The organism is Lysobacter sp. Root494, assembly GCF_001427225.1.
Lineage (GTDB): Bacteria > Pseudomonadota > Gammaproteobacteria > Xanthomonadales > Xanthomonadaceae > Agrilutibacter.
On the sequence record NZ_LMFH01000008.1, the window covers coordinates 1 to 57,671 of the forward strand.

Sequence of the window (57,671 nt, forward strand, 5' to 3'; positions counted from 1 at the left end):
CTCGGACTACAGCAACTTCGGCGACACGCTCAACAGCAAGTTCGGTTTCCGCTGGAAGCCGATCGACGACCTGATGGTCCGCGGCAACTGGGCCGAAGGCTTCCGCGCTCCGTCGATCTCCGAACTGTTCGCCGGCCTGGGCGATTCGTTCCCGACCATCGCCGACCCCTGCAACCTGGCCTCGTTCCCGAACCTGGACCCGGCCGCGCAGGCGCGCTGCATCGCGCAGGGCGTGCCCGATGGCGGTTACGACCAGGGCAATCCGCAGATCCGCATCAACGTCGGCGGCAACCCCCTTCTGCAACCAGAAACTTCGACCTCCAAGACCCTCGGCATGGTGTACAGCCCGAGCTGGCTGGAAGGATTCGATATCTCGCTGGACTGGTGGCAGATCGAGATGGCCGACACCATCACGGTAGCGGCTGGCCAGACCATTGTTGACAACTGCGTCCGCGAAGGCCTTCCGCAGTACTGCCAGTTGTTCACCCGTAATCCGGGCGGCTCGCTCAATCTGACGTCCGGTCCGGTCAACCAGGGCGACCTGCTGATCGAAGGCTACGACATGACGGTCGGCTACCGCCTGCCGGAAACCGCGTGGGGCAAGTTCAGCTTCACCTGGGACACGACCTACCTGGCCAAGAGCGAAGGTTCGGCAGCTCCGTCCGGAATCGGCGAATACTCGCAGAACAACAACGGCTGGCGCATCCGTTCGAACGTCGCCACGCGTTGGGAGATGGGCGACTGGGGTGCAACCTGGAACGTGCGCTACTACGACGACCAGGACGAGGACTGCCAGGCGTTCGTCGACTACGGCTACTCGTTCCTGTGCTCGGATCCGGATCGCGTGATCGACAACGAAGACGGGGTCCCGACTGCGGCTGCGCAGAACCACATCGGCGCAACCACGTACCACGATGTCAGCGCCTACTGGAATGCTCCGTGGAACGCCAAGATCACCCTCGGTGTGAACAACATCGGGGACAAGGATCCGCCGCGTTCGGTCCAGGCCTTCGCCAACAGCTTCGACCCGCAGTACGAAGTGCCCGGTCGCTTCTACTACATGCGTTACACGCAGAAGTTCTGATCGATGTGCTGGTGAAGTACCTACTACGGCCCCTCAAGGGGCCGTAGTTTTTTGGGCTCCAAAGGCGCGCGCTAAACTAGCCTAGCCCTGATGACCGTGCGAGCGAATTCCGATGCCCTTTGAGATCAATCCTGTTTTCGCAGTCCCCTTTGCCCAGGATTGGATGCCCGATGCAGACAAGGTCAACGCGGAGCTGAAGCGTCTTCTCCTGAACAGAGAGCGCGAAGGAAGCCGATATGCGAACCCCTATCCTTCGCTGAAACAGCAACCGGGCGTTTTCGAAAGCGACTTCAACCTCTTCTCCTGGCCGGAAAACTGCGTTCAGGAGCTACGTCAGTTTTGTTGGGCAACGCTAGGCCGCACTATCCAGCAACTGAATGGTTATGCTTCGGAAGAAATAAAGCGACTGCAGATTTTCTCGCACACCTGGTACCACGTTACACGGCATGGCGGCTTTACGATCCTGCATACCCATCCGATGGCTTCCTGGTCGGGCGTGTACTGCGTCGATCCTGGAACGACACCAGAGGACAGGCCCGAATCCGGTGTATTACGGTTCCATAATCCCCACCACTACAGCAATTACTTCCTTGATGCCGGCAACTTGAAGTTGCGCGCCCCATATCACCATGGGACTTGGAGCGTTGTGTTCAAACCCGGGCAGCTCGTCCTCTTCCCATCGTGGCTACAGCACGAAGTGATGCCGTTCTATGGGAACGACGAGCGCATTACCATTGCCTTCAATTGCTGGTTTTCCATGAAAGAGAGCGGACAATAGGCGCGGGTGCGGCGGCTTCACAGCTAGATAACACCCAGCTCCGACAAGCGTCCGAGCAGGGGCTGTAGATAACTTTCGTATGGCTTCCAAGCAGCTCCACGGTCCTTGAGGATCCCCTGTCGCACGTGCGCACTACTGGCAGTGGAAACCGCACCGGTTTCGCGCTCCACCCGCAGCGCATCTGACTCGAACGGCAGCCCACAGAACGCAAATATGTCGCGAGAGACCGGCTCGGTCGATGTCACCAGGGCATCGTAGGAAATATCCAGAAGCCGCTCAGGCATCGCTTCGCGCCAATGATGCATCAGGTCCTGATACTGCTTGAAGTGATTCGCGAGCGCGATCTGGTCGAATGAGTACAACGCTGCATTGGAGAAATAGGTTCGCAGATTGGAAAAGCACGTATCCACAGGGCTGCGAGCCATATGGAGAATGCGTGCACTCGGCAACGACTTGGCGATGAAGCCGGCATTGACGAAGTTCGGCGGAAGCTTTTCCGTGAGAAATGGTTTTCCTTTGGTGCGCCAGCGGGAGCCTGCAATAAATCCCCGGCCTATCGAATCGAAATCACACGTCGCAAGGCGCTCTACCGCGGCCATGTCCAGCGCGTGCTGAATCTTGTGGTCGGCGGCAATCTTGAGCTGCGCGGTGAACGCATACGTTTCACCGCCATCCGCAACCTGACTATGGCCACCCAGTATTCTTTCAAGCAACGTAGTGCCGGAGCGATGCATGCCGACGATAAAGATCGGCGTGTATTCATCATGGCGGGATTGCGACGCCACGAACTCCGGCGTGCACAGTGACTTGATCCGCTCGAGGAGTTCCCGTCCCTTTTTTTCGTCATAAGGATCGATCTTCCGCTTTGCATGGCAACCACGATCGAGTGCCTGCCAGGACTCGTCATGGCGCTTGAGGTCGTGCAACTCATTGTGCAAGGCGAATGAGAGATAGGCCTCCGTTTCGGTACCGGCTCCGGCTGCATCCAGCTGCCGTCGAATCCGGTCCACGTGGTTGTCTGCTTCCGACCATTTACGGAGCCTCGACAGAACCCAATGCGATTGAGCGAAGGATGGGAGCAGTCGGATGCTGTTTTCCAGCTCGGCTTCTGCCTCTTCCATACGTCCAAGGAACATGAGCACAGTGCCGCGGAGATAATGCGGCTGAGCGCCTCGGGGGTCGAGCACGACGGCCTGGGTTACCAGCTGCAATGCGAGCTCCTGGTCACCAACGGAACTCACCATCAGCGCCATCTCGGTGAGCATCCTTGGATCGGCACGACGTACGAATCCACTCTGCCGAACGAGGTCGAGCAACAATTCCGCCTCGTGAAAAGTACGTAGCTTCCTTCCAAGCTCAAGAACCAAGCCCGGATGATCGTTGGCGAGCTTCATCGCCGCAAGGAGACTATTCCGTGCAGCACGGTAGGAATCCAACTGCAACAACGCACTGGTCGACTTCAGCAACGCGGGGAGATGACCTGGATCGCGCGCAACTATTGCGGCAAACGCATCCGCCGCCTCACGCCAGCGCTTGCCTGTAGTTGCAGCCTCTCCCCGCGACCACAGCCTTTGGATCTCCTGTTGCACGGAAGCTTGCTTGATCATGCGACTTGGTCACCTGCATCGCGCGCCAGGGCGCGCATGAATGGGAGCACATGTTTGTCCGCCCATATGCGAGCACGGCGCAGCTCCTCGGAAAAACTTCGCTCTACAAGACGCACCTCTTCCAGTCGCTGGGAAACGCTGTAGGAAGCGTGTGTAGCCTTGGCGTTCCGACGACCTTCATTGGCGCAGCGACTGGCGAGCTCCTTTGCCGGAACGTCAAGCGACAGCCATGCAGCTGTATTTTCGGCCGTCGCAAGGAGATCTTCCAAGAGGACCTGCATGCCAATAACTCGGACTCGTGAGCTGTGCGCTGCATCCACGATGTCAGCGATCAGCTCCCGCTGCGCAGCCCACTGCAGGACCGCAGCGCACAACAGATCCGGAGGATCGAACGCGGGTGCTGGCAAACGCGCATGAAACCCCGATGCTCGCATTGCCCGCTCGACCAACTGTGGAATTTTTGCCTGCGATTCAAGCGTCTTCTTCAGGTTGGAAACAAGGAAATCATCCAGGTCCGAAATCAATATCACTGCCCGGCTTCGCGGCGATAGCCGCAGCAGGTCGGATGCAATATTCAACGCTGCATGCGTTGGTTTGACGACGACAGCGCCTTTCCGGTGCCATGCACGGGAGAGCAGCCCGACAACCTGCGGCGCCAACGCTTCGATTGACTCGCCTTCATGCCGCGAGTCGCCGAGCCGACGGAGCACCAGGGGTTCGCGAAGGCAAACCGAATATGGCGGCACATGAAGCACACGCGCCAACAACGTGGAACCACAGAATGATGTATGGAAGAGCCAGGACAACTGGTTGGATAGTTCTACTTCTCCAACCTCGTCGGCGGAGATTGCTACTGCATCTGAAACCGCAGTATCGATCCGAGTATCAAGGAAGCTCGAGGTTTCGAGAACGGCGTCCTCTACGCGGAGGAATCCATAACGGCGCTCCCGGACCCGGAGATCCATGGGAAACCAATGGGCATCTGAAAGGTCGACCGTGGACGGATTCACGAAGCCGCAACGCGTTCAAACTTGATCGCGAAAGTGTAACGAGGCGCGTAACAGATCCGGTTTGGCGGCCTGCCAACGTGCTTGATCGCGCCGTCGAAGACGACCAGCCTGCCCGGCCGTGGCCGCACGGCGCAAGCGATTTCTTCCTGCGCGTCATAGAACATCGTCTCTCCGCCCCATTCGACGTCCCAACGCTCGCAGAAATACCAGAGCGCCGTCAGATCGTGCTGTTCGGGCAAGCAATCCGTGTGGGTGAAGAGCATGTCCCCGTAACTGGCCACGTTGGTGTACGCGCGATAGGGGCGGTACGCAATTCCTGCGGGCGTGAATGTCACAACGGCGCGTTGAGTGATTTCGAAAATTGGCTGTCGAACAAGCCCCTCGAGTTTCACTTCCGTAGCCCAATGCTTGTATTCAGCCGTTTCGGGCCGAGCTATTTCCGAGCGGGTGAACGCCGCCTTCGACAATCCCTGCACATAGTCGGCGACGTTGGGCAGCAGCCCGTCGAATACCCGAATCGGGCGCCCGTCCACCATCATTTCATGGCTCGGCGCCGGCACGCTCGTCATGTTCATTGGCTCAGTTCAATGCCTCTGTAATGCGCTGCTGCTCTTTGCGCAGCAGCTGCGGCATTCGCGGCCCGTACCCATCCAGGTACTCGCCGATGCTTTCGAATTCGGCACGCCAGCCTGCCTGGTCGAAGCCGAACAGCTTGTCCCTAGCTTCATTGCCGAACTCCAGACCCGCAACATTGAGATCCTCGACATTCGGCAGGTTGCCGATTGGTGTTTCCTGCGCGCCGGCCTCGCCCGTCACGCGCTTGATCATCCACTCGAGCACGCGCAGGTTGTCGCCGAAGCCCGGCCACAGGAACCTGCCGTCGTCGCCCTTGCGGAACCAGTTGACGTGGAAGATCTTCGGCAGCTTCGCGCCAGGCTTGTCGAACGAGAGCCAATGGCTGAAGTAGTCGGCGAAGTTGTACCCGCAGAACGGTTTCATCGCCATCGGGTCGCGGCGCATCACGCCAACGGCACCAGTGGCTGCCGCTGTAGTTTCCGAACCCATTGCGGCGCCGACGAGCACGCCATGCGCCCAGTCGCGCGCCTCGAACACCAGCGGCACCAGCGAGGCGCGACGGCCTCCGAAGACGATCGCGCTGATCGGCACGCCCTGCGGATCCTCCGCTTTCGGCGAATACGACGGGCATTGCTTCGCGCTCACGGTAAAGCGTGAATTCGGATGCGCTGCGGGTGTTCCCTTGCTGAAATCGTAGTCATTTCCGCGCCAGTCAATGGCGGGTTCGCGCTTGTCCAGGCCTTCCCACCACGGTTGGTTGTCGCCTGTGACGGCGACGTTGGTGAAGATGGTGTCGTGTTGGATGGTCTTGAGCGCGTTCGGGTTCGACGTTTGCGACGTCCCAGGCGCAACACCGAAGAAGCCCGCTTCCGGATTGATGGCGTATAGACGCCCGTCGGCACCAGGACGCATCCAGCAGATGTCGTCGCCGATGGTCCACACCTTCCAGCCGTCCTTGCGGTAACCCTCCGGCGGAATGAGCATCGCCAGGTTGGTCTTGCCGCACGCAGACGGGAATGCCGCGGCGATGTAGTGCGTTTCGCCCTGCGGATTTTCGAGACCGAGGATCAGCATGTGCTCGGCGAGCCAGCCTTCCGACTTCGCCTGATACGAGGCGATGCGCAGTGCGTGGCACTTCTTGCCGAGCAGTGCATTGCCGCCGTAACCGGAGCCATACGACTTGATCGTCAGCTCTTCCGGGAAATGCATGATGAAGCGGCGGTTCGGGTCGAGCTCGCCGATCGAATGCAGGCCCTTGACGAACGAACCCTCGCGCTCGATGCGTGCGAGCGACGGCGCACCCATGCGCGTCATGATCCGCATGTTGGCGACCACGTACGGGGAATCGGTGATTTCGACGCCGCAGCGCGACAGCGGCGAATCGATCGGCCCCATGCAGTACGGAATCACGTACATGGTGCGGCCAGCCATGCAGCCGTCGAAGAGCGCATCCATCTTCGCGTGGCCGTCCGCCGGCGGCATCCAGTGATTGTTCGGACCGGCGTCATCCTGCTGCGGCGTGCAGACAAAGGTGAGGTGCTCGACGCGCGCGACGTCGTCCGGATGCGAGCGATGCAGCCAGCTGCGCGGATGGGTTTCCGTGTTGAGCCTGATGAGTGTCCCGTCAGCTTCCATCTGCGCGATGAGTGCGTCGTTTTCCGCATCGCTGCCGTCGCACCAGTGGATCGAGTCCGGCCTGGTCAGCGCAGCGACTTCCGCGACCCATGCATTCAGTGCAGCAAGTTTGCTTCGTCCGGCGTCCTTGGCCGGAGCGTTCTGCGACAGCTTGTTCATCGATGAAGCCTTTACGGATTGGGAATCAGGGTAGCGGCCATGTGCTCGACATAGGCCTCGAATTCGTCGTGCTGCATTCGCGTCTGGTGCAGCTGCAGGTTCAGCTGCAGGAAGCCGACATAGGCGGAATACAGCAGCTGGGCGCGATGGCGGGCATCGGTCCGGGAGAGCCCGGCCTGGCGGAACGAAGCAGTGAGGTAATCGAGGCGGCGCTCGGAAACGCGGCCGATCACCGGCTGCACCGCCGGATGGTCCATGGCCTTGATCAGTTCGGAATAGACGACGTGCGACTTGTATTCGTGCGCGACCAGGTTGAACAACGCGCGCAGGCGCGCGCGCGGATCGTTGATCGGCTCGAGTTCGCCGAACAGCAGGTCCTGCTCCATCTTCTCCCAGCGCTCGAGCGCGGCCACGAGCAGGGCTTCGCGCGAGGGGAAGTGCCAATAGAAGCTGCCCTTGGTGACGCCGAGGCGGCGGGCGAGCGGCTCGACCGCCACGGCGGCCACGCCCTGTTCGGAGATCAAGTCCAATGCCGCGGAAGCCCAGTCGTCAGCGCTCAGGCGCCCGGTGCGTTCCTTGGGATCGGTCTTGGAGGGCTCGGGCTTCGCGGCGGTGGTCATCATCGTGACAGTTTAACCATACGGTGGCGACTGTGACAGTACGCACGGGCCCGTCAAAGCTGCCGACGGGGCACGGTTGACAGACATTCGGCTGGCAACCATACTCGGCCGTATGTTTAGCGTTTCATGCCACTGTTTGAATCCGCATCCGGTGGACTGCGGGTCCCGGACAAGTGGCCGGGCGCGAACTAACCTTACCGCCAGCCCGTCAACGCCACGTCGCGTCGGAGCGTTCCCATGAGCATCGCCCTTCCCTTTCTTGCCCTGCTGGTCGTTGGTGCGATCGCCGCCTACCACCGATTGCGTCTCCCCGTCTGGGCTGCAGTCACGCTGACCGCCCTGATTGCTTGCCTGCTGCTGGGGGCAAACGTCACTGCGACGATCGTCGCCACGCTCATTGCTGCGCTGATCGCCGTGCCGCTGCTGGTGCCGCAGATCCGCCTGCCTTTCATCACCAAGCCGCTGCTCGGCTTCTACACCAAGATCCTGCCGCCGCTGTCGGAGACCGAGCGTGTCGCGCTCGAAGCCGGGACGGTCGGCTGGGAAGGCCAGCTCTTCTCCGGCAAGCCGGACTGGGACGTATTGTTCGACCAGCCCAAGCCGGAGCTGCGCCCGGACGAACAGGCATTTCTCGACGGCCCCGTCGAAGAGGTCTGCCGCATGACCAACGACTGGGAAATCACCCACGTCAATGCGGACCTCACGCCCGAAATCTGGGATTACATCAAGAAGAACAGGTTCTTCGGGATGATCGTGCCGAAGGAATACGGCGGCCTCGGCTTCACCGCGCTGGCCAACCACAAGGTGATCCAGAAGCTGGCAACGGTCTCGACCGTGCTCAGCTCCACCGTCGGCGTGCCCAATTCGCTCGGTCCGGCCGAGCTGCTGCTGCATTACGGCACCAGGGAACAGAAGGACTACTACCTGCCGCGCCTGGCGGACGGCCGTGAAGTGCCGTGCTTCGGCCTGACAGGTCCGTGGGCGGGTTCGGATGCGACGTCGATCCCCGACTTCGGCATCGTCACGATGGGCGAGTGGAACGGCGCCCGTGTGGTCGGCGTGAAGCTGACCTTCGACAAGCGTTACATCACTCTGGCGCCGGTCGCGACGCTGATCGGCCTCGCATTCCGCATGTACGACCCGGATGGCCTGATCGGCGACAAGCGCGACATCGGCATCACGCTGGCGCTGGTGCCTCGCGAAACGCCCGGCATCGACATCGGCCGCCGCCACTTCCCGCTCAATTCGCCGTTCCAGAACGGTCCCATCCATGGCCACGAAGTCTTCATTCCGCTCAGCCAGCTGATCGGCGGCGAAGCGTTCGCCGGGAAGGGCTGGCAGATGCTGGTCGAATGTTTGTCGATCGGACGTTCGATCACGTTGCCCTCCACCGCCAGTGGCGGCGCCAAGATCGGTGCGGTCGTCACCGGCGCGTATGCACGCATCCGCAAGCAGTTCGGCCTGTCGGTCGGCCGCTTCGAAGGCGTCGAGGAAGCCCTCGCCCGCATCGGCGGCAAGGCATACGCGATCAGTGCCTTGTCTGAAGCCGCCGCGGCCGCGGTCACGCGCGGCGAACTGCCCGCCGTGCCTTCGACCATCGCCAAGTACCACTGCACCGAGATGGCGCGCGAAGTCGCCACCGACGTGATGGACATCCACGGCGGCAAGGGCATCATCCTCGGGCCGAAGAACTATGCCGGCCGCAACTGGCAGGCGTTGCCGATCATGATCACGGTGGAAGGCGCGAACATCATGACGCGCTCGCTGATGATCTTCGGCCAGGGCGCGATCCTCTGCCATCCGTGGGTGCTGAAGGAGATGAAGGCGGCTTCGCTGCCGGATCCGGAAGAGCGCCTTGTAGAGTTCGACAGGAATCTTTTCGGCCATGTCGGCTTCGCCTTCTCCAACGCCGTGCGCAGCTGGTGGTATGGCTTTACGGGTGCGCGTTTCGGCAAGGCGCCGGGGGATGCGTACACGCGTCGCTACTTCCGCAAGCTCAATCGTTATTCGGCCGCACTCGCGCTCGCGGCGGATACGTCGATGCTCCTGCTCGGCGGCAAGCTGAAGTTCAAGGAATCGCTGTCGGGCCGCCTGGGCGACGTGCTGAGCCAGCTCTACATCGCCAGTGCGATGCTCAAGCGTTACGAAGACCAGGGCCGCCCGGTGTCGGACCAGCCGTTGCTGGCATGGGCCTTCCATGACTCTGTCAACAAGATCGAAACCGCGTTCTCGACTGCGCTGCGCAACTTCCCTGTACGTCCGGTTGGCTATTTGCTGTGGGCGCTGATCTTTCCGTGGGGCCGTCGTGCACAGGCGCCGAGCGACCGTCTCGGTCATAAGATCGCTTCGTTGCTGATGTCGCCCAATGAAGCACGCGATCGTCTCGCCGCGGGAACGTTCCTCACGCCATGCGCCAACAATCCGGCGGGGCGCATCAACAGCTATTTGCCGAAAGTGGTGATGGCCGAACCGGTCGAGCGCAAGTTCCTCAAGGCACTGAAGAACAGCGATATCGAAGCCCTGGATTTCACCTCGCAACTCGATGAAGGCGTGCGCGAAGGCTGGATCACCGCCGACGAACGCAAGCAACTCGAAGAGTTGCGCGAGATGACCATCGACGCCATCAGCGTCGACGACTTCGACACGGAAGAGCTGCGCTCGGCGGGTTATCGCCGCGAGAGTTACGAGAGCCGCGCGGCGGCCTGATCGCAGGACAAGGTTACAAACGACGGCGGGCTCGACCCGCCGTCTTCATTTCCGGAGTTCACTCACATGGCTGCTTCCGTGCTTTCGATGTACCGGCGCATGAGCCGTTGGCCTGCGGGCCGCTGGCTGTTTTCGCGCGCCGTGTGTTTCCGCGCGCCTTACTTCGCCACGATTGCGCCCCGCTTCATCGCCCTCGAACCCGGGCGATGCGAAGTCGAGATCCTGGATCGCCGGCGCGTACACAACCATATCGGCACCGTGCACGCGATCGCGCTGTGCAACCTGGCCGAACTGAGCGCTGGCATGATGACGGAAGCTTCACTGCCGTCGACGATGCGCTGGATTCCAAAAGGCATGGCCGTGGAATACGTGAAGAAAGCGCGCGGCACGATGCATGCGATCGCTACGCCGGACACCGCCATCGTCGACTCGCCGACGGGATACGAACTGCCCGTTACCGTGTCGGTACGCGACCCGCAGGGCGATGAAGTATTCCGCGCGCGCATCGCGATGTGGCTTTCGCCGAAATCACGCGGCTAGCACTGCTGCCATCGCCAGTAATGCGGGCACGGTCTGGACGAAGAAGATCCTGCGATTGACCGTTGCCGCGCCGTACATTCCTGCGATAACGACGCATGCGAGGAAGAAGAGTTCGAACTCGCGTGATCCGGTCGCCACACCGTAAATCAATCCAGCGGCGAGGAAGCCGTTGTAGAGGCCCTGGTTCGCCGCCAGCACCTTCGACTGCTCGGCTTTTTCCGGCGATTGCCGGAATACCTTGAGCCCCAGCGGGCGGGTCCACAGGAACATCTCCAGCACCAGGAAATACAGGTGCAAAAGCGCGACCAGGAGAACCAGAGTAGTGGCGAGGACTGACATCGTTTGAGCCTCTGGCGCCAGCCTTGGGCGCTGACGCGGTGAAAGGTGAAGTGCGGTTTCAGGTCAGGCCGCGCCGACCTGATGCGCGGGAAGCGAATTCTCGCGCCGTGCGGTATCGGCCAGGCGCCAGCCAATCGTCGTCGCGATCGCACCCCACGATGCCGCCAGGAGCGAGAATCCGGCGATGCCGACGCCGAAGCCACGCAGGCCATCCATGATCGATGCAACGGTCAGGTCGCCGAAGCGCCACACCGCGGTATCGACTGCATTCTTGCCCTTGTAGCGCACGCTGCGCGGCACCATCGAAAACAGGCTTTCGCGCGCCGGACCCACAAGCCCATACGCCAGCGCGCGACTCACCACCAATGCCAATGCAACCCAGGGCATGAGCAGGAAGAAACCGGTCATCGAGCGGATCAGGTCCACCGCAAAGCCGTTGCCCGTCATACCCGCCAGCCGTTCCGCGACCTGCTCGGACGTGTAGCCCGTCACCGCGGCGTACGGATCGGCCGCGAAAAACACCAGCAACAACACAACCGCGACCCCGACTCCCCACAAAGCGATCAGTAGCCCGGCACCGCTGCGCGGCAGCAGCCAGCGCGTGATCGTCAACTGCAGGATGACCTGCAACGTATTCGTAGTCAGGTCCATGCCACCGAAGAAGCGCGTGCGCGCGACCGCATCGGTGAAATGGTCCTTCGCATAGTCGGCAACCAGCGCGTAATTGACCGTACCTATGCCATCGCCGAGCAGCAACAGAAGCGACATCCCACGTACGAAGGGGTTCGAGAACACCTGCCGCAGGCCGTCCCACATGCTGCCGCCCACTGCCGCGTCGTGTCCGACTTCGAAGCGCCGCGCGCCATGCACGCGCGCCCACTGGCCGAGGATCACCGCGCAGCTCGCCGCAAGGACCAGCAACACCGCGGACACAACCAGCAATGGCGCCACGCCGATCCGCGCAACGAGAATCTGCGTAAGCGCAGGGCCCGATATCGCACCCGCGGTGCCGCCAAGCGCGATGACCGGAAACAGGCGCCGCGCCTGACCCTCGTCCCAGATGTCCGCCATGAAACTCCAGAAGACGGCCACAACGAACAGGTTGAACACGCTGACCCAGACGAAGAACACGACCCCGAGCACGTACGGCGTCAGCATGCCCTCGTAGGTGAAGAAAGGAATGAAGCCGAACAGGCATACGATGAAGAACGCATACACCACGGGCACCACGATGCGTCGCGGATATCGCGAGGCGAGCGCGGAAAACAATGGTGTAAGCAGCAGGGTTGCAATGAAGACGGTGGCGTAGAACCAGCTCTGGTTCGTGGATCCGCCCACGGCGGCAAAGAGCTGCTCCCGCACGGGCCGCAGGATGTAATACGCAGCCAGCACGCAGAAGAAGTAGATGAAGGAGAGCGTGACCGCGCGCAACTCTCCGGTGTGGATGCGCCGCCCTGCACCACCCACCGCGTGATCGGTCGCCATGCGAGCGCTCCAGAAAACCCGCATCACGGTAGCCCAAGGCCGGCATGCCCGCTACTGCGGCCAGTACTCCTCTGGTTATCCGCCCAATGGCTTCGCCCGGCGCCCGAGCATATGCTCTAGGGACGGGGCATAGCGTCGCCCGGTCATCGAGCAGTAGCGCAGGCAGAGGCGGCACGTTGTACGACTACATCATCATCGGCGCCGGTTCGGCCGGCTGCGTGCTGGCGAACCGGCTGAGCGAAGACCCCGACTGCAAGGTGCTGCTTCTCGAAGCCGGCCCGCGCGACTGGCATCCCTTCATCCACATGCCCGCCGGACTCGCCAAGCTGGTCGGCAAGAAAGGCGTGAACTGGGATTACGACACCGCACCCGAGCCGCAGCTCAACAATCGCGTGATGTGGTGGCCGCGCGGCAAGGTGCTGGGCGGCTCGAGTTCGATCAATGCGATGTGTTACGTCCGCGGCGTGCCGGCCGACTACGATGGCTGGGCAGCGCAAGGCGCCAGCGGCTGGGACTGGAAGAGCGTCCTCCCCTACTTCAGACGCAGCGAGCACAATTCGCGTGGCGCCGATGCACTGCACGGCCAGAATGGCCCGCTGTACGTGTCCGACCTGCGCTACACGAACCCGCTGTCGAACGCTTTCATCGAAGCGGGGCAACAGGCAGGTTTCCCGGTCAACGCGGATTTCAACGGCCCCGCACAAGAAGGCTTCGGTCTCTACCAGGTCACGCAGAAGAACGGTGCGCGTTGCTCTACCGCCGTGGCCTACCTGCATCCTGTTCGCGAGCGCCACAACCTGACCGTCGTCACCGGCGCGCAGGCCAATCGCATCACCTTCGAAGGCCATCGTGCGAACGGCGTCGTGTATCGCGCCAGCGGTAAAGCCTTTCACCAGATCGCGTCGCGCGAAGTACTGCTGAGCGGTGGCGCGATCAACTCGCCGCAACTGCTCATGCTGTCCGGCATCGGTCCTGCCGCGCACCTTCGACGCCATGGCATCGACGTCGTGTTCGATGCGCCCCACGTCGGCGAAAACCTGCAGGACCATCTCGACGTCTGCACGCTGCAGCACTCGACGCAGCGCGTGACCTACGATCGGGTGAGCGACGCGAAGATCGCCTTCGACTATTACCTGCGCGGCCACAGCGGTGCCGGCAGCAGCAATATCGCCGAAGCCGGTGCGTTCGTGCGTTCGCGATTCGCGCCTGATGAGCGTCCCGACATCCAGTTCCACTTCGTACCCGCCATGCTGGACGACCATGGGCGCCATCGCCTGGCTGGCGACGGTTACACCGCGCACGCCTGCTTCCTGCGCCCGCGCAGCCGTGGCCGTATCCTGCTTACCAGTGCGAACGCGGGCGACAAGGCGAGGATCGAAGCCAACTACCTGAGCGACCCGGAAGGTTTCGACCTGAAGATGATGGTCGAGTGCGCAAAGCTCTCACGCGAGCTCTTCGCGCAGAAGGCGTTCGATGCTTACCGGGGCCTGCCGATCTTTCCGGCACGGAACGATCTGTCGGACGCGGAACTGGTCGAGTTCATCCGCGCGAAGGCAGAAACCGTGTACCACCCGATCGGAAGCTGCCGGATGGGCAGCGACGAGCAGTCCGTCGTCGATCCCCAGCTGCGCGTTCGCGGCGTGGAAGGCCTGCGCGTCGTGGATGCCTCGGTGATGCCGACATTGATCGGTGGCAATACGAATGCACCGACGATCATGATCGCGGAACGTGCGTCGGACCTGATCGTCGGCCGCGTCAATTGACGGCGGCGCTGTAGAGCGAAGCCACCAGCCGCATCCGATGGTTTCCTTGTAGAGCGGAGCTTGCTCCGGTAACGCGGTGCCGACCTCCCGAAAGGCCCGCAACCGCGCAGGCGCGGAGCCCCAGGCGAAAAAGCTACGGAGCGAGCTACAAAGCTCCTGTCACGAACGCCCGAGCATCGGCGGCAACGGACAATGCAGGACCGCGCAGATGGTGCGCAGCAACTCGGCTTCCGCCACATCGATCTTTCCGTCATGACTGATCGTGGCGGTGATGGCCTCGACCAGCATTTCCTTCGCCAGCGGCTCCAGCGCATCCAGCGGCATCCAGACGTCGTCCAGCGCAAGAACTCCGTTGCTGCGCGGCAGATAGGGCAATGCCTGATCGGGGATCACCCGTTGCATGCCGGTGATATGGGCTTGCCGTGCGGCATCGGGATCCGTGTTCCCGTACTGCGCAGCAACGGTGAGCAGTGTGGTGATCTCCCGGCGCAAGTCGCTGATCTTGCGGCGACCGAAACGCGCATAGCGCGAGGGATCGAGCGATTCGCGCACGTGCACGGTGAGCAGCCGCGCGAGGCAGTATTCGAACAGGGACACGTTGCCATCGGCATAGACCATGGCGTTGACGGTGTCGAGGAACACTTCCAGCTCCGTGCGCGGACGCAGCCGCAACACCGGAAATGCCAGCGACGCCAACGGCAGTCGCAGCGCCGGATGCAACGAGGCCAGCGATTGCTCATGCAGCGCGCGCACTTCGAGCGCAACCGACTTGCCCAGCCGCGCTGAAATTTCATGATCCTGCTTGCCTGCGACTTCCGGCTGCGTGTCGAGCAAGAGTGCGAGCAGCAAGGGCACCACCGCTTCGCGCTGCGCCGCGAGTGCGCGCAGTTCGCTGGAAAGATGCGCAGCGATGACGTCTGCGCGCTGGTAATCGTCCGCTCCCGGCTGCGCGACCTGCCGCGCGACCGTCGCCGGCGTCACCGCCTGCTCCGCGCCAACCAGGGGAAGTGGCGGCGGCGTGCCGCTTCCGATTAGTCCGAGCTGCGCATCTTCGTCGAGTCCGCTCGGCGGAGCGGCGACCCACTGCGCACGCAGGCGTTCGAGCTGTTCCCCGTTGAAGCCGGGTTCCAGCGCCTGGATACGTTCGACGAGCGGCGGATGCGTGGCAAACCAACTGCTCAATCCCACGCCATCGCCGAACAGCATGTGGCTGATTTCCTCGGCATCGCCGCGATGGCTCAACCGGCTGCCTTCCTCGATGCCGCCGATCTTCTTCAACGCTCCCGCGAGGCCTGCGGTCTGCCGGGTGAACTGCACGGCCGACACATCCGCGAGGCGCTCGCGCGTACGGCTCACGCCAGCCTTGATCAGGCGTCCGAAGAACAGGCCGATGTAACCGACGATCATCGCGATCAGTGCGGCAATGAGGATCGCGCCCGCATTGCGATCGCGTCCACGCCCGAGTTCGAGCACCTTGCGGCCGATGATCGCGAGCATGAGGATGCCGAACAACACGCCGATCAGGCGTATGTTCAGGCGCATGTCGCCGTTGAGGATGTGGCTGAATTCGTGGGCGATGACGCCTTGCAGTTCGTCGCGGTTGAGCCGCTCGAGCGCGCCACGCGTCACCGCCACCACGGCATCGGATGGCGAATAGCCCGCAGCGAAGGCGTTGATCGCGGATTCGTGTTCCAGCACGTAGAGCCTGGGCATGGGCACGCCCGAAGCAATCGCGATTTCCTCAACGACGTTGCGGAGCCGGCGCAGGTTGAAGTCGTTGCCGTGCTCGGGGACGGCGACGCCACCCATCTGCAGGGCCACGGATTCGCCACCACCGCGCAGGGTGGCGACCCGGTACACCGAGCCGAGCCCGATGATCGCCAGCGTGGCCAGTGTGGTGAATACGAGCATTGCGCCGATTTCACCCGGCTGTGAGTCGGCTCGCGCAAATACTATCCACACGGCGAAATCGACGGCGAACACGATGCCCGCTACCGCCAGCGCGAACAGCAGCACCAGACGCGATGAGTGGCGCCGCGCAGCGGTCTGGTGTTCGAAGAAGTTCATCTACGCAGCCCGATCGATCTGCAATCCGGAAGACAACGCAGCTGCGTTGCCGGGAGCGCATTCAGTAGCGGCGACATCATCGCCGCCATCGGAACCGCTCCCGCGAGGACTAGAACTGCACTTTGGGTGCGGCCCGGACCTGGGCCTGCTGCTCGCCCGGAATTTCCAGCAGCGCAGCGGGAGAGAAATTGAACATCCCGGCGATGACGCTGGACGGGAATACTTCGCGCCGGTTGTTGTAGGCCATGACGCTGTCATTGAAGGCTTGGCGGGCGAAGGCGACCTTGTTCTCGGTCGAGGTCAGCTCTTCGGTGAGCTGCATCATGTTCTGGTTCGCCTTGAGGTCCGGGTAGGCCTCGGCGATAGCGAGCAGTCGACCCAGGGCACCGTTGAGCTGCCCCTGGGTGGCGGCGAGTTGTTCCATCGCAGCCGGGTCGCCGGGACTCGCCTTCGCGGCCGAGAGTCCGGAAATCGCGGCGCCACGCGCGGCGATCACGGCTTCGAGCGTCTCGCGCTCATGCGTGAGGTAGCCCTTCGCGGTTTCCACCAGGTTGGGGATCAGGTCGAAACGGCGCTGGAGCTGCACGTCGATCTGCGCGAAGGCATTCCGGAAGGCGTTGCGGGCCGTGATCAGGCCGTTGTAGATGCCCACGCCCCAGAACGCCAACACGATCACCAAACCCAACAAAATCAGCAAGCTGAACATGCTTGTTCCCCCATCCCTTGAAATTTGGCGTTATGATCCGACGCGATCTACAGCATACGCAGGCGCTGCGAGCGATGAAAGACGAATCCCGCCGCCGGTCCCGCAGGATGTGGCAAGCCGGATTGATCCTCTCCTGCCTGATGACGCAGGCGCTGGGCGCCGCGCAGACTCCGCTGCGTTGGGAAGGCAAGGCCGCACAATCCGTTCCGGTTTCGCGATCCGGCTTCATAGATCGCAGCAGCGCGAAGAACGCACTTCCCCTCGGTTCCAATTTCAATGTCGCCCAGTTCGAGGCGATGGCACAGCAGCTCGTCGCGAGCCAGCGCGTGCCGGGCATGGCAATGGCGATCGTGCACAACGGACGCGTGCTGAGCGCGCGAGGCTATGGCGTCACCGATACGCGTGCGCCGTTGCCGGTCGACGGCCACACGGTTTTCCGCCTTGCTTCGCTGTCCAAGGCCTTCGCCGGAACGCTCACGGGCCTGATGGTCAATGACGGGACGCTGCGCTGGGATACCCGCCTTACCCAATACCAGCCCGGGTTCCGCCTGGCCGACCCTGCCGCGGCGCAGATGATCACCGTGGCCGACCTGTTGAGCCATCGCGTCGGCCTGCGCCACAACGCCTACGATCGCGACCTGGAAGCCAACGTCGACTACGCGACGCTGACCCAGAAGCTCGCCTATGCGCCGATGGAATGCGCCCCGGGCACATGCTACGGCTACCAGAACATCGCCTTCAGCCTGATCGGTGACGTGATCCAGACCGCCAGCGGCATGCCCTACGGCCAGGCGGTGCAGAACCGCATCTTCAGGCCACTCGGCATGACCGATGCCAGCGTTGGACTGGAAGGAATTCTCGCCAGCCCGAACTGGGCGCGTCCGCATGTCCGCACGCGCGGCGGCTGGCTCTCGCTCACTCCGAAGCCGAGCTACTACCACGTGGCGCCGGCGGCGGGCGTCAACGCCAGCGCCAATGACATGGCGAAATGGCTGCTGGCCCACACCGGCCACCGTCCTGATGTGCTCTCGGCGCCACTGCTCGCCACGCTGCACCAGCCGCTCGTGTCGACGCCCACCGAACTGCGTGGTTCGTCCTGGCGCCGCGAGCGCTTGAATGCCGCGAGCTACGCACTGGGCTGGCGTGTCTACGACTACTCCGGCAACAACCTCGTCTTCCACGGCGGCGCGGTGCAGGGCTATCGCGGCGTCGTCGCGATGCTGCCTGATCGCGATCTCGGCATCGCCATCCTGTGGAACAGCGAAAGCTCCGTTCCGACCGGCCTGCTGCCGACCATGCTCGATCGCGCCATTGGCCTGAACGACCGTCCGTGGCTCGATATCGAGTTCGACGAGCCGACGCTGTTTGCGGAAAACACCAAGCCGGCGAACACGGGGCAGACGGCAACGCGGGATGACGCGGGTACGACCAGCACGAAGACGAGTGCGGCGCCGAACTGAGCGGCCATCAAAGCGGGAATTCCTGGCGGCGGATCGGCAACGATTCGCCGCTTTCGTTTGGAGGTGTTTGGAGCCGCGTTCGAGGTCGACATCGAATGCAGCGGCGTTGAACGCCGCTCGCTTGCCCGGGCGGAGAAGGCAATGCCCATTCAAACGGTTGTTCCCGCGCGGAGGGCATCGATCCCAGGCAAGACGAATCGCCGTCAAGGTGACTGCTCGACGTCTCTTCCATCTCCCGCCAAGAAAATGAACGTCGCTGCCGCCTGGCCAGCGCGTGCATTGCCCGCATGCAAGGGATGGGGCAAGCTAGCGGCCGTTTGTATGGACCCGGATGCCCGCGTGCGCCCCAGCTTTCGCCTGCTCCCGTTGTCACTCTGCATCGCGCTGGCCCTGCCCGCCTACGCCAAGGACGACGATGAGGAAAACTGGGGTTTGTGCCCGGTTGTGGACGTCCTTCCCGGCTTCGAGGAGCCCGCACCCGGCTCGCCGGAAACGCGCGCCAACCAGCCCACCGACATCGAAGGCGACGAACTCCAGGACCTGGAGAACGCCAACACCCTCGTCCAGGGCAACGTGTCGCTGAGCCGCGGCGACCAGGCATTGCATACCGACAAGCTCACCTTCAACCGCGAAACCGGCGATTACGTCGCCGAAGGCAGCGTGCGTTACCAGGATTCCGGCATGCGCGTCGTCGCCGAACGCGCGACCGGCAACCAGGACAAGGACACGCACCGCATCGAGGACCTGCAATACCAGCTCACCAAGCGCCGCGGCAATGGCGGCGCGGAAGCCATCGAAATGCACGGTGCGGACGGGTCGCTGATCGGTTCGACCTATTCGACCTGCGACCCTGGCCAGCGTGTCTGGGAACTGCGCGCAAAGCGCATCGACATCAACACCGACGAAGGCATGGGCGTGGCCCGCAACGCCACCCTGCGCATCGGCAAAGTGCCGGTGCTGCACGTGCCGTGGCTCATGTTCCCGATCGATGAACGCCGCCGCACGGGTCTGCTGTATCCGTCGATTTCAGTTTCGGGACGCAATGGCTTCGACTGGCGCCAGCCGATCTATCTCAATCTCGCGCCGAATTACGATGCGACGCTTAGTCCCCGCTTCATGAGCAAGCGGGGAGCGGCGCTTGGCGGAGAGTTTCGCTGGCTCTATTCGCAAGGCGGGGGACAGGTGTCCGGTAACTACATGCCGCATGACAACCTGCCAGGCGACGAGCCGGGACGTTATCCGGATGGTCTGCCGGAAGACAATCGCGGCATGTTCCAGCTCAACGCGAGCCATCGTCTGGACGACAGCTGGTTCGCTCGCGCCAATCTGGGCTGGGTGAGTGACGAGCACTATTTCGAGGACTTCAACAACAGCCTGTATGGCATCTCGTCCTCATTCGTGAATAGTTCGGCAGGTCTGTTTGGACGCGGGCGCTACTGGGACGCGGGCCTCATGGCCAACCACTACCAGTTGGCTGACTACACGCTCACTGAGCGCAGTCTCAGATTCGACCGCCTGCCACGCGCTTATCTGGAATGGGCGCAGCCGCTGGGGGATTGGTTCGAGGCTGGGTTGGACACGGAACTTGTCCGCTTCAGGCACGAGAGCATCAGTCAGGAAGGCGCGGACCTGGATGTTCCTGGCGGGAGCCGATTCGACTTCCGGCCTTACATAAGCATGCCGCTGGAAGGCAGCAGCTGGTTCGTTCGTCCCAAATTGGCCTGGCGTTATACCGCATACCAGCTCGATGGAAGCGCCGAGGAACGTGCCCGCGAATATGCATCGCGGTACCGCGTTGGCCTCACGGACGAGGTGTTGGCCGACCTGACAAATCAATTCCGCGACAGCACTCCTGCCCGCAGCATGCCCATTACCAGCATTGATGCTGGCTTGTTCTTCGATCGCCAAACCACCATCAGCGGCGAGAGTTATTTGAATACTCTGGAACCGCGCCTCTACTATCTTCGCGTTCCCTACGAGAATCAGGATGGGCTACCCGTTTTCGATACGTCGCCGCTTTCTTTCAGCTGGGGCCAGCTGTTCCGCGAAAATCGTTACGGCGGAGCGGATAGGCAATCCGATGCCAACCAGCTGACAGCGGCAGTAACTACGCGTCTGATTTCGGAGGAAGACGGTCGAGAGCGTCTCTCGCTGAGCGTAGGCCAGATCAAATACTTCGATACCTCCCGCGTGGTGCTTCCACGCGAAATAGCCATGCAGCAAAGCAAATCCGCATGGGTGGCCGAAACAACGATTGCTCCGAGCGACCGCTGGAACATTTCGACGTCCTATCAATGGGACCCGGCCTATCGCGGGACCAACCTGGCGAGCCTACGCGCGCGTTATCTGATCGGTGACCAAGGTATCGTCAATATCGGCTACCGCTATCGCCGCAACGCAACCACCCGCAACGATCAGATCAAGCAAGCCGACTTCTCTTTCCTCTATCCAGTCAATCCAAACTGGAGCCTGGTCGGCCGCTACTACTACTCCCTGCTCGACCACAAGCCGCTTGAGCAGTTAGCCGGAGTGCAGTGGGAAAGTTGCTGCTTGGCGGTGCGCGTGCTCGGCCGCCGCTACCTACGCAACCGCACCGGCGAGCTGAACAACAGCTTGCAGGTGGAATTCGAACTGAAGGGCCTGGGCTCCGCGGGCCAGGACACGGGGCGTATCCTGCGCCGTGCTATTCTCGGTTACGACCGCGACGACCTCTATCTCGTCCCGCCCTCGTCGGTGAATCGCACCGACAGCGACCTGGTTCCAGACCCCATTCCATGAAGAAATTCCTTGCGTATCTCCTCGCGGCCTTCGCCCTGTCCGGCGCTCCCGCGTTCGCCCAGCAAGCGGCCGCCGGCCTGCAACCCGTCGATCGCATCGCCGCGGTCGTGGACGAAGACGTCGTCCTTCGCAGCGAACTCGATCGTGCCGTTGCCAACGTCACGCGCCAGTACGCCGGACGCGAGAACCAGCTGCCGCCGCGCGACGTGCTCGAACGCCAGGTGCTCGAGCGTCTCGTGCTGATGAAGCTGCAACTGGCCCGCGCGGAGCAGACCGGCGTGCGCGTCACCGACCAGGAAGTCGATTCCGCCATCGCCTCCATTGCGCAGCAGAACCGCCTCACCATGGACCAGTTGCGCCAGCAGGCCGTGGCCGATGGCGGCACCTTCGAGGACTTCCGCAACTCGATCCGCGATGAACTGATCGTGCAGCGCCTGCGCCAGCGATTCGCGCAGAGCCGCATTTCGGTCAGCGAAGCGGAAGTCGAATCCGCGCTCGCCGCACAGAAGAGCGCCGGCGCCCAATACCACCTCGCGCACATCCTCGTGGCGCTTCCGGAAGGCGCCACGCCGGAACAGATCAAGACCGCACGCAGCAAGATCGAAGGCGTGCAAGGTTTGCTCGATCGGGGCGAGATGGATTTCTCCGCCGCTGCGGTGCGCTATTCCGACAGTCCGAACGCGCTCGAAGGCGGTGACCTGGGCTGGCGCTCGAGCGATGAAATTCCCGCTGCGTTCGCGTCACTGATCAAGAACATGAAGCCCGGCGACGTCAGCGCGCCATTGCGCGGCGCCAGCGGATTCCAGTTGCTGAAGCTGGTGGAAGTGCGCGACGAAGCACAGGCGGGCAGCGCCAACCTGGTGACCCAGGTGCATGCCCGTCACATCCTGGTCCGCGTCAGCGACACCACCACCGAAGCTGCAGCGAAGTCGAAGATCGATACCATCGCAGCACGCCTGAAGGGCGGCGCCGATTTCGCCCAGGTCGCGCGCGAGGAGTCGCAGGACCTGAATTCGCAGGCCAAGGGCGGCGATCTCGGCTGGTTCGTGCCAGAGCAATTCGGCACGGAGTTCGGCGCGCAGGTCGCGTCCTTGACCGATGGCCAGGTTTCGGCGCCGTTCCATACCGACGCGGGCTGGCACATCGTCCAGCGCATCGCCACGCGCCAGCAGGATGCGAGCGAAGACAACCGCCGTGCGCGCATCAGCGACACGATCGGCCGTCGCAAGCTCGAAGACGAATGGAACCGCTACCTGCAGGAAATGCGCGGCGAAGCCTACTTCGTCGACATGCGTAACGGCCTGCCGGTTGAGCAGGCGGCACCGCCTGCAGACGCCAAGCCGGCTGCGAAGCCAAAAGGCTGAACATGGCCCAGCGCGCCGCCGGTGATGTCCGGCTCGCGCTGGTGCCGGGCGAACCGGCCGGCGTCGGCCCGGAACTCTGCGTGCGGCTTGCCCAGCAGCCGCGCGACTACGACCTGATCGCATTCGCGGATCCACGCACGCTGCGCGCTGCGGCCGATGCGCTCGCCCTGCCACTGACACTTGTACCTGCAGGCCAGGCCGCACGGAACGCGGGCGAACTCGCGATAAAGGAAATCGCCAACACCGTGCTCCCTGCCTTCGGCACACCGGACCGGCGTAACGCGGGGGCCGTGATCGGCGCCCTGCGCGAAGCCGCGGCAAGCTGCCTGCGCGGGGACTTCGACGGGCTGGTGACGGGCCCCGTGCACAAGGCTGCGATCAACGAGGGCGGCATCGCCTACACGGGCACGACCGAGCTGCTCGCCACGCAGGCCGGATGCGAGGTCGTGATGATGCTCGCCAACGATGTCGTCCGCGTCGCCCTGGCCACGACCCACCTTCCGTTACGCGAGGTCGCCGACGCGATCACTCCGGAAGTCATCGAACGCACCTTGCGCATTACCCATGCCGCCCTGCGCAGTGACTTCGGCCTCGCCGATCCGGTCATCGCCGTGCTTGGCCTCAACCCGCACGCGGGTGAAGCCGGACATCTCGGGGGCGAGGAGATTTCGGTCATCGAACCCGTGCTTGCGGCGCTACGCGGCGAAGGCATGCAGATCACCGGTCCGCTGCCGGCCGACACCGCCTTTCTCCCGGCCAGGTTGCGCAGCTTCGATGCGGTCGTTGCGATGTACCACGACCAGGGATTGCCCGTGCTCAAGTACAGCGGCTTCGAGCGCGCGGTAAACCTCACCCTCGGGCTGCCTTATCCGCGCGTGGCCGTCGACCACGGCACCGCGCTCGACCTTGCGGGCAAGGGCCTCGCCGATCCCTCGAGCCTGTTCGCAGCCACGGAAACCTGCGTCCGCATCGCCTCGCTGCGCCGGCACCATCGCTGAGCACGCGACGGCGCCTGCGCGGCGATAAGCGGGCACGATCCGACCCAGCGGCTTCTGGCGGTCCATGGGAAGCGCCACCTGACCGCGATCAAGATCCCGCGTCCCGGCGTTGGCAAACACCGGCGATAATCCTGGAATGAGTCGACCCACCTCTTTCACCGAGCCGGCCAAGAAGCACCTCGGCCAGCACTTCCTGCACGAGCGCGGGATCATCAGCAAGATCGTGCAGGCGGTGGATCCGCAGCCCGGCGACCGCCTCGTCGAGATCGGTCCCGGCCAGGGCGCGATCACCTTCCCGCTGCTGGACCGGCATGGCGAACTCACGGTCATCGAGTTCGACCGCGACCTTATTTTCCCCCTGACCGAAGCCGCGCGCGCGCACGGCACGCTCGAAGTAATCCATCGCGACGTGCTCAAGGTCGACTTCACCGCGCTGGCGCACAACGGCGGACCCATCCGCCTAGTCGGCAACCTGCCCTACAACCTGTCTTCGCCGATCCTGTTCCATGCGCTGGAACATGCCGCTTCGATCCGGGACATGCATTTCATGCTGCAGAAGGAGGTCGTCGACCGCATGGCCGCCGAGCCCGGCAGCAAGGTGTACGGAAGGCTCAGCGTGATGCTGCAGGCCTATTGCCATGTGACGCCTTTGTTCACCGTTCCGCCCGGCGCCTTCCGGCCGCCGCCGAAGGTCGATTCGGCTGTCGTACGCCTCGTGCCGTGCGATCCCGCCGCGATACGCGTCCGCGATCGCGCGAAGTTCGAAGCCGTGGTGCGCGATGCATTCGGCCAGCGCCGCAAGACGCTGCGCAACGCACTTGCGCTGCAGTGCGATGCCGCGGCGATCGAAGCGGCGGGTGTGCGTCCCGATGCGCGCGCCGAGCAGATCGGCGTGGACGATTTCGTGCGGCTCGCGAATTCGTTATCGGACTGACATCCGCCGCCGCACTGCGAGCCGCGCGGACGCAGCCCGCGTGACATCGGCATCACGGCCGCGTGAAACCTACCGCGGCCGCGCGTCGCGCACTACACTGCGACCATGGAACGCCTTTACGCCATCGACATCGATGTCGCCACCCGCTACCTCGATGATCAATCCGAGCCCGAGCAGGACCGCTACGTCTTCGCCTACACCATCCGCATCCGCAACAGCGGCCAGGTGCCAGCGCGCCTGCTGAAGCGCCACTGGATCATTACCGACGCCAACGGCAAGACCGAGGAAGTCGAAGGCGACGGCGTCGTCGGCAAACAACCGTACCTGCGGCCGGGCGAGAACTTCGAATACACCTCCGGTGCCGTCCTCGAAACCGATCTCGGCACGATGCACGGCGACTACCAGATGCTCGCCGACGACGGCACGCAGTTCGCCGCCGCGATTCCCGCCTTCACGCTGACCATCCCGCGGACACTGCACTGAGATGGCTGTCTGGGCGATTGGCGACCTGCAGGGTTGTTACGATGCGACACAGCGATTGCTGGAACGGCTCGCATTCGATCCCTCGCGCGACCGCCTGTGGTTCTGCGGCGACCTCGTCAATCGCGGCGGGCAATCCGCCGAAACGCTGCGCCTGGTGCATTCGTTGCGCGAGAACAGCGTCATCGTGCTCGGCAACCACGACCTCTCGCTGCTCGCGATCAGCGAGCGCCGCGAGGAGGAGCAGCGCAAGGTCAATCCGGACCTGCAGGGCGTGCTGTTCGCACCCGATCGCGATGAGCTGATCGGCTGGCTGCGCACGCAGAAGCTGGTGCACGTGGACCGCACGCTCGGCTGGATGATGGTGCATGCCGGCCTCGCGCCGAAGTGGACCACCACGATGGCCGAGCGCCATGCGCGCGAAGTCGAGGAACGCCTGCACAGCGACCAGGCCGGCCGCCTGCTGAAGAACATGTACGGCGACAAGCCGGCCTGGCATCCCAAGCTCGCCGGCATCGACCGCCATCGCGCGATCATCAACGTCTTCACCCGCCTGCGTTACTGCACGCCGCGCGGCCGCATCGGCTTCGAGGACAAGGGAGCGCCCGGCACGCAACCGCCGGGCTTCTATCCCTGGTACGAAGTGCCTGGCCGCGTCGAGCGCGACCTGAAGATCGTGTGCGGCCACTGGTCCACGCTGGGCCTGTTTATCGGCCATGGCGTGCATGCAATCGATACGGGCGCGGTGTGGGGCGGCAAGCTCACGGCCTTGCAGCTCGATACCGATGAACTGCGCGTAGTGCAGGTGCCAGGCCGCGATGTGCCGGCGAATCCGCCGAAGCCGCGACCGCCGCATCATCGTCCGCAGGAAAGGCCCAGACCGGCCTGAGCTTTGTAGCGCAGCTTGTTCCGCTGCTGCTGCCTTTGTAATGCCGCGCCTGCGCGGCGCGTGGTTTCCGAAGGCGTGCCCCGCGCAGGCGCGGCGCTACTGAAAGTTGCAGATCCCGGCTTGAAACAGCGGAGCAAGCTCCGCTCTACAACGCATCTACGCGTGTTGGTAATCGACGAACTCGAATGCGAAACGATGCCGTTCGTCCGCCGCGTGCGCCTCGCACGCCGTCACGCGCCATTGGCTCGCATCGAAGCGTGGAAAAAACGCGTCAGCAGCTTCGACCACCGTATCGACATGCGTGAGATGCATGCGCGTCGCCAGCGGAAGACAGAGCGCGTAAATCTCACCACCGCCGATCACGCACAGCTCACCCGCGCCGGCTTCGCTCGCAAGACGTTGTGCGTCTTCAAGCGACGCCACCGGCTGCATGGCTTCGAACGGCACCTGCCCTGATCGCGTCAGCACCAGATTCAGGCGACCGGGCAATGCGCGCCCGAGCGATTGCGCCGTCTTGCGCCCCATCAGCACGGGCTTGCCCAGCGTGAGCGCCTTGAAGCGTTTCAGGTCATCCGGCAGCCGCCACGGCAGGTCGTTGTCGCGGCCGATGGCGTTGTTGCGGTCCATCGCCGCGATGAGCACGAGCTCCATGCGTCAGACCGCGACCGGCGCCTTGATCGCTGGTGCAGGATCGTAATTCTCGATGCGGATGTCGTCGTAGCTGAAACCGAAGAGGTCGCGCACCTCCGGATTCAACACCAGCTGCGGCAGCGCGCGCGGCTCGCGCGACAGCTGTTCGCGGGCCTGCTCGAAATGGTTCGAATACAGGTGCGCATCGCCGAGCGTGTGCACGAAGTCGCCGACGCCAAGGCCGCACACCTGCGCGACCATCTGCGTGAGCAACGCGTAACTGGCGATGTTGAACGGCACGCCAAGGAAGATGTCGCCGCTGCGCTGGTAGAGCTGGCAACTGAGCTTTTCGTCGGCCACGTAGAACTGGAACATCGTGTGGCATGGCATCAACGCCATGCGCGGCAGGTCGGCGACGTTCCATGCCGAGACGATCAGCCGTCGCGAATCCGGATTGCGCTTGATCTCGTCGACCACCCATTTGATCTGGTCGATTTCGACACCGCCGGGGCCCGCCCAGTGGCGCCATTGCTTGCCGTACACCGGACCGAGTTCGCCATCGGCATCGGCCCATTCGTCCCAGATCGAAACCTTGTTTTCCTTGAGGTAGGCGGTGTTGGTTTCGCCCTTCAGGAACCACAGCAGCTCGTGCACGATCGAGCGCAGGTGCAGTTTCTTGGTGGTCACCAGCGGAAAGCCGTCGCGCAGGTCGAAGCGCATCTGCCAGCCGAACACGCTGCGCGTGCCGGTACCGGTGCGGTCGGATTTCTCGGTGCCGTGCTCGAGTACGTGGCGCAGGAGATCGAGGTACTGCTTCATCGGACGTCCTCTTACGACAACACGTTTAGGACAGCACGGGCTGCAGTGTCGGCGAGCGCCGCGACAGCCACAGCCAGAACAGGCCCAGCGCGATCAGCGGCAGGCTCAGCACCTGCCCCATCGTCAGCCAGCCGAATGCGATGTAGCCGATCTGCGCATCGGGCACCCGCACGAATTCGACGATGAAGCGGAACAGCCCATACAGCAGCGCGAACATTCCGGATACTGCATACCTCGGCCGCGGCCGGCTCGAATACCACCACAGCACTGCGAACATCACCACACCTTCGAGCCCCGCCTGGTACAGCTGCGAAGGATGCCGCGCGAACTGGTCGAGGGCGCCGCTGGCGAACTGTTGCTGCAGCTGCTGCATCGGCATGTTCTGCAGGACCGGATCGGTCGGGAACACCACGCCCCAGTTCCCGCCAGTCGGCTTGCCCCATAACTCGCCGTTGATGTAGTTGCCCAGGCGGCCGAAACCGAGGCCCGGTGGCACCAGCGGCGCGATGAAATCGACCGTGTCGAACAGATGCAGCCGGTGCTTGCGCGACCACCACCATGCGGCGAAGACCACGCCCAGCAAACCGCCATGGAAGCTCATGCCGCCCTGCCAGATCTTGAAGACCTGCAGCGGCTGCGAGAGGTAAGTCGGCAGGTCGTAGAACAGGATGTAGCCGAGCCTTCCGCCGAGCACGACGCCGAGCGCGCAATAGAAGACGAGGTCGCCGTAATCCTGCGTGTTGACGCCCGGCAGGCGGCCCGCACGGATGCGGCGCTGGCCGAGCCACCACGCCGCGATGAACGCGAACAGGTACATGACGCCGTACCAGTGGATTTGCGGGTGGACGCTGCCGACCAGGGGCAGGTTCCAGGTGCCGAGGTCGAGGGCGATCGGATCGATCTGGTGCAGGACAGTCATGCCGGGGGAAGACTCCGCAGGGATGGCCTATTGTGCCGCGCCGCGAGATGGATCGGGGGCGAACACTCAACCCGCCGCGGCGCGGGAGGATCTCGAAGCATCGGGCTTTCGCGTCCGGAGCCGCCTGCGCCTCAGAGCAGATGCGGATCGTCCGGCAGTTCGTTGACATCCACGTAGCCCGCCGCACGCGGGAAATGCGCTTCGATCAATGCCGACAGCGCTTCCGCCCCACGCAGCACCGCGACTTCCGGTTCGCCCGCGCGCATCCGCTCTTCGATCAGCAGGCAGACGCCGCGCCACTGGTCCGCGCTCACCAGGCCATCGAACCCGCGATCGGCCACCACTTCGATGCGATGGTCCGCCAGCAGCAGGTACAGCAGCACGCCGTTATTGGCGCGCGTGTCCCACACGCGCAGCTGCGAGAACACCTCGATCGCGCGGTCGCGCGCCTGCACGCCGGCCAGAACGGCACGCGGATGCAGCGCGCTCTCGACGGCGAAGCGGATCTCACCGGTATGGCGAGCCTCGCTCGCGGCGATCGCGGCCGCGATGCGCTCCAGCGCAGCCGGAGCGAAGAGGCGTCGCGAGGGCACGGCGAACAGGTGCTTGAGCAATCGCATTGCAGGCTCCTACCAGCTGCCGGAGGCGCCACCGCCTCCGCTCATGCCGCCGCCACCGGACCAGCCACCACCACCGCCACCGAATCCGCCGCCTCCGCCAAAACCACCGCCACCCCAGCCGCCTCCGCCGCCCCACCCGCCATGGCTCACGTAACGGCCACTGGGCAGGCTGGCGAGTCCAACGAGGAAACCGATCAGCGCGCCGACGCCGCCGGCCACCAGCAGCGACGAAACCAGCCAGGCCACGCCACCGGCCGCAGCACCGCCGAGGATGCCGCGCAGGAACGAAGGCACGGGACTGAGGAACGCGCGCGCCATCTGCGCCACGATGAAAGCCGCAAACAACGCGAACAGGAAGCCGCCACCCTTGCCGCTGCCGCGCGCGCTGCGGTGGTCTTCGACCAGCGGCGCCGGCAACTCCTCACCATCGATGAGTTTCACCAGGGCAGCGGTCGCATCGACGAGCCCTCCGTTGTAATCGCCGGTGCGGAACTTCGGCGTCATGTATTCCGTGATGACCCGGATGGCAGTCGCATCCGGAATCGCGCCTTCCAGGCCGTATCCCACTTCGATGCGTGCGCGCCGGTCGTTCTTGGCGACCACGACCAGCACGCCGTCACTGGTGCCCTTCCGGCCGAGCTTGTATGCGTCAAAGACGCGCAGCGCGTATTGCGCGATGTCCTCGGGCTGCGTAGTCGGAACGACTAGCACCTGCAGCTGGCTGCCCTTCCGCTTCTGCAACGCGAACGCCTGTGCTTCGAGTTGCTGCTTCGTCGCGGCATCGAGCGTCATGGTGGTGTCGATGACGGGGCCGGTCAGCGGAGGAATCGCCGCAAACTGCTGCGCCTGCGCGAACGCGCAGGCGAGCAGGAGGAAGAGGAAGACAAGGAAACGCGGCATCGGGTTCTCTGGCGCGAAATCCCGGGTGCCCCGTATCAAGTCCGGGTTACCGGGTTACGGCCTGCATCGCCGCTCAGCCGCCTGCCGGAGCTGGCTGCTGCGGGGCCGGCTGTTGCGCGGGCGGCGGCGCCGGCGCCTGCTGCGCGGGCTGGCCGAAATCGACCTTTGGTGCTTCCTGGATCTGCGTTTCGTTGTCGACGGTGAAGTTCGGCTTGGTCTTGTAGCCGAACATCTTCGCGGTGAGGTTCTGCGGGAACGAACGGATGAAGGTGTTGTAGTCCTGCACCGTGGTGATGTAACGCTGGCGCTCGACGGCGATGCGGTTCTCGGTGCCTTCCAGCTGCGCCTGCAGCTGCAGGAAATTCTGGTCGGCCTTGAGTTGCGGATAGTTTTCGCTCACCACGAGCAGCCGGCTGATCGCACTCTGCAGTTCACCCTGCGCCTGCTGGAACTGCTGCAGCGAAGCGGGATCGTCCGCGTTGACGTTGATGCTGCCCACCTTCGAACGTGCTTCGGTCACCTGCGTGAGCACCTGCTGCTCGTGGGTGGCGTAACCGCGCACGGTCGCGACGAGATTGGGCACCAGGTCGGCGCGACGCTTGTAGACGTTCAGCACCTGCGACCAGGCGGCCTTCACCGCTTCATCCTTTTGCTGGATCGTGTTGTAACCGCAGCCGCTGAGCATGGCGGCGAGCGAGACGAGGACCAGCGTCATGAGTAGCTTGCGCATTGTCGGATTCCCCTGAAAGGTGAACAGGCTCATTGCAGCATCACGGAATTAAGGTCGCGTGATGAGAGGACGACGAACGATACACCCGGGCATCGTAGCGTGCGCCATGCGCATGTAACCGTTGTTCGCCCGGCAGCGCTTCCGGCAAGGAGTCGCGCCGTGCGCTATTCGGCTTCCACCCGGCGCATCGCATTGCGTTTCGCCCAGAGGTTCAGGCATTCCACCAGCGCCGAGAAGCCCATCGCACCGTAGATATATCCCTTCGGGATGTGCAGCTCGAAGCCGTCGGCGATCAGGTACACGCCGACCAGCACGATGAAGGCCAGCGCCAGCATCTTGATCGTCGGATTGCGTTCGATGAAGTGGCCCAGCGGCGTCGCCGCCAGCAGCATCACCGCGACGGCGAGCAGGATCGCCGCGACCATTACCGGCGTCTGGTTCGCCATGCCCACCGCGGCGATCACCGAATCGAGCGAGAACACGATATCGATCACCGCGATCTGCGCAATCACGCCCATGAACGACACCGCGGGCCTGGTGTGGATGTCCTCGGACTCTCCCTCACCGACGATCAGGTCCCTGATTTCCGCCGTTCCCTTCACCAGCAGGAACACGCCACCGAGGATCAGCACCAGGTCACGCATCGAGATGCCCTGGCCGAAGACATGGAACAGGTCGGACGTGAGCCCGGCCAGCCACGCCAGCGTCAGCAACAGGCCGATTCGCGTGAGGCAGGCAACGGCGATGCCGAACTTGCGCGCCTTCTCGCGCTGGATCAGCGGCAGCTTGCTCACCGCGATCGATATGAACACCAGGTTGTCGATGCCGAGCACGATCTCGATCGCGCTCAGGGCGATCAGGGTGATCCAGGTTTGCGGGTCGGTCAGCAGTTCGATCACTTGCAAATTCTCGGTTTCGCGGGCCGCGGCCCGCCATCAGGCGTAACGAAGGACGTTCAGAGAATGCGCGGCAGCAGGAGCGCGCCCCACACCAGCAGTACATTCACCATCATCACGAACACGGCCGCCGAACCCATGTCCTTGGCGCGCCCGGCGAGCTCGTGGAATTCGGGACCGTAGCGCTCGATCACCGCTTCGACCGCCGAGTTCAGCAGCTCGACGCTCAGCACCAGCAGCATCGAGCCAATCAGCAGGACGCGTTCCACCGGCGTCTGGCCGAGCCACCAGCCCATCGGTGCAAGCACGACGAATAGGTAAACCTCAAGCCGGAACGAGGATTCGTGCATCCATGCCGCCTGCAGGCCCTGCATGGACCAGCGGGCCGCTTTCAGGATGCGGGAAGGGTGGCGCGGAAGATGGCCGGTGGCATCAGCCATGACGGCGCTCCGGAACGGGAACGGAAGATTGGGCGGGCATGTCGCTGGCGATCTGGGCGGCCGCGAACGGGGCCGGGCGAGGCGGCCGGAAAGCCGCGATCAGGGCCGGATTCTGCCACAGCACCCTCTCCGCCGCCCCTGCCGGCGTGCGTGAACCCTCGGGCAAACCCGGCAAAAACGATCATTGCCGGGTAACGGCATCGGGCGCAGCCTGCGGCTTCCTTCCCCCGCAAGGAGCACCTCGATGGCCGTAAATCCAGTCCCCGAAGGTTACCGCACGGTCAATGCGTACCTGATCGTCGAAGACGCCGCGAAGGCAATCGCGTTCTATGAAAAGGCGTTCGGCGCCGAGGAGCTCTATCGCCTGCCGATGAAGGACGCCGAAGGCCGCGACAAGGTCGGCCATGCCGAGATCCGCATCGGCGATACGCAGCTGATGCTGTCCGACGAATGGCCCGACATGCAGGCACTGGGACCGAACAAGCGCGGTGGCGCGACGGCCAGTTTCGTGATCTACGGACCCGATGCGGATTCGGCGTGGGAGCGCGCCGTGCAGGCCGGCGGCAAGCCGGAGCGCCCGGTGAAGGAAGAATTCTGGGGTGATCGCATGGGCACCGTCATCGATCCCTTCGGCCACAAGTGGACGCTCGGTACGCACGTGCGCGATGTATCTCCGGAGGAGATGCGGAAGGCGATGGAGGAAATGGCGACCCAGGGCGCGTCTGCGTAGGAGCGCCCCTAGGCACGATCACGTTGGCACGGGAAGATTCGCGCGCATCGCGGCCACGGGGCCGCTCCTGCTGGTCGCGGAAGAGTCATGCGCAGCACATGCGCATCGGTTGAACGGCATTGCGATCGGTAGCGCCCTTTGGGCGCGATCACATCGGCGCGGGAAGCCTCGCGGCCAGGGCCGCTCCTACTCGTCGCGGAAGATCGCGGTACCGCGCGAGCCATCCGGCTTGATCCACGCGCGGTACATGCCCGAGGTGTTGAAGGGCATGGCGATGTTGCCGTCGCGGTCGAGTGCGATCGCGCCGCCATCGCCACCCGCGCCGGGCACGATCTTGTTGACCACCTCGTCCGCCGCCACCGAAAGCGCGTCGCCGCGATACGCCACGCGCGCGCAGATATCGTGCGCGACCGCGTTGCGGATGTAGAACTCGCCCCAGCCCGTGCCCGATACGCCGCAGCGCTCGTCGGCCCAGGTGCCCGCGCCGATCACCGGTGAATCGCCGACCCGGCCCCAGCGCTTGTTGGTCATGCCGCCGGTACTGGTCGCCACGGCAATGTGGCCCTGCGCGTCGAGTGCCACTGCGCCGACGGTACCGAAGTACTTGCCTTTTTCGACCAGCGCGGCGCCCGCCTTCTCCTTCGCCTGCGCGGCTTCGAGTTGCTGGCGGCGGCGCTCGGTATCGAACCAGCTGTTCTTCACGCGCTCGAGTTCGGGGCGCGTGTCCGCGAACTTCTCCGCACCGACGCCGGCAAGCATCACGTGCGGGCTGTGTTCCATAACGGCGCGCGCGAGCCGGATCGGATTGCGCACGGTCGTGACGCCGGCAACCGCGCCCGCGCGTCGCGTATGGCCTTCCATGATCGAGGCATCGAGTTCGTGCCTGCCTTCGGCATTGAACACCGCGCCCTTGCCGGCGTTGAACTGCGGCGATTCCTCCATCGTCACGACGACTGCTTCCACCGCGTCGAGCGCGCTGCCGCCTTTCGCCAGCACCGCATTGCCCGCATCGAGCGCGCGGTTGAGCGCCGCGCGCACTTCGCGTTCGTCGGCGGCGCTCAACGCGCTGCGTTCGATCACGCCGGCGCCGCCGTGGATTACCAGTGCGGTTTTCGGTTTGTCGGCGGCGTGGGCGGTCATGGCGGCGAAGGCGAGGAGGAACGCGGAAAGGTGGCGCATGGAAGGGTCCCGTGGATCACGATGACTGAAGCATAGCGGCGAGGTGGTGAGGATTTCCTCCCCTCACCCTGCTTCGCTGCGCGAAGCTGTCCCTCTCCCCGCAAGCGGGGCGAGAGGTATGGCGTTTCTCGCTCTCCCGCAAGTGTTTCTCCTTCTCCCCGCAACGCGGGGAGAAGGTGCCCGGAGGGCGGATGAGGGGACGCCGGCGCAGCCGACGTGTCGCACCGGTCGCAGCCCCTCACCCTGCTTCGCTACGCGAAGCTGTCCCTCTCCCCGCAAGCGGGGCGAGGGTGAAGCGCATTGCGCCGTTCTCCTTCCGCGAGCGAATCTCTCACTGTCCACAAGCGCGGAGAGACTTACTGCTGCCGCAATGCCTCGATCGGATCCAGTTGCGACGCTTTCCGCGCCGGGTAATAGCCGAAGAACAGCCCCGTCGCGATCGAGAACCCCGCCGCCAGCGCGACCACCTGCCCGTTCAACGCCACCGGCAGCGCACCAAACTTGCCGACCAGCAACGCACCGACCACGCCGAGCGCAATCCCGATCACGCCGCCGATCAGCGAAATCAGCATCGCCTCGGCGAGGAACTGCCGGCGGATGTCCGAAGGTCCCGCGCCCACCGCCATGCGCAGGCCGATCTCGCGGATGCGCTCGGTGACCGACACCAGCATGATGTTCATGATGCCGATCCCGCCGACGATCAGGGAGATCGTCGCAACCGCGCCAAGCAGCAGCGACATCAGTCGCGTGGTCTGCGTGCGCGTTGCGACGACTTCGGCGATGTTGCGCACGCTGAAATCGTCGTCGTCGCCCGGCTGGATCCTGTGGCGCTGGCGCAGCAGTGCCTCGACTTCGCCCTGCACGTACGAAACGTCCTCGGCACGCGCAACGCCCAATGCGATCTGCTGCACCGCTCCCGGCGGCACCGCGGAGGCACCCATCAGGCGGCGGCGCGCGGTTTCCAGTGGCACCAGCACGACATCGTCCTGGTCCTGGCCGAAGCCGCCCTGTCCCTTGGGTTTGAGCACGCCGACCACGGTGAACGGCACGCGCCCGAGGCGCACAGTCTGTCCGATCGCATCCTCGTCCGCGAACAACTCCCGCCGCACGGTTTCGCCGAGGATCACCGACTTGCCGCCGCTGTAATCGCGGGCTTCGAAGCCGTTGCCGCTGCGGATCTCCCAGCCGTTGATCGAGAAGAAGTCGGGCTGCACGCCCTGCCACTGCGTCGACCAGTTGCTCTCGGCGTACACGATCTGCGTGCCGCCGCGCAGGCTCGCCGCAACGTATTGCACTTCCGGAATTTCCTCGCGGATCGCATTCGCATCGGACTCGTTGAGCGTGTAGCGGCTGCCCGCGGCGATGCGCGCACCACCACCGCCAAAACCGCCTGCACCACCGACGTCCAGGCGGTTGGAACCCAGGCCGGAAACCAGCTTGTCGATCTCCGCCTGCGTGCCCTGGCCCACTGACACCATCACGATCACCGCCGCGATGCCGATGATCACGCCGAGCGAAGTGAGCGCGCTACGCAACCAGTTGCCGCGCAGGGCGAATACGGCGGTGCGCAGGATCTCCAGGAAGTTCATGGCATTTCTCCCTGCGCCGGCCGCACCTGCTCGTGCAATTCGCCGTCGCGCATGACGAAGACGCGATCGCAATGCCGCGCGACGTCGGGATCGTGAGTGATCAGCACCACGGTGTGGTCTTCCTGCTGCAGTCGCTTGAACAGCGCGAGAATCTCCTCGCCGGTCTTCGTGTCGAGTGCGCCGGTCGGTTCGTCGGCGAAGAGGATCGGCGGGCGGTTGATCAGCGCGCGTGCGATCGCGACACGCTGCTGCTGGCCGCCGGAGAGCTCGCTCGGGCGATGGCCGGCGCGTTCGGCCAGGCCCACCGAAGCCAGCGCTTCACGTGCACGTTCCAGGCGCTCTTCGCGCGCAACGTTCGCGTAGCCCATCGGCATGGCCACATTCTCGAGCGCGTTCATGCGCGGCAACAGGTTGAAGCCCTGGAAGACGAAGCCGATCTTCTCCAGCCGCAGTGCGGCCCGCTCTTCGGCATCGAGCGTGGATACGTCCACGCCATCGCACAGATAGATTCCGCTGGAAGGCGTATCGAGGCAGCCGAGCAGGTTCATCAGCGTCGACTTGCCGGAACCCGACGGGCCCATGATCGCGACGAACTCGCCGCTGCCGATGCGCAGGTCCACATCGCGCAACGCGATGACTTCCGCCTCGGTGCCGGGCGAATACACCTTGCCCAGCGCGCGGGTTTCGATCACGGCGGACGACCCAGAAGCAGCGCGATTCGAAGCGCCGGGGCCTGAAGCAACGTCGCTCATTGCGCGCCGCGCCCGCTGCCGACGATCACTTCATCGCCTTCGCGGATATCACCGGACACCTCGGTGTAGCTGCCATCGGATGCACCGACCCGCACTGTCACCGCCTGCGGCTTGCCGCCCACCAGCTTGTACAGGGGCGCGCGACGCGAGCTGAGCAGCGCCGCGATCTCGCGGTCCCACTGCATCTTCTGCTTCTCGTCGAGCGTCGCCTTGAAGGCGGCGAACTGCTGGTTGAAGCGTTCGGCCATGCGCTGGCGCATCGCCCCGGCATTGCCGCTGTTGCCGCGCTGGTTGTTGCCGCCGCCCGGTCCACGGCCGAACAGCGTCGTGCCCGGGCCCTGCGTGGCGGCAGGTTGGGCCATGCGTGCCGCGGCGCGCTGCCTGATCGCGTCGAGGGCTTCGTCGAACGCGGATTGCTGACCCGGGTTGAGCTTCATCGTCCGCGCGATGCGTTCGAACTCTCCGGCGAAATTGCCGCGAGCGCCGGCCTGCTGCTGTGCATTCGCATCCGTGCCGTCGTCGTCCGGCTTGTAGCGCAACGCGGCATTGCCCACGCGCAGCACGTTGTCGCGATGACTGACTTCGATCTCGGCATTCGCGGTCATGCCTGGCAGCAGCGACTGGTCGCTGTTGTCGACGCTGACGACTACCGGATAGGTGATGACGTTGCTGGTGTTGGTCGCCGCGAGCCGCACCTGTTTCACCTTGCCGCGGAAATTGCGGTCCGGGAACGCATCGACGGTGAAGCTCACGTCCAGGCCCGGCTTCACCTGGCCGATGTCGGCTTCGTCGACCGCGAGCAGGATCTCCATCTGCGACAGGTCCTCGGCGATCTGGAACAGCACCGGCGCCTGCAGGCTGGCGGCCACGGTCTGGCCGGGTTCCACCGTGCGCGACAGCACCACGCCGTCGACCGGCGAACGGATCACCGTGCGCTGCAGGTTGAGGCGGGTCGTCTGCGTGGAAGCGGTCTGCTGGGTGATCTGCGCCTGTGCCGACGCCACCTGCGCGCGGGCCTGGTCGCGCGCGGCGCGGGCGAGGTCGAGGTCGCCGCGTGCGATCAGTTGCTGCTGCGCGAGTTCGGCCTTGCGGTTGTAATCGGCTTCGGCGTTGCGCACGGCCGCCTGCGCGGTCGCGAGGCCCGCGCGCGCGGCGTTGATCTGCGCGCTGCCCTGCGCGATCTGCGTTTCGTACGTGCTTGGATCGATGCGGGCAATCACCTGCCCCTTGGAGACGTGATCGTTGTAATCCGCCAGCACTTCGATCACCTGGCCGGATATCTGGCTGCCCACGTCGACCTTCGAGGTCGCATCGAGCGCGCCTGTCGCGGAAATCGTCACGCGGATATCACCGCGATCGACCTTGGCGGTGCGCCAGGCGGACGCGGCTTCATCATTGCCACGCTGACGCCAGAAGTACACGCCGGTGATGACGAGTGCGAGCGCGACACCCGCGATAGCTATGCGTCGTGGCCACGGCGAAGGCTTGCGGGCGGGGGATGGCTTGCGAGGTGCGCTCATGGAGAACCGGCGAGGAAAAGTCGTGGATATAACGCTTCAAGAGGCCAGTCGTTGACAAGCCCCGCGCGCATTTCAACCCGACAACTGGCCAGCCAGATCCGGCAAAGTCCGCTGGTGCGGCACGGTCATGCGAAGCGGATCGTTGCGACCGTGCCCTTGCCCGGCTCGCTGTCCAGGCTCACCGGCCAGCCGAAGCGCTCACCCAGGCGTCGCACGATCGACAGGCCCATGCCGCGTCCTTCCTGGTGGCCGGAGTCACCGCGATAGAAGGGATCGAATGCCTTCATCAGTGTTTCGGGCGTCATTCCGATGCCGGTATCACGCACTTCGATGCTCTCCGGCGTCAGCTGCAGTTCGATGCGGCCCGCGTCGGTGAAACGGACGGCGTTCCCCAGCAGGTTGCCGATCATCACCGCCAGCACGTGCGGCGGCGCGAACAGCTTCGGTGCGCCGTGATCGCTCACTTCCAGCTGGATGGGCCGGCCCACCAGCAGTGGCTGCACGCGCGCCACTTCATGCGCGATCACTTCGCGCACGTCGAATTCCTCGCTCAGTGGCTCGATCTCGGCTTCGCGCGCCAGCACCAGGAACGCATCGATCACGGCTTCCATGTCACGGCCCGCACGTTGCACGCGCGCCAGCGAGCGCAGTTGCCGCTCGCTGGCGTCGGGATCGGCCAGCATCAGGTCGGTGGCCACGCGGATCACGGTGAGAGGCGTACGCAGTTCATGACTCGCATCGCGGGTGAAGTCGCGCTCGCGCTGCACGAAGTCGGTGACGCGGTCCGCCAGCCCGGTGAGTGCACCGGTAAGTTGGCGCACTTCGCTGCCGACGTCGGGTGGCAAGCGGCTCGACCGGATCGCGCTGGTATCGGGCGCGCGCGGATCCCAGCGCGCGACGATGTCGGACAACCAGCTCACCGGCGTGACCATCCGCTTCGTCGTTCGGTACGTCAGCCACGCCATCAGGTACGACGTCATCAGTGCGAACAGCAGCGCACCGGCCGCGGTCAACAGGATGACCATGTCGATGAGTTCGGTATCGACGGCGACGACGAAGCGCCCCTGCGGACGATCGTCGACGTAGACGAACCGATCGAATGCGAGCTGGTTCAGGCCGCGCGGCAGATCGCGCACGGTCGGCGGCAGGACGTCGAAGCCGCCATCGGGAGGCACGAAGTAGGTCTGGAAGAAACGGCCATGCAGCAGAGTGCTTTCGGGATGATCCGCCTGTTGCGTCCAGAAGCGCTGGGCTTCGTGCTTCGACGCCTGGTTCACCACCGTCTGCCGGACGGCCAGGCCCAATGCCGTCACGAACAGGCACAGCGCCACGCTGGCGATCAGTGCCTGCGCGATGAACGCCAGTTTGATCTTGCGCGGCAGCCCCTGCGTCATGCGAGGCCGCTTCTCAATCGGGCGGTTGCGATATGTCAGCGACCCGGTAGCCCGCGCTCTGCACCGTGTGCAACAGCTGCTTGTCGAACGGCTTGTCGATGGTCTTGCGCAGGTTGTACAGGTGGCTGCGCAGCGTGTCCGAATCCGGCAATCCGTTGCCCCAGATCTCGCGTTCGATTTCCTGCCGGCTGACCACGCGCGGCGATTCGCGCATCAGGATCGTGAGCAGGCGCAGGCCGATCGGCGACAGCTGCAGCTCGGTGCCGCCGCGGGTGACGCGCAGGCTGGCGGGATCGAGCACCAGGTCCGCGACCTTCAGCACTTCGCCGCCGACCTGCCGCCGTTCACGGCGGATCAACGCGCGCAGTCGTGCTTCCAGCTCCTGGATCGCGAAGGGCTTGGTCAGGTAGTCATCGGCGCCCACGGACAAACCGTTGAGCTTCTCGTCCAGCGTGTCGCGGGCAGTCAGCATCAGCACCGGGGTAGACTTGCGCGCCTCCTCGCGCAGCTTCTTGCAGACCTCGATGCCATCCATGCGCGGCAGCATCAGGTCGAGCACGATCACGTCGTAACTGTTTTCGGTGGACAAGCGGTAACCATCCAGGCCGTCGGCCGCGAAATCAACCTCGAAACCGCGCCCTTCCAGATACTCGCCCACCATCTCGGAAATGTTGCGGTTGTCCTCGACAATGAGGACCAGCCCGCCGTCGCGTGTTGACTGCATGACAGGGTCTCCGTTCGACTTCAGGTTTGTGAAAATGCTCTGCCGAGAGTAGACGCTCCGTGAAGACGGAGCCATCCGCGCTCCCGTTCAGGTTCCCTGCCCTTCCGACCGGCCATTCAGATGCTCGAACGCTTCATTCCCGCCCTGCTGCTGTTGGGCTCCAACGTGTTCATGACCTTCGCGTGGTATGGACACCTTCGTTACAAATCGGCGCCGCTGGCGCTCGCGATCTTCGCCAGCTGGGGCATTGCCCTGTTCGAATATTCCCTCATGGTGCCGGCCAACCGGCTCGGCAGCGCCATGTATTCGGCACCGCAGCTCAAGGGCATGCAGGAAGTCATCACCTTGCTGGTGTTCGCCGGCTTCTCGACCTGGTACCTGGGACAGCCGCTGAAGTGGAATCACTGGGCGGGATTCGCGCTGATCGTTGTCGCGGCGTGGCTGATCTTCCAGGACTGAACTCCGCTGATCAGTGACATCCGGTGGCGACCGGCTAGAACGGAATCTTCCTCGTGAGGATGTCCCTGAACATCACCCAGTCGCCCGCGAACGAATAGAAGGGATGCCGGAACGTCGCGGGCCGGTTCTTCTCGAAGAAGAAATGGCCGATCCAGGCGAAGCCGTAGCCGCAGAACAACGCACCAAGCAGGAACCAGCCGTTGCGGCTGATGAGGGCGAGCGCGAGCAATGCGAGGACGCCCAGGCTGCCGATGAAATGCAGGCGGCGGCACGTGCGGTTCGCGTGTTCGCCGAGGTAGTACGGATAGAAGTCGTGGAAGCTGGAAAATCGAGCCATCGCTCGCCCCTGTCGTGATCGGCCGACGTTACTTTCCGGCTGCCTTGGCCTTGTCCCAGTAACGATCCTGCTCTTCCAGCGTCAGCGCGGCAAGCGTGGTGCGGTCGGCTTCAGCAAAGGCTTCCATCGCACGGAAGCGGCGTTCGAACTTGAGGTTGGCGCGGCGCATGGCGGCGCCCACGTCGACCTTCGCATGTCGCGCGATGTTCGCGGCAACGAACAGCATGTCGCCGATTTCCTCTTCGAGGCGATCGTGTGCTTCGCCGGCGCCTGGCTGCGCGGCGGCGGCTGCGAATTCCTCGCGCACTTCCTCGATTTCCTCATGCAGCTTGGCGATCACGGGCGTAATGTCCGGCCAGTCGAAGCCGACCGATGCCGCGCGCTTCTGCAGCTTCACGGCGCGCTGCCATTCGGGCAGGCCGCGCGCGATGCCGGCCAGTGCGGAAGTATCCTGGTGGCCTGCGGATTCGCGCTCGCGGCGCTTCTGTTCTTCCCACGCGACCGTCTGTGCTTCGGCATCCTCGACGCTTTCGCCGGCGAACACGTGCGGATGGCGGCGGATCATCTTGTCGCTGATCGCGGCGACGACATCGCCGAAGGCAAAGCTACCCTGCTCTTCCGCCATGCGTGCATGGAAGACGACCTGCAGCAGCAGGTCGCCGAGTTCGTCCTTCAGCGCGTGCAGGTCATTGCGGTCGATCGCATCGGCGACTTCGTACGCTTCCTCGATCGTGTATGGAGCGATCGTGGCGAAGGTCTGCTGGACGTCCCAGGGACAGCCACCATTCGGGTCGCGCAGGCGCGCCATGATGGCGAGCAGGGTGTGGATGTCGTGGTGGTCTTGGAGAAGGTGGTTCATCAGCGCTCTTTCGTTCTGATATTTCAACAGCGATAGGCGTCGGATGTTGACTTCCTGCCGCTGCCGCTGCTGTTGTTGCTTTGCCGTTGTTGTTGCTCGTCATTCCCGCGAAAGCGGGAGGCGCCTCACCACAGCCGAGGGCTGGTCATCCAGCGGCTTTGCCTTTGTGCCGTTGCTTGCTCAAGCGAAAGACACTGGATTCCCGCCTTCGCGGGAATGACAAGCAAAGAGACGTTACTGGCCCGCCACCCAATCCCGCCACGGCAACGACACGTCGCCCAGCGCAATGAAATCCCCATTGAGCACCGTATCGCGCTGGTTGTAACGGAACGGCCGTCCCTGCGGGTCGAGCACCGCGCCGCCCGCGCCTTCCAATACGCACTGGCCGGCGGCCGTGTCCCACTCGTTGGTCGGACCGAAGCGCGGATATACGTCGAGACCGCCTTCGGCGATGCGGCAGAACTTCAACGACGACCCGAGACCCAGGGGTTCGGTTTCGCCCATGCGATCGATGAACGCCTGCGTGCGGCCATCGCGGTGCGAGCGACTGGCGGCGACGCGCAGCGGCGCAGTGGCGGGCGCACGCACGTGCAGCGGAACGTCGCTGCCGCGTTCGCGATGGAATGCACCCAAGGTCGCACCGCCATGCCATAGCTGTCCCGTCACGGGCGCCTGCACGATGCCGAAGACCGCGACACCGCTTTCGATCAGCGCGATATTCACGGTGAATTCTCCGTTTCGCTTGACGAACTCGCGGGTACCGTCGAGCGGATCGACCACCCACAGGCGATGCCAACCACGGCGCTCCCCGACGCCTACTTCGTGCGCCGACTCCTCGGAAAGCACCGGAATATCCGGCGTGATGCGTGCCAGGCCTTCGACGATACAGCGATGCGCCGCCAGGTCGGCCGCGGTGAGCGGCGAATCGTCATCCTTGTGCTGGACGGCGAAATCGCTCTCGTAGATGCCGAGGATGGCGGCCGCCGCGTCCTGCGCGAGGACGATGACTTCCTCGCGCAAGGCCTTGTCGAGCATGTACGCGCTCATGCCTGCATCCCCAGCCATTCGCGCGCGATGAACAGCGCGGCGATGCTGCGGCCCTCGGAAAAATCCTCGCGCAGGATGAGTTCGTGCAGCGCGGCGAGCTTCCATGGGATCACTTCGAGTTCCTCGGGTTCGTCGCCCGGCAGGCGCTCGGGATACAGGTCGCGCGCGATCACGAGTTGCGCGGTATGGCTCATGTACGTCGGTGCCAGGGTGAGGTCGCGCAACAGCGTGAGCGAATGCGCGCCGTAGCCGGCTTCTTCCTTGAGTTCGCGGTCGGCGGCCTGGACGGCGGTTTCGCCCGCGTCGATGCGGCCCTTCACCAGGCCCAGTTCGTAGCGATGCATCCCTGCGGCGTACTCGCGCACCAGCAGCACCGTCTCGGCGTCGATCATCGGTACCACGATCACCGCGCCATGGCCGCGCCCGTGCAGGCGCTCGTAGTTGCGGCGCTCGCCATTGGCGAACTCGAGCTCCAGGCGCTCGAGCCGGTAAGGGCCGGCGTCGTGCTCGGTGATGCCATGGATGGTCGGCAGGCGACGCGTCAAGAGAGGGCTCCAGGGCCGGCGGACATCCCGGCTGCGCCGGCTGCGATAATGGAGGGATGCAGGACAAGACTCACGATGCAATGATCATAACGGACGCCGATGCATGGCGTTCGCGCGACCTGGCCGTGCTCTGGCACCCGTGCACGCAGATGCGCGAGCACCCCGATACCTTGCCGTTGCTGCCGATCGAACGGGGCGAAGGCGCATGGCTGGTGGGCTACGACGGCCGCCGCTATCTCGATGCGATCAGCAGCTGGTGGACGAATCTGTTTGGCCACGCGGAACCGCGGATCGCCGCCGCCATCGCGCGGCAGGCGTCGACGCTGGAACACGTGATCCTCGCCGGGTGCTCGCACGCGCCGGCAGTCGAACTCGCAGAACGGTTGCTCGCCATCGCACCGCGCGAAGCCGGACGCGAGCCGTTGGCCAAGGTCTTCTACGCCGACAACGGTTCGGCCGGCGTCGAAGTCGCGTTGAAGATGGCGTTCCACTGGTTCCGCAACCGCGGCGAGATGCAGCGCACCAAGTTCATCGCGCTGGAAAACGGCTACCACGGCGAAACCATCGGCGCGCTCGCGGTCGGCGACATTCCGTTGTATCGGCGTGTCTACGCGCCTTTGCTGGCCGAAGCGCTGTTCGCGCCTTCGCCCGATTCGTACTTGTGCGAGCCCGGCGAGTCGCCCGCGCAACGCGCTTCGCGTGCCGCCGCGGGCCTGCGCGAGCTGCTCGAACGCCACGCCGGCGAAATCTGCGCACTGATCCTCGAACCGTTGGTGCAGTGCGCCGGCGGAATGCGCATGCACGATCCGTCGTACCTGAGGCTGGCGCGCGAGCTGTGCGATGCGCATGGCGTGTTCCTGATCGCGGACGAGATCGCGGTCGGATTCGGCCGGACGGGCACGTTGTTCGCGAGTGAACAGGCCGGCGTGCAACCGGACCTGTTGTGCCTGTCCAAGGGACTCACCGGAGGCTCGCTGCCGCTTGCCGCGGTGCTCACGACGCAGCGCATTTACGACGGTTTCCTCGACGATTCGCGCGACCGCGCGTTCCTGCATTCGCACAGCTACACGGGCAATCCGCTGGCCTGCGCGGCCGCGCTCGCTGCCCAGGGAATTTTCGAGAGCGACGGCGTGATCGAACGCAATCGCAACACCGCTGCAGTGATGCGGGAACTCGCGCAGCCCTTCGCGGAGCACGCGCATGTCGCCGACGTGCGCCAGACCGGGATGATCGTCGCGTTCGAACTCACGAAGAATGGCGACAAGCGCACACCGTTCGACCCTGCAGCCCGCGTCGGCCTGCACGCATACCGCAGCGCGGTCGCCAATGGCGTGCTGCTGCGCCCGCTGGGCGACATCCTGTACTGGATGCCACCTTACTGTGTCGACCACGCTGCATTGCGGCAGCTTGCCCAGGTCACGCGTATCGCGATCGACGAGGCCACCGCATGCGCCTGACCCGTGTCTACGTCGAAGCAGCGCTTTCACCCGGAGCCGAATTGCCACTACCGGAAGGCGCGGCCTTGCATCTTTCGCGGGTGCTGCGGCTGGCGATCGGCGACGAGTGCGTGCTGTTCAATGGCGACGGCCACGACCACGCCGCGCGCATCGTCGCGCTCGACAAGCGCGGTGTGCGCGTTGCCATCGAAAGTTCGCGCGTGGTCGACAATGAATCGCCGCTTCGCATCACCCTGCTCCAGGGCGTCGCGCGCGGCGAGAAAATGGACCTGATCCTGCAGAAGGCCACGGAACTCGGCGTCACGTCGATCACGCCGCTGTGGTCGCAGCGCAGCGAAGTGAAGCTTGAAGGCGAACGCATGGTGAAGCGGCTGGCGCATTGGCGTGGCGTGGTCGCGTCTGCGTGCGAGCAGTGCGGCCGTGCACGCGTGCCCGAAATTGCTTCACCCGTGGTGCTGGCAGCGGCGCTGGAGGCAATGCCCGCCGGGGGACTGCGCCTGATCCTGGACCCCGAAGGCGAACTCGCGATGGGCGCCATGTCACCCGCAGCCGGCGAGCACGTCACGCTCGCCGTGGGACCGGAAGGCGGCTGGTCGAGCGTGGATCGCAAACAGTTGCGCAATGCCGGATTCCGCGGAGTGCGGCTGGGCCCACGCATTTTGCGCACGGAAACCGCCGGGCTCGCGGCGATCGCCGCACTGCAGGCGCGTTTTGGCGACCTGGCCTGACGATTGGTAATCGCTGCGCTTCGCGGGTCAGATCCTGGAGTGGATCGTGCACGCATCGAGCCAGCGCACGATGCCCACCCCGACGCGACGAACACCAGCGACGGCATGTATGGGGTATGGACCGGATCGTGGCGTCATCCATCCGGCGAAGCCATGGGCGCCGTTGCCGGCGGCGCGCGCAGATCAGGCGGCCTGTGCCTGGTTCAGTGCGCCGGCAATCAGCAGTTCGATCGCCTCGAGGTCCGGCACGAACGCTTCGTCTTCGTTGAGCCACACGCGGGCATGCACGCCCTGCGGCAGGTGTTCGTCGGCTTCGTGCTGCAGGCGGTCCGGCGACACGGTAACCAGGCGCGGGAAGCCCTGCGTCAGGATGGCGAAGTAAGGCGACTTGGCATCGCCGCCGAGCGCCTTGAGGACAACCACCTTGCTGCCCAGGCCACCGGCTTCCGGTGCAATGTCGGCCATTTGCGAGAAGGCGATCAGGGGCACTTCCCAGCCACGCCAGCGGATGCGGCCGAGCAGCCAGTCGGGGGCGCCTTCGACCGGCGACGGGGGTGCGAACGACAACACCTCGGCGATGGTTGCGTTGGGCAGGAGCAGGCGTGCACGCGCAACGGCGATCAGCACGCCCCGGATATCGTTTTGCTGGGTAGTGGTCATCGACGTTCCGGGTATCTGAGTTAGTGCCAGCGCTCGGCGAGCCGGCGCGCGAGTTCCTGCGGCTTGCCCGCTTGCCCACCACGCGCCGCCAGTGCAGCAGGCGCGGCGACGTCGTAGCAGCCGTCCAGTGCCTGTCCTGCGATGAGCGCGCCGGCGGCTGCGAGCTTCATGACCGCGTCCACCTGGCTGGCATCCGCACCGCTGAGCATCAGCACCGCACTGTCGCCAGCGGGCAGCGCGGCGAGCAGGTCGGCTGGTGCATCGTTGAATGCGAGACCCTGTCCGTTCTCGTGCACGCCGAGTGTCGGTGGCAGGATGTAGACGGTTGCGGCCTGCAACGTGTCGCCGCTCACCGCGAGCTTTACCGGCAGCGTCGTGGCGCGCTGCATCTGCGCGACCAGCTTGTCGTAATGGCCGCCATCGAGGCGTTGCTGCACGAGCACGGCACGCGGGAATTCCGCAGGCAGCGCCCCCAGCAGCTGGCGCACGGCATCGGGGCCACCAATACCGGCAAGCACCAGCACGGCGCCGCGCATAGGTGCCGCGGTGCGCTCTTCGACCAGTTCCATGGTCGAGAAGCGGTTGTTCAGGTCGTCCATGTCGCTCTGGAAGCGGCTGGCGTCCATCGGATGGTCGTCCGCCAGTTCCAGGCCTTCGATCCTTATCTCCGTGGGTGTGTCATCGACGAGTTCGAGCTCGAACTTCGCGGCCAGTGGCGGCGACGGCTCGGCGCTGTGTTCGCTCGTGTAATGCGCGGCTTCGTCGCCGAGTTCGAACGCGACCAGGTCCATGTCCGAGTGCACATCGACCGGCACGACGCCTTCGTCATCGGCAAGCGAGAGTTCGAGCCCCGAGGCAGCCGGTGCCGATGTTGATGCCGCTGACGTCGTTGCCGCTGGCATTGATGCCGGTGGTGCCGCTGCAGGCATCGGAGCTTCCGGCACGATGAGTTCGGCAATCGCCTCCACTCCACCACGGCCAGGCGGCAGCACGCTGTCCGAATGTCCGAGCTTGGCGCGCAGATGACGGACCCAGCGCGCGGCATCCCAGCCGACGCGGCCCGTGGCGAGTTCGGCTTCCTCGAACAGCACTTCGATCTTCGGGTTGGAGAGCATGCCCTCGAAGCGATCGAGCGCCTCGTCGGTCGCGGCGTCCAGCACGATCAGCGCGGCTTCGGGCTGCGAAGCCAGCACGTCTTCCTCGCTGGTGTTGGCCGGGTCGGCTTCGAGCACGATGTCCGCGCCTGCCTGGCCCAGTGCCTCACGCATGCGGTCGCGGGCCGCGCCAGGGCGGGCCAGCAATGCGACGCGGCGAGCGGTGTCACTCATGGGTGCGGGTAATCCCCAGCAGTTCGAACACGTTGCGCAGCAGTTCCGGCTCCTGGTACGGCTTGCCGAGATAGCGGTTCACACCGATGTCGAAGGCGCGCTGGCGATGCTTCTCGCCGGTACGCGAGGTGATCATCACGATCGGCACGTTGCGCAGGCGCGGGTCGGCCTTCATCGCCGTGGCGAGCTCGTAACCGTCCATGCGCGGCATTTCGATGTCGAGCAGCATCAGGTCGGGCACCGTGTCGACCATCTTTTCCAGTGCGTCGAGGCCGTCCTTCGCCGTGAGCACCTCGAAGTTGTTGCGCTCGAGCACGCGTCCCGTGACCTTGCGCATGGTGACCGAGTCGTCGACCACCATGACCATGGGGACGCGGCGGTGTTCGACGACCATCGGCGCAACCGGCAGGTGTTCGGGCGTGAGCACGGCCTGGCGGCGCACCAGCGGTGCGACGTCGAGGATCACGACCACGCTGCCGTCGCCCATGATCGTGGCACCGAAGATGCCCGGGATCGAAGCGACCTGCGGACCGACCGGCTTCACCACGATTTCGCGGTTGCCGATGACATGGTCGACGCTGACCGCGGCGCGCAGGTCACCGGCGCGGATCAGCAGCAACGGCATCTGCAGCTGGCCTTCGGCCTTCGCGGTCGCGTGGCCGACGAGGTTGCCGAGGTCGTGGACCGGATAGTCCTCGCCGCCGTATTCGTACACGGCGCCGGCCTGCGCAAGTTGGCCGCGCGGCATGCGGCCCACGCCGCGCACCGAGGCGATCGGCACTGCGAAGCTGGTTTCGCCAATGCGCACGAACACCGCCTGCGTTACCGCAAGCGTCTGCGGCAGGCGCAGCACGAAGCGCGTGCCTTCGCCGGCCTTCGACTCGATGTCGATGGTGCCGCCGAGCTGGCGCACTTCCGAGGCCACCACGTCCATGCCGACGCCGCGACCGGCGAGGCGGCTGACTTCGTCCGCCGTCGAAAAACCCGGCTCGAAGATCAGCATGTCGAGATCGCTGTCGCTGAGCACGGCGTCCGGACGGACCAGGCCACGCTCTTCGCCGCGCTTGCGGATCGCTTCGCGGTTGAGGCCTGCGCCGTCGTCGGCGACTTCCAGCACCACTTCCGAACCTTCGCGGCGGATCGCGATGCTGATCGAACCTTCTTCCGCCTTGCCCGCCTTCTTGCGCTTGTCGGGCTTTTCCAGGCCATGCGCGACCGCGTTGCGGAGCATGTGCTCCAGCGGCGCGGTCATGCGGTCGAGCACGTTGCGGTCGAGTTCGCCCTGCGCATTGCCGAGCTTGAGCTGGACATTCTTGCCGGTTTCGCCCGACGCCTGGCGCACGACGCGGCGCAGGCGCGGCAACAGCGCATCGAACGGCACCATGCGCGTGCGCATGAGGCCTTCCTGCAGTTCCGAACTCACGCGCGACTGTTGCAGCAGCAGTGTTTCGTACTGGCGGGTCAGGTCGTCGAGCGTGACCTGCAGGCTGCTCTGGTCGGCCGCGGATTCCGCGAGCGCACGCGACAGCTGCTGCAGGGTGGAGAAGCGGTCGAGTTCGAGCGGATCGAACGTCGCATCCGCCGTGTCGTGCTCGCGCTGGAAGCGCGCGATGATCTGCGCTTCAGTCTCGATTTCGAGACGGCGCAGCTGGTCGCGCATACGGATGTTGGTCTGGTCCATTTCCGCGATGGCGGCGCGGAACGCACCCAGCTGCTGTTCCAGGCGGGCGCGATAGATCGCGACTTCGCCCGCGTAGTTGACGAGGCGGTCAAGCAGGTCGGCACGGATGCGCACCTGTTCCTGCGGCGTACGCGCGCCGATGTCGTCGTCGTCGCCCGCGAGGGCGTCGACCATCGGTGCGGACAGTGGCTTGAGTTCGAGCGATGCGGCTGCAGCTTCGACAGTCGTCGTCGCAGCTTCGTAAACCATCGCTGCGGCACGTTCGCCGCGGGAACGCGCGTCGAATTCGGCGATGAGCGATTCTGGCATCGCGATTGCCTGGCGCGCACCGACGCGCGTGACCATCGCATGCAGGCGGTCGAAGCCGCGCTCGAGCAACGGCACGCCGTCGCGGCCGAGTTCGACGCGGTTCTCGACCACGGCTTCCAGCAGCGACTCCATGGTGTGGCCAAGTTCGCCCACGGCCATGATGCCGGCCATGCGCGCACCGCCCTTGAGCGTGTGCAGGTCGCGCTGCAAGCCGATCAACGGCTCGCGTGAATCCGGGGCTGCACGCAGTTCGGCGAGCAGACCGTCGGAATGATCGAGCAGGTCGGCGCCTTCCTCGACGAAGATGTCGACCAACTCCGGATCGAGACCGGTGAGATCGAGTGCTTCGTCGGGATCGCCATGACCGGCCTGGGCGTGCGCGAGGATGGCGGCCACCGCAGGTTCCGGCTCCGGCAGCGTGCTGGCAGCGGCCAGGGCTGCTGCAGCGGCAGTCGCTTCGCGGCGGGCGCGCTCTTCGGCTTCGCGTACTTCGTCGGCGCGGCGCTGGGCCTCGGCTTCGGCGGCGGCAGCGGATTCCGCGGCGGCAGCCTGTTCGGCGGCAAGGCGCTCGGCTTCGAGTCGTTCTTCTTCGGCGACGCGTTCGGCTTCGAGGCGCGCGGCTTCTTCTGTCGCGACGCGTTCGGCGACAAGGCGTTCGGCCTCGGCCTGCTCCGCGGCGAGTCGCTCAGCTTCAGCCGCCTCGCGCTGCGCACGCTCTTCGACTTCGCGCTGTTGTTGGGCAAGACGCTCCGCCTCGGCGTACTCGGCTTCGATGCGCGCGTATTCGGCTTCTTCGTCCGCTGCGGCGCGTTCGGCTTCGAGTCGTTCGGCTTCGAGTCGTTCGGCTTCGAGTCGTTCGGCTTCGAGACGTTCGGCTTCGAGACGTTCGGCTTCCAGGCGTTCGGCTTCGAGACGCTCGGCTTCCAAGCGCTCGGCTTCCAGGCGCTCGCCTTCGACGCGTTCGGCCTCGAGACGTTCGGTCTCAAGGAGTTCGGCTTCGAGACCCTCGCCCTGGAAGGCTTCGGTTTCGAGGCCTTCGGCCTCCAGCAACGACGTGTCGAATTCGATCGCTTCGAAGTCCGGCTCGTTCGTGGGCGCGACTTCGATCTGCGCTACTTCGGATTCGACAGCGATGCTCTCGCCGAACGCGATCGGTTCGAACTCCAGCGAGCTGGACGCGACTACAGGCGCGAGCACCGGCGCCGTGGTGGTCTGCACGAGGCTGGCGACCCCAACGTCGGCGGCCAGGTCGGTGAATTCGCTGAAATCGAATGCGGGCAGATCTGACTCGTGCGCCGCCTCTTCTTCGATGGCGACGTGCGGTCGCGCCTCGGGCAGGCTGTCTCGCAATGCCTGCAGACGGGCCGACAAGCCTTCGAAACGCGGCACGTGCGGGACCGGGGACTGCAGGCCCTGCATGGTGGCGCGGATCGCGGCGGCGGCTTCGTCCAGCGCCGCGACGCCTTCGGTCGTCGGCATGACGCCCGCGGCGAGCATGCGCTTGATGTAGGTCTCGCTTGGACCGGTGATGTCTGTGATCACCGGCACTTCGGTCATCGCGAACGCGCCGTTGAGCGTGTGCACGGCGCGCTGCAACGCTTCGGTCGCGGGCTGCGGCGCATTGCGCGCGCCATCCAGCCAGCTCTCGATCGTGACCAGGTGCCCGCCGACTTCACCGGCCAGGATTTCCAGGAGCACGGCATCGACGGATGCGGGAACGCCGGGGACGACCACGGGTTCGGCACTGCTCGCAACAGGTTCCTCTTCGAACGCGATCGACGGTTCGGCCTGCAGGTCGCCGACGTCGATCGAAACGACGGCGGCTTCCGCGAGTTCAGGCACCGCTTCGACCACCGGTCCCGGCGTGGGCGCCGTGGCGGGAGTGAAGAACGCTTCCTCGCCGGCGGCGATGCGTTCGGCGACGGCTTCCATGCCTGCGAGGTCAGCGGTGATGTCGGCTTCGCCGCGTAGCGCAGCATGCAGTTGCGGCAGCGCGTCGTAAGCCTGGGTTACCAGGGCGATGACGGCCGGACTGGCGGGACGCGTGCCATCCAGCACGCGGTTGAGCATGTTCTCGACCTTCCAGCTGAACTCGCCGAGCGTCTTGGCGCCGACGAGGCGGCCGCTGCCCTTGAGCGTGTGGAAGACGCGGCGGATAGGACGCAGTCGTTCGGCATCGTCCGGCGTCGCGGTCCACGGCGGCAGCAGTTCGCCGAGGTTGCTGATTTCTTCCTGCAGTTCTTCCAGGAAGACTTCGCGGATCTCGTCGTCGATGTCGTCGCTGCGCTCGAAACCGCCGGCGGCAACGCCAGCAGCGTTGGCGGCAATGGGCGCAGGCGCGTGGGCGGGTTCCGAAGGAGTTTCAGTGATGCTGTGCGCAGGCGTCGGCGACGTGGTTTCGGCCGCGCGCGAATGGGTAGCGCCCAGAAACGGTTCGATCTTGGCGAAATCGAGGGCGTCGGCGAGTTCCGGCGAGAAGTCGAGCGCTTCGGCCATGGTAACGGGCCCGCCGACTTCCTGCGGCATCGGGGGCAGCGGCCAGTAACGCAGTCGTTCGAGGGCGTGGCGCGCGATCTCGAGGATTTCATCGCGCGCCGGGCGTTTGTCGCGCAGTGCTTCGAGGTAGTACTCCAGGCTGGCCAGGGCGTCGGCCATGGTGTCCAGCTGCTGGCTGTTCGGAACGCGCTTGCGGGTAAGCAGTTCGACTTCGACGTAGCGCTTCACCGCCACGAGGTAGTCGGCCGGCTGATGTTGCTCGAGCATGCGCAGCGCGCCGGCGACTTCGTCGAGCAGGCGCGGCACTTCGTCGAGCTCGGCGTGTTCCCAGCCGGTTTCCACGAAGGCGACGAACGACTGCCGCGCATCGCCGAAGTTGGCGATCGCTTCGCGCACGACGACGTCGATGACCTTGGCGCGCTCGCCCGCGGCGAGGTCTTCTTCGCCGCCGGAATCATGGCGCCCGAGCCGTGCGACCTGGTCGTCCAGCGAGGCGTCGACATACAGAAGCGCGCCGGCGACATCGAGCAGCGCACCTTCGTCCGCGGCGCGGCGACCGGAAACGATTTCGCGCATCGCGTCGCGCTGCTGGATCACGACGTTGCGGGCAACGCCGAGGCCCATCATCCCGAGCGTGTCGCCGACACGGGTCAGCGCATCGACCTGGGGACGCAGCTCGTTGGCATCGGTCTGCCTGGTACGCAGGTGCAGGTCCAGTGCGTCCTTGACGCGCAGGAGGTCTTCCTTGATCGCCGCCGACACGGTATCGAGCAGCGCGCGGTTGCGGCCGCTGAGACTGCCGCGGGCGTGTTCGAGTTCGTCCTCGCTCGGCACCTGGCCGGCGAGATCGAAGGTCTGTCGCAGGCTGTTGAGCGCCGGATGCTGGCTCTCGCTGTGGGCGACGTGGTACAGCAGCTGGCGGGTCGGTTCGGCGGCGGCGTCGGGGCGCGGCGCACCGAAGGCGAAGTTGTCCTGCACCAGCGTCTGGCGGGCTTCGCGTTCGACGCCGGCAAAGGCCTGGCGCACGCCGCGATTGGCGGTCAGCGCGCCATCGCGCAGCGCCCCGGCAACGGATGCAGCCACCCAGAGCATGCGGCGCAGCGGCTCGGTATCGACCTGGGCGAGCAGCCCGTCGACGACCTTCGCCAGCTGAGCGGCATCGGCCGGCGCACCGTCTTCCGGCCATGCCGCAAGTGCATCGCGCAGGGCACCGAGGTGGCCCACCAGTTGTTCGCGCGCGGGCTTCGGTGCGGAAGGAGCGGGGGCCGGGAGGTTTTCCGGCAGCGGACGATCCAGATCGGGCGAGAACAGGACGCTCTCGCTCAGGCCGGTTTCGCCACGTGTTGCGCGCAACTCGTTGAGTAGCGGCAGCAATACGATCGGAATGTCGCGGTGGCCGCCCTGCAGGCGTTCCAGGTAATCAGGGAGCTGGACAACGCCGCGCATCAGCGCCGCGCAGGCATCGTCTCGCTCGACGACTTCACCGCGCAGCAGCGAGAGCGAGAGACGCTCCATTTCCTCGGCGACCATCGCCGGGGCATACAGCTCGATCATGCGCAGCGTGCCGTGCACCTGGTGCATGTGCCCGGCGCAGACGCGCATGTGCGCGGTCTGCGAGGGATTCTCGGCAAACGCCTCGATTTCGTCGCGCGCCTGGCGCAGCGTCGCATCGAGTTCGGGCTTGACCCAGCCCAGCGTGGTCGTGTCGATCGCGTCGCGCAACACGGTCATAGGTCGCCTCCGTGTCGGCGCGCGGCCACGACGCCCGCCTTGTCGGCGGGCGCGGGCGCGGGGCGGTTTGCCTTCAGGCCGTCCATTTCGTGATCAGTTCCGTCCGCGCGTCAGGCCGGCAGCTTGAAGTCGGCGACCGAGCGGCGCAGGTCGGCCGCGAGCTGCGCGAGGTTTCCGATCGACTGCGCCGTCTGGCTCGCACCCTGCGAGGTCTGCGCGGTAATCGACTGGATGGTGTTCATCGTCGCGGTGATGTTCGACGCCGCGCTGGACTGCTGCTTCGCCGCGGTCGAGATGCCTTGAATCAGGCCGGAGAGGTCGGACGACACCTTTTCGATCTCGCCCAGCGCGGTACCCGCGTCTTCGGCGAGGCGCGCACCCGCGACCACTTCCGAGGTCGTCTGTTCCATCGACGACACCGCTTCGTTGGTATCCGACTGAATCGTCTGGACCAGGGTTTCGATTCGCTTGGTCGCGTTCGATGCGCGTTCTGCGAGTCGCTGCACTTCGTCCGCCACCACCGCGAAGCCGCGGCCCGCTTCACCGGCCGATGCCGCCTGGATCGCCGCGTTCAGCGCCAGGATGTTGGTCTGTTCCGAGATGTCGTTGATCAGTTCCACGATCGAGCCGATTTCCTGCGACGACTCACCCAGTCGCTTGATTCGCTTCGAGGTTTCCTGGATCTGGTCGCGAATCGAGTCCATGCCCGCGATCGTCTGGCGCACGACGCCGGCGCCCTTGGTCGCGATCTGCACGGAGCGTTGCGCCACGTCCGCGGACTCGGCGGAGTTCTTCGACACCTGGTCGATGCTCGCCGCGATTTCGCTGATGCGGTCGGAAGCCGAGTTGATTTCCTGCGCCTGGTGTTCCGCGGCTTCGGCGAGGTGCATGGCGGTCGCCTGCGTTTCCTGCGCGCTCGAGGCCACCTGCACCGAGGTGTCGGTAATCGTCTGCACCAGGCTGCGCAGCTGTTCGACGGCGAAGTTGATCGAGTCCGCGATCGCGCCGGTCATGTCCTCGGTCACGGTCGCCTTTACGGTCAGGTCGCCTTCCGCGAGCGAACCCATTTCATCCAGCAGGCGCATGATCGCCTCCTGGTTACGGTCGTTGAGTTCCTTCGTGGTCTGGTAGCGCTTCTGCTGCGCGCGGTTCAAAGAGAACAGCAAGCCGGCGATGGCGATGATCGCGGCGATACCCGACAGCACCGAAATCAGGATGTGGCCGAGCGGGTTCTTGCTGCGCACCGAACCGAAGGCCGTCAGCGAGCGGAACAGCGACTCGCTCTGGCCCAGCAGCGTGTTCGATTCGCTGGTGATGGTGCCGGCTGCGGCCTGCGCGGTGAACAGGTTCTTCGAACCGGCGCTGATCGCATCCAGGTCCTTCTTCATTTCGGTCCACAGCCCCTCGGCCTGGCCGAGCGCGGCGAGTGCGCCGCCATTCGACAGCGGAGTCACGCCAAGCGCGGCGTCGCCCTTGCGCAGGCCGACGAGCACGTTGCCGAACACGGTTGCGTTGCGGGCGAGCTGGTCGCCGGCGATCGAAGCGCCGGGACCGCCCGCGCGCATCGAGGTGATGCTCTTGTCCATCGCGCCGGCCAGCACGTTCTGGCGCAGGGCGAGATAGACCTGCGACGCCGGCGAACCGCTTGACGACATCGCGCGCACCAGTTCGTCGAGGCGCGCCTGCAGCTGCGGCACCTTGGCTGCGAAGCTGTCGGCTTTCGCCGCCAGGCCGGTCACCGCGGCTTCCGAACCGATGACCTGGTCCGCGTTCTTGCCCACGAGCTCCCAGGTGCCGCTGACCTTGTCGATGTCGCCGGAGACGCCGAGTTCGGTGCCGAAGCGCTCGTTGAGCTGCTTCACGTCGGCATCCATCTGCGCCTTCGTCGCCTTGAACGCCGCGTAGGCTTCCTTGTCACCGCTCACCGCCTCGGCGCCCTGCACTGCCAGTCGCTGCGAGTTCACCTGCAGTGCCGAAGCCGCGGAGCTGGCACCGGCCAGGCGCGAACCCTTCCAGGTGGCATAGCCGGCGTTGACGCCGAAGATGACCACCGAGATGCCGAGGATCGTCAACCAGGTATTGACGCCGAGGCCGCGGCCCTTGGGATTCATCACAGTGCTCATGGTTCAACCTCGTTGGCGATTGCTGCTTGCGTGCTGCTGGTTGGAAGGTGTCGTCAGCCGGCGGCTTGACGGAATTCGGGAGTACGGGCCAGCCGGTCCAGGCTGAAGATGCCCCACGGCTGCTCGTCGACGCGGTAGGCGACATCGACGAAGTGCGCGTAGCGTCCCTGGTAAAGCGGGTCTTCGGCGGCCTGGAGGTCGGCCACCTTCTGCGGTTCGGTGAAGCTGCGCTGGCCGAAGAGCTCGTCGATCAGCACGGCGACGTCGCCGCCCGGCTGGCGCACGAGCAGGCAGCGCTGGCTTTCGTGCAGCACGGTGCGCTCGCCTTCGAGGAACTGCTTCAGGTCGACGATGGGCAGGAGGTTGCCGCGCACGTTGGCCACGCCGAGCATCCACGGCTGCGCGCCGGGTACGGGCGTGATCTGCGGCAACGGGAGGATTTCACGGACTTCGTCGAAGCCGGACGCCAGGCGCCGTGCGCCCACGCGGTAACCGACGCCGCGCCACAGGCCGGGCGCGTCGAGCTGCTCGGGCAGGCCGGCGACATGCTCGAGACTGCGACGCTCGTAATCGGCCAGCAGGTCGAACGGGCCGGGCGCGGAAGCTTTCCTGCTCACTTCAGTGGCCCAGCACCGCGTTGATGCGGGCAATCAGTTCGGATTCGCGCGGCGGCTTCACGATGTAGTCGCGGGCACCCTGGCGAAGGCCCCAGGCCTTGTCCACGTCCATGTCCTTGGTGCTGACGATCAGCACCGGAATGGCACTCGTCGCGTTGTCGCGCGACAGCGCGCGCGTGGCCTGGAAACCGTTCATGCCGGGCAGGACCACGTCCATGATGACGAGGTCCGGCAGCTCGCGCTTGCACGCGGCGATGCCGTCTTCGGCGCTGCCTGAGGCGATGACCTGGTGGCCGTTGCGTTCGAGCAGTTGGGTGAGAACCGCGACGTCGGTCGGCGAATCCTCGATCAGCAGAATACGTGCCATTGGTGCCCTACCCCCCGGTCAGGCGTTGCGTGCATTGTCGTGCACGTGGTTGCGGATCGCGTCGAGGAGTTCCTCGCGCGTGAAAGGCTTGGTCAGGTACTGCTCGGAACCGACGATGCGGCCCCGCGCCTTGTCGAACAACCCGTCCTTGGACGACAACATGATGACCGGCGTGTTCTTGAACAGGTGGTTGTTCTTGATCAACGCGCACGTCTGGTAGCCGTCCAGGCGCGGCATCATGATGTCGACGAAAATGATCTGCGGTTGCTGGTCGGCGATCTTGGCCAGGGCCTCGAAACCGTCCGTCGCCGTCACGACGTCGCAACCCTCGCGCTTGAGCAAGGTTTCCGCGGTCCTGCGGATGGTCTTCGAGTCATCGATCACCATCACCTTCAGACCGTCGAGGTTGCCGTTGCGCCCCTCTTGCATGCTTTCAATCCCCTGTGCGATCACGGCCGTCCCCGCACGTCGCGAAGTGCCTTTATTTCAAGCATAGCGCGTACTGTCAAGCACGAACTCGCAAGCGCATCCCTGAATGTGCCGGGCTGCACCAATCGCGACCCGGTTGGCACTTGCATGGCCAGAACGTGACGTTTTGCGGCATCTGCCAAAAGCGCTCCCTGCGCGCCTGTTACCATCACTGGCATCGTTTTCGCCAGCGCCAACATGCCCCTGCAACCGGGTGTCGACATCATCGTCGTGATGGATCCGATCGGGTCCATCAAGATCGCCAAGGACTCCACTTTCGCCATGCTGCTGGAAGGGCAGCGCCGCGGACACCGGCTCTGGTACGTGCGTCCGGGAGGGTTGGCCGTGGCTGAAGGCCAGGCCCAGGCGACCGTTTCGCCCCTGACGGTGAAGGACGATCCGGCCGGCTGGTACGAACTCGGCGAATGGCGGCGAATGGCCTTCGGACCGGGCCAGGTCGTGATGATGCGCAAGGATCCGCCGGTCGATACGGCCTACCTCAACGACACCCATATCCTGGGGCTGGCGCAACGCGCCGGGGCGCTGGTGGTGAACGACCCGCAGGGCCTGCGCGACATGAACGAGAAGCTGGCCGCGCTCGAATTCCCCCAATGCACCCCGCCTACCGTGGTGAGCCGC

The 57,671-nt window shown here is 64.9% G+C and carries 51 protein-coding genes (1 of these 51 running past the window's edge); 17 read left to right on the forward strand and 34 right to left on the reverse strand.

The annotated features are described in order from the left end of the window. Together ASD14_RS12890 and ASD14_RS12895 are read left to right on the forward strand one after the other, a co-directional pair. On the forward strand, positions 1–1,084 hold a 1,084-nt coding region (locus tag ASD14_RS12890; RefSeq protein WP_157475396.1), incomplete at its 5' end, for a TonB-dependent receptor. Between the two features lie 112 nt (positions 1,085–1,196). Then, the gene (locus ASD14_RS12895; protein WP_056134522.1) at positions 1,197–1,862 is read left to right on the forward strand and encodes a putative 2OG-Fe(II) oxygenase; all 666 of its coding nucleotides are present in this window, start codon (positions 1,197–1,199) and stop codon (positions 1,860–1,862) included. A gap of 23 nt (positions 1,863–1,885) precedes the next feature. On the opposite strand, the gene ASD14_RS12900 is transcribed toward ASD14_RS12895, so the two are convergent. Genes ASD14_RS12900 through ASD14_RS12920 form a run of 5 tightly spaced genes read right to left on the reverse strand, consistent with a single transcriptional unit; the run spans position 1,886 to position 7,472 of the window. Continuing rightward, positions 1,886–3,469, reverse strand: coding sequence for a sulfotransferase (locus ASD14_RS12900; RefSeq protein WP_056134525.1), 1,584 nt, complete (start codon positions 3,467–3,469; stop codon positions 1,886–1,888). Then, positions 3,466–4,479: a hypothetical protein gene (locus ASD14_RS12905; protein WP_157475397.1), complete on the reverse strand. Its 1,014-nt coding sequence runs from the start codon at positions 4,477–4,479 to the stop codon at positions 3,466–3,468. Before ASD14_RS12905 ends, ASD14_RS12900 begins: the two co-directional genes overlap by 4 nt. Further along, positions 4,476–5,054, reverse strand: coding sequence for a 2OG-Fe(II) oxygenase (locus ASD14_RS12910; protein ID WP_082538982.1), 579 nt, complete (start codon positions 5,052–5,054; stop codon positions 4,476–4,478). Before ASD14_RS12910 ends, ASD14_RS12905 begins: the two co-directional genes overlap by 4 nt. A gap of 4 nt (positions 5,055–5,058) precedes the next feature. Continuing rightward, the gene (locus tag ASD14_RS12915) at positions 5,059–6,849 is read right to left on the reverse strand and encodes a phosphoenolpyruvate carboxykinase (GTP) (RefSeq protein ID WP_056134530.1); all 1,791 of its coding nucleotides are present in this window, start codon (positions 6,847–6,849) and stop codon (positions 5,059–5,061) included. A gap of 11 nt (positions 6,850–6,860) precedes the next feature. Continuing rightward, on the reverse strand, positions 6,861–7,472 hold the full coding sequence (locus ASD14_RS12920) for a TetR/AcrR family transcriptional regulator (RefSeq protein WP_157475399.1): 612 nt from the start codon (positions 7,470–7,472) through the stop codon (positions 6,861–6,863). A 234-nt stretch (positions 7,473–7,706) separates the two neighbouring features. Here ASD14_RS12920 and ASD14_RS12925 point away from each other — a divergent pair, with 234 nt between their 5' ends. Both ASD14_RS12925 and ASD14_RS12930 read left to right on the forward strand, forming a co-directional pair. Further along, positions 7,707–10,175, forward strand: coding sequence for an acyl-CoA dehydrogenase (locus tag ASD14_RS12925; protein ID WP_056134533.1), 2,469 nt, complete (start codon positions 7,707–7,709; stop codon positions 10,173–10,175). A gap of 66 nt (positions 10,176–10,241) precedes the next feature. Continuing rightward, entirely contained in the window at positions 10,242–10,715 is a 474-nt protein-coding gene (locus ASD14_RS12930) for a hotdog fold domain-containing protein (RefSeq protein ID WP_056134535.1), read from the forward strand. On the opposite strand, the gene ASD14_RS12935 is transcribed toward ASD14_RS12930, so the two are convergent. Both ASD14_RS12935 and ASD14_RS12940 read right to left on the reverse strand, forming a co-directional pair. Further along, positions 10,704–11,054: a DUF1304 domain-containing protein gene (locus ASD14_RS12935; protein ID WP_056134539.1), complete on the reverse strand. Its 351-nt coding sequence runs from the start codon at positions 11,052–11,054 to the stop codon at positions 10,704–10,706. The genes ASD14_RS12930 and ASD14_RS12935 overlap by 12 nt on opposite strands. 63 nt (positions 11,055–11,117) lie before the next feature. After that, the gene (locus tag ASD14_RS12940; protein WP_056134543.1) at positions 11,118–12,539 is read right to left on the reverse strand and encodes a hypothetical protein; all 1,422 of its coding nucleotides are present in this window, start codon (positions 12,537–12,539) and stop codon (positions 11,118–11,120) included. 176 nt (positions 12,540–12,715) lie between these two features. Between ASD14_RS12940 and ASD14_RS12945 the strand changes: the two genes are divergently transcribed. Continuing rightward, entirely contained in the window at positions 12,716–14,302 is a 1,587-nt protein-coding gene (locus ASD14_RS12945) for a choline dehydrogenase (protein ID WP_056134546.1), read from the forward strand. A gap of 159 nt (positions 14,303–14,461) precedes the next feature. Here the strand turns inward: ASD14_RS12945 and ASD14_RS12950 are convergent, their stop codons facing one another. Both ASD14_RS12950 and ASD14_RS12955 read right to left on the reverse strand, forming a co-directional pair. Then, positions 14,462–16,369 (reverse strand): M48 family metallopeptidase, encoded by a 1,908-nt coding sequence (locus ASD14_RS12950; RefSeq protein WP_056134549.1) that lies wholly within the window; start codon positions 16,367–16,369, stop codon positions 14,462–14,464. A 109-nt stretch (positions 16,370–16,478) separates the two neighbouring features. Continuing rightward, positions 16,479–17,075, reverse strand: a complete 597-nt coding sequence (locus ASD14_RS12955; protein WP_056134552.1) for a LemA family protein — start codon at positions 17,073–17,075, stop codon at positions 16,479–16,481. Between the two features lie 74 nt (positions 17,076–17,149). Here ASD14_RS12955 and ASD14_RS12960 point away from each other — a divergent pair, with 74 nt between their 5' ends. From ASD14_RS12960 to ASD14_RS12990, 7 genes are all read left to right on the forward strand, one after another. Next, positions 17,150–18,535: a serine hydrolase domain-containing protein gene (locus ASD14_RS12960; protein ID WP_082539013.1), complete on the forward strand. Its 1,386-nt coding sequence runs from the start codon at positions 17,150–17,152 to the stop codon at positions 18,533–18,535. 246 nt (positions 18,536–18,781) lie between these two features. Then, complete coding sequence (gene lptD / locus ASD14_RS12965) at positions 18,782–21,313, forward strand: LPS-assembly protein LptD (protein ID WP_082538983.1); 2,532 nt, start codon at positions 18,782–18,784, stop codon at positions 21,311–21,313. Continuing rightward, complete coding sequence (locus tag ASD14_RS12970) at positions 21,310–22,677, forward strand: peptidylprolyl isomerase (protein WP_056134556.1); 1,368 nt, start codon at positions 21,310–21,312, stop codon at positions 22,675–22,677. The genes lptD and ASD14_RS12970 overlap by 4 nt, the downstream gene beginning before the upstream one ends. A gap of 2 nt (positions 22,678–22,679) precedes the next feature. Continuing rightward, positions 22,680–23,675, forward strand: a complete 996-nt coding sequence (pdxA, locus tag ASD14_RS12975) for a 4-hydroxythreonine-4-phosphate dehydrogenase PdxA (RefSeq protein WP_056134557.1) — start codon at positions 22,680–22,682, stop codon at positions 23,673–23,675. Between the two features lie 136 nt (positions 23,676–23,811). After that, positions 23,812–24,609 carry a 16S rRNA (adenine(1518)-N(6)/adenine(1519)-N(6))-dimethyltransferase RsmA gene (gene rsmA, locus ASD14_RS12980; RefSeq protein WP_056134559.1) on the forward strand — a complete coding sequence of 266 codons (798 nt, stop codon included), beginning with the start codon at positions 23,812–23,814 and terminating at the stop codon, positions 24,607–24,609. A 105-nt stretch (positions 24,610–24,714) separates the two neighbouring features. After that, positions 24,715–25,092: a Co2+/Mg2+ efflux protein ApaG gene (gene apaG, locus ASD14_RS12985; protein ID WP_056134561.1), complete on the forward strand. Its 378-nt coding sequence runs from the start codon at positions 24,715–24,717 to the stop codon at positions 25,090–25,092. Between the two features lies 1 nt (position 25,093). Beyond that, positions 25,094–25,978 carry a symmetrical bis(5'-nucleosyl)-tetraphosphatase gene (locus ASD14_RS12990; protein WP_082538984.1) on the forward strand — a complete coding sequence of 295 codons (885 nt, stop codon included), beginning with the start codon at positions 25,094–25,096 and terminating at the stop codon, positions 25,976–25,978. 156 nt (positions 25,979–26,134) lie between these two features. Here the strand turns inward: ASD14_RS12990 and ASD14_RS12995 are convergent, their stop codons facing one another. The 8 genes from ASD14_RS12995 to ASD14_RS13030 form a co-directional block, all read right to left on the reverse strand. Beyond that, positions 26,135–26,629: a dihydrofolate reductase gene (locus ASD14_RS12995; protein ID WP_056134563.1), complete on the reverse strand. Its 495-nt coding sequence runs from the start codon at positions 26,627–26,629 to the stop codon at positions 26,135–26,137. Positions 26,630–26,632: 3 nt separating this feature from the next. Further along, complete coding sequence (locus ASD14_RS13000) at positions 26,633–27,427, reverse strand: thymidylate synthase (protein WP_056134566.1); 795 nt, start codon at positions 27,425–27,427, stop codon at positions 26,633–26,635. A gap of 25 nt (positions 27,428–27,452) precedes the next feature. After that, positions 27,453–28,346 carry a prolipoprotein diacylglyceryl transferase gene (gene lgt / locus ASD14_RS13005; protein ID WP_056134569.1) on the reverse strand — a complete coding sequence of 298 codons (894 nt, stop codon included), beginning with the start codon at positions 28,344–28,346 and terminating at the stop codon, positions 27,453–27,455. A gap of 131 nt (positions 28,347–28,477) precedes the next feature. After that, complete coding sequence (locus ASD14_RS13010; protein ID WP_056134573.1) at positions 28,478–28,966, reverse strand: TPM domain-containing protein; 489 nt, start codon at positions 28,964–28,966, stop codon at positions 28,478–28,480. 9 nt (positions 28,967–28,975) lie between these two features. After that, positions 28,976–29,866 carry a TPM domain-containing protein gene (locus tag ASD14_RS13015; RefSeq protein WP_056134575.1) on the reverse strand — a complete coding sequence of 297 codons (891 nt, stop codon included), beginning with the start codon at positions 29,864–29,866 and terminating at the stop codon, positions 28,976–28,978. 73 nt (positions 29,867–29,939) lie between these two features. Continuing rightward, the gene (locus tag ASD14_RS13020) at positions 29,940–30,596 is read right to left on the reverse strand and encodes a LemA family protein (protein WP_056134578.1); all 657 of its coding nucleotides are present in this window, start codon (positions 30,594–30,596) and stop codon (positions 29,940–29,942) included. A 164-nt stretch (positions 30,597–30,760) separates the two neighbouring features. Beyond that, positions 30,761–31,495, reverse strand: coding sequence for a TerC family protein (locus tag ASD14_RS13025; protein ID WP_056134581.1), 735 nt, complete (start codon positions 31,493–31,495; stop codon positions 30,761–30,763). A gap of 56 nt (positions 31,496–31,551) precedes the next feature. Further along, on the reverse strand, positions 31,552–31,932 hold the full coding sequence (locus tag ASD14_RS13030; protein ID WP_056134583.1) for a diacylglycerol kinase: 381 nt from the start codon (positions 31,930–31,932) through the stop codon (positions 31,552–31,554). Positions 31,933–32,176: 244 nt separating this feature from the next. Here ASD14_RS13030 and ASD14_RS13035 point away from each other — a divergent pair, with 244 nt between their 5' ends. Further along, a complete protein-coding gene (locus ASD14_RS13035) occupies positions 32,177–32,662 on the forward strand; it encodes a VOC family protein (RefSeq protein ID WP_056134586.1) in 486 nt (161 codons plus the stop codon). A 186-nt stretch (positions 32,663–32,848) separates the two neighbouring features. On the opposite strand, the gene ASD14_RS13040 is transcribed toward ASD14_RS13035, so the two are convergent. From ASD14_RS13040 to ASD14_RS13065, 6 genes are all read right to left on the reverse strand, one after another. After that, positions 32,849–33,802, reverse strand: a complete 954-nt coding sequence (locus ASD14_RS13040; RefSeq protein ID WP_056135368.1) for an isoaspartyl peptidase/L-asparaginase — start codon at positions 33,800–33,802, stop codon at positions 32,849–32,851. Between the two features lie 395 nt (positions 33,803–34,197). Beyond that, positions 34,198–35,430, reverse strand: coding sequence for an ABC transporter permease (locus tag ASD14_RS13045; protein WP_056134589.1), 1,233 nt, complete (start codon positions 35,428–35,430; stop codon positions 34,198–34,200). After that, positions 35,427–36,122, reverse strand: a complete 696-nt coding sequence (locus ASD14_RS13050; protein WP_082538986.1) for an ABC transporter ATP-binding protein — start codon at positions 36,120–36,122, stop codon at positions 35,427–35,429. The genes ASD14_RS13045 and ASD14_RS13050 overlap by 4 nt, the downstream gene beginning before the upstream one ends. 56 nt (positions 36,123–36,178) lie before the next feature. Beyond that, positions 36,179–37,702, reverse strand: coding sequence for an efflux RND transporter periplasmic adaptor subunit (locus ASD14_RS13055; protein WP_082538987.1), 1,524 nt, complete (start codon positions 37,700–37,702; stop codon positions 36,179–36,181). A gap of 125 nt (positions 37,703–37,827) precedes the next feature. Continuing rightward, positions 37,828–39,096, reverse strand: a complete 1,269-nt coding sequence (locus ASD14_RS13060; protein ID WP_056134598.1) for a HAMP domain-containing sensor histidine kinase — start codon at positions 39,094–39,096, stop codon at positions 37,828–37,830. 13 nt (positions 39,097–39,109) lie between these two features. After that, positions 39,110–39,820 carry a response regulator transcription factor gene (locus tag ASD14_RS13065; RefSeq protein WP_056134602.1) on the reverse strand — a complete coding sequence of 237 codons (711 nt, stop codon included), beginning with the start codon at positions 39,818–39,820 and terminating at the stop codon, positions 39,110–39,112. 120 nt (positions 39,821–39,940) lie between these two features. On the opposite strand from ASD14_RS13065, the gene ASD14_RS13070 reads away from it, so the two are divergent. Further along, entirely contained in the window at positions 39,941–40,279 is a 339-nt protein-coding gene (locus ASD14_RS13070) for a DMT family protein (protein WP_056134605.1), read from the forward strand. Positions 40,280–40,313: 34 nt separating this feature from the next. On the opposite strand, the gene ASD14_RS13075 is transcribed toward ASD14_RS13070, so the two are convergent. The 4 genes from ASD14_RS13075 to nudE form a co-directional block, all read right to left on the reverse strand. After that, positions 40,314–40,616 carry an Mpo1-like protein gene (locus tag ASD14_RS13075; RefSeq protein ID WP_056134608.1) on the reverse strand — a complete coding sequence of 101 codons (303 nt, stop codon included), beginning with the start codon at positions 40,614–40,616 and terminating at the stop codon, positions 40,314–40,316. Between the two features lie 28 nt (positions 40,617–40,644). Further along, complete coding sequence (mazG, locus tag ASD14_RS13080; RefSeq protein WP_056134613.1) at positions 40,645–41,475, reverse strand: nucleoside triphosphate pyrophosphohydrolase; 831 nt, start codon at positions 41,473–41,475, stop codon at positions 40,645–40,647. Between the two features lie 234 nt (positions 41,476–41,709). Next, entirely contained in the window at positions 41,710–42,522 is an 813-nt protein-coding gene (gene cysQ, locus ASD14_RS13085; RefSeq protein WP_082538988.1) for a 3'(2'),5'-bisphosphate nucleotidase CysQ, read from the reverse strand. After that, positions 42,519–43,067 carry an ADP compounds hydrolase NudE gene (nudE, locus tag ASD14_RS13090; protein WP_056134618.1) on the reverse strand — a complete coding sequence of 183 codons (549 nt, stop codon included), beginning with the start codon at positions 43,065–43,067 and terminating at the stop codon, positions 42,519–42,521. Before nudE ends, cysQ begins: the two co-directional genes overlap by 4 nt. Before the next feature lie 56 nt (positions 43,068–43,123). Here nudE and bioA point away from each other — a divergent pair, with 56 nt between their 5' ends. Next, entirely contained in the window at positions 43,124–44,524 is a 1,401-nt protein-coding gene (bioA, locus tag ASD14_RS13095; protein WP_056134621.1) for an adenosylmethionine--8-amino-7-oxononanoate transaminase, read from the forward strand. Next, entirely contained in the window at positions 44,515–45,252 is a 738-nt protein-coding gene (locus ASD14_RS13100; protein WP_056134624.1) for a 16S rRNA (uracil(1498)-N(3))-methyltransferase, read from the forward strand. The genes bioA and ASD14_RS13100 overlap by 10 nt, the downstream gene beginning before the upstream one ends. A gap of 183 nt (positions 45,253–45,435) precedes the next feature. On the opposite strand, the gene ASD14_RS13105 is transcribed toward ASD14_RS13100, so the two are convergent. The 7 genes from ASD14_RS13105 to ASD14_RS13135 form a co-directional block, all read right to left on the reverse strand. After that, complete coding sequence (locus ASD14_RS13105) at positions 45,436–45,912, reverse strand: chemotaxis protein CheW (protein ID WP_056134628.1); 477 nt, start codon at positions 45,910–45,912, stop codon at positions 45,436–45,438. 20 nt (positions 45,913–45,932) lie between these two features. Next, positions 45,933–47,240 (reverse strand): chemotaxis protein CheB, encoded by a 1,308-nt coding sequence (locus ASD14_RS13110; RefSeq protein ID WP_056134631.1) that lies wholly within the window; start codon positions 47,238–47,240, stop codon positions 45,933–45,935. Next, positions 47,233–53,457: an Hpt domain-containing protein gene (locus ASD14_RS13115; RefSeq protein WP_056134633.1), complete on the reverse strand. Its 6,225-nt coding sequence runs from the start codon at positions 53,455–53,457 to the stop codon at positions 47,233–47,235. Before ASD14_RS13115 ends, ASD14_RS13110 begins: the two co-directional genes overlap by 8 nt. A 110-nt stretch (positions 53,458–53,567) precedes the next feature. Further along, positions 53,568–55,580, reverse strand: coding sequence for a methyl-accepting chemotaxis protein (locus tag ASD14_RS13120; protein WP_056134636.1), 2,013 nt, complete (start codon positions 55,578–55,580; stop codon positions 53,568–53,570). Between the two features lie 53 nt (positions 55,581–55,633). After that, complete coding sequence (locus tag ASD14_RS13125) at positions 55,634–56,197, reverse strand: chemotaxis protein CheW (RefSeq protein ID WP_056134639.1); 564 nt, start codon at positions 56,195–56,197, stop codon at positions 55,634–55,636. A 1-nt stretch (position 56,198) separates the two neighbouring features. After that, positions 56,199–56,564 (reverse strand): response regulator, encoded by a 366-nt coding sequence (locus ASD14_RS13130; protein WP_056134642.1) that lies wholly within the window; start codon positions 56,562–56,564, stop codon positions 56,199–56,201. An 18-nt stretch (positions 56,565–56,582) separates the two neighbouring features. Beyond that, complete coding sequence (locus ASD14_RS13135) at positions 56,583–56,993, reverse strand: response regulator (protein ID WP_056135374.1); 411 nt, start codon at positions 56,991–56,993, stop codon at positions 56,583–56,585. A gap of 237 nt (positions 56,994–57,230) precedes the next feature. On the opposite strand from ASD14_RS13135, the gene gshB reads away from it, so the two are divergent. Continuing rightward, positions 57,231–57,671 carry the beginning of a glutathione synthase gene (gene gshB, locus ASD14_RS13140; protein ID WP_056134645.1) on the forward strand. The gene runs 522 nt beyond the window's last position, so only the first 441 of its 963 coding nucleotides appear in the window; the start codon lies at positions 57,231–57,233; the stop codon falls past the right edge of the window.

Bases quoted from the DNA above. Each gene is read 5' to 3' on its own strand.
- ASD14_RS12895 (WP_056134522.1), top strand. From the start codon at position 1,197: ATGCCCTTTGAGATCAATCCTGTTTTCGCAGTCCCCTTTGCCCAGGAT.
- ASD14_RS12900 (WP_056134525.1), bottom strand. From the start codon at position 3,469: ATGATCAAGCAAGCTTCCGTGCAACAGGAGATCCAAAGGCTGTGGTCG.
- ASD14_RS12910 (WP_082538982.1), bottom strand. From the start codon at position 5,054: ATGAACATGACGAGCGTGCCGGCGCCGAGCCATGAAATGATGGTGGAC.
- ASD14_RS12915 (WP_056134530.1), bottom strand. From the start codon at position 6,849: ATGAACAAGCTGTCGCAGAACGCTCCGGCCAAGGACGCCGGACGAAGC.
- ASD14_RS12920 (WP_157475399.1), bottom strand. From the start codon at position 7,472: ATGATGACCACCGCCGCGAAGCCCGAGCCCTCCAAGACCGATCCCAAG.
- ASD14_RS12925 (WP_056134533.1), top strand. From the start codon at position 7,707: ATGAGCATCGCCCTTCCCTTTCTTGCCCTGCTGGTCGTTGGTGCGATC.
- ASD14_RS12930 (WP_056134535.1), top strand. From the start codon at position 10,242: ATGGCTGCTTCCGTGCTTTCGATGTACCGGCGCATGAGCCGTTGGCCT.
- ASD14_RS12935 (WP_056134539.1), bottom strand. From the start codon at position 11,054: ATGTCAGTCCTCGCCACTACTCTGGTTCTCCTGGTCGCGCTTTTGCAC.
- ASD14_RS12940 (WP_056134543.1), bottom strand. From the start codon at position 12,539: ATGGCGACCGATCACGCGGTGGGTGGTGCAGGGCGGCGCATCCACACC.
- ASD14_RS12950 (WP_056134549.1), bottom strand. From the start codon at position 16,369: ATGAACTTCTTCGAACACCAGACCGCTGCGCGGCGCCACTCATCGCGT.
- ASD14_RS12955 (WP_056134552.1), bottom strand. From the start codon at position 17,075: ATGTTCAGCTTGCTGATTTTGTTGGGTTTGGTGATCGTGTTGGCGTTC.
- ASD14_RS12960 (WP_082539013.1), top strand. From the start codon at position 17,150: ATGAAAGACGAATCCCGCCGCCGGTCCCGCAGGATGTGGCAAGCCGGA.
- lptD (WP_082538983.1), top strand. From the start codon at position 18,782: ATGAACGTCGCTGCCGCCTGGCCAGCGCGTGCATTGCCCGCATGCAAG.
- ASD14_RS12970 (WP_056134556.1), top strand. From the start codon at position 21,310: ATGAAGAAATTCCTTGCGTATCTCCTCGCGGCCTTCGCCCTGTCCGGC.
- pdxA (WP_056134557.1), top strand. From the start codon at position 22,680: ATGGCCCAGCGCGCCGCCGGTGATGTCCGGCTCGCGCTGGTGCCGGGC.
- rsmA (WP_056134559.1), top strand. From the start codon at position 23,812: ATGAGTCGACCCACCTCTTTCACCGAGCCGGCCAAGAAGCACCTCGGC.
- apaG (WP_056134561.1), top strand. From the start codon at position 24,715: ATGGAACGCCTTTACGCCATCGACATCGATGTCGCCACCCGCTACCTC.
- ASD14_RS12990 (WP_082538984.1), top strand. From the start codon at position 25,094: ATGGCTGTCTGGGCGATTGGCGACCTGCAGGGTTGTTACGATGCGACA.
- ASD14_RS12995 (WP_056134563.1), bottom strand. From the start codon at position 26,629: ATGGAGCTCGTGCTCATCGCGGCGATGGACCGCAACAACGCCATCGGC.
- ASD14_RS13000 (WP_056134566.1), bottom strand. From the start codon at position 27,427: ATGAAGCAGTACCTCGATCTCCTGCGCCACGTACTCGAGCACGGCACC.
- lgt (WP_056134569.1), bottom strand. From the start codon at position 28,346: ATGACTGTCCTGCACCAGATCGATCCGATCGCCCTCGACCTCGGCACC.
- ASD14_RS13010 (WP_056134573.1), bottom strand. From the start codon at position 28,966: ATGCGATTGCTCAAGCACCTGTTCGCCGTGCCCTCGCGACGCCTCTTC.
- ASD14_RS13015 (WP_056134575.1), bottom strand. From the start codon at position 29,866: ATGCCGCGTTTCCTTGTCTTCCTCTTCCTCCTGCTCGCCTGCGCGTTC.
- ASD14_RS13020 (WP_056134578.1), bottom strand. From the start codon at position 30,596: ATGCGCAAGCTACTCATGACGCTGGTCCTCGTCTCGCTCGCCGCCATG.
- ASD14_RS13030 (WP_056134583.1), bottom strand. From the start codon at position 31,932: ATGGCTGATGCCACCGGCCATCTTCCGCGCCACCCTTCCCGCATCCTG.
- ASD14_RS13035 (WP_056134586.1), top strand. From the start codon at position 32,177: ATGGCCGTAAATCCAGTCCCCGAAGGTTACCGCACGGTCAATGCGTAC.
- ASD14_RS13040 (WP_056135368.1), bottom strand. From the start codon at position 33,802: ATGACCGCCCACGCCGCCGACAAACCGAAAACCGCACTGGTAATCCAC.
- ASD14_RS13045 (WP_056134589.1), bottom strand. From the start codon at position 35,430: ATGAACTTCCTGGAGATCCTGCGCACCGCCGTATTCGCCCTGCGCGGC.
- ASD14_RS13055 (WP_082538987.1), bottom strand. From the start codon at position 37,702: ATGAGCGCACCTCGCAAGCCATCCCCCGCCCGCAAGCCTTCGCCGTGG.
- ASD14_RS13060 (WP_056134598.1), bottom strand. From the start codon at position 39,096: ATGACGCAGGGGCTGCCGCGCAAGATCAAACTGGCGTTCATCGCGCAG.
- ASD14_RS13065 (WP_056134602.1), bottom strand. From the start codon at position 39,820: ATGCAGTCAACACGCGACGGCGGGCTGGTCCTCATTGTCGAGGACAAC.
- ASD14_RS13070 (WP_056134605.1), top strand. From the start codon at position 39,941: ATGCTCGAACGCTTCATTCCCGCCCTGCTGCTGTTGGGCTCCAACGTG.
- ASD14_RS13075 (WP_056134608.1), bottom strand. From the start codon at position 40,616: ATGGCTCGATTTTCCAGCTTCCACGACTTCTATCCGTACTACCTCGGC.
- mazG (WP_056134613.1), bottom strand. From the start codon at position 41,475: ATGAACCACCTTCTCCAAGACCACCACGACATCCACACCCTGCTCGCC.
- cysQ (WP_082538988.1), bottom strand. From the start codon at position 42,522: ATGAGCGCGTACATGCTCGACAAGGCCTTGCGCGAGGAAGTCATCGTC.
- bioA (WP_056134621.1), top strand. From the start codon at position 43,124: ATGCAGGACAAGACTCACGATGCAATGATCATAACGGACGCCGATGCA.
- ASD14_RS13100 (WP_056134624.1), top strand. From the start codon at position 44,515: ATGCGCCTGACCCGTGTCTACGTCGAAGCAGCGCTTTCACCCGGAGCC.
- ASD14_RS13105 (WP_056134628.1), bottom strand. From the start codon at position 45,912: ATGACCACTACCCAGCAAAACGATATCCGGGGCGTGCTGATCGCCGTT.
- ASD14_RS13110 (WP_056134631.1), bottom strand. From the start codon at position 47,240: ATGAGTGACACCGCTCGCCGCGTCGCATTGCTGGCCCGCCCTGGCGCG.
- ASD14_RS13115 (WP_056134633.1), bottom strand. From the start codon at position 53,457: ATGACCGTGTTGCGCGACGCGATCGACACGACCACGCTGGGCTGGGTC.
- ASD14_RS13120 (WP_056134636.1), bottom strand. From the start codon at position 55,580: ATGAGCACTGTGATGAATCCCAAGGGCCGCGGCCTCGGCGTCAATACC.
- ASD14_RS13130 (WP_056134642.1), bottom strand. From the start codon at position 56,564: ATGGCACGTATTCTGCTGATCGAGGATTCGCCGACCGACGTCGCGGTT.
- ASD14_RS13135 (WP_056135374.1), bottom strand. From the start codon at position 56,993: ATGCAAGAGGGGCGCAACGGCAACCTCGACGGTCTGAAGGTGATGGTG.